Raw genomic sequence first — 56,438 nt, forward strand, 5'->3', positions numbered from 1 at the left:
TCACTGCCAGCGGCTTTTACATGCAGCCATCGTTGTTGCCACTGGCTTTTGCTTTGGCTCCGCTCGGTTTTCTGGGTTACTGGCTTGGCAGCCGACTGCACACTCGCCTGCCACCCCAACGTGCCTCTCAGGCTGTGTGGCTGCTGCTGATCGGCGGCGGAGCCAGCCTGCTGTGGCGCAGCATCCGCATGTGAGGAAGCACAAGCTCCGATGGCTTCAAAGCCAAGGGCTTGCACAATTGAAAAAGCCCCGAACGGTTGCCCGTTCGGGGCTTTTGCTTCTTCAGCACTGAAGCACCTTACTTCTTGCTGGGCGGCACGTCTGTGCAACTGCCATGCGCCACTTCCGCCGCCATGCCGATGCTTTCGCCCAGTGTGGGATGGGGGTGGATGGTTTTGCCGATGTCCACGGCGTCTGCGCCCATCTCGATCGCCAAGGCGATCTCGCCGATCATGTCGCCTGCATGCGTGCCCACCATGCCGCCGCCCAAGATCTTGCCGTGGCCGTGGGCCTCGGGTGAATCGTCAAACAGCAGTTTGGTCACGCCTTCGTCGCGGCCGTTGGCAATGGCGCGGCCAGAAGCCGTCCAGGGGAACAGGCCCTTTTTCACCTTGATGCCTTGCGCTTTGGCCTGGTCTTCGGTCAAGCCGACCCAGGCCACTTCGGGGTCGGTGTAGGCCACGCTGGGGATCACGCGGGCGTTAAACGCTGCAGCGGCCAGCTCTTTGTTGCCTTGCAGTTCGCCCGCAATCACTTCGGCCGCCACGTGGGCTTCGTGCACTGCTTTGTGCGCCAACATGGGCTGGCCTACGATGTCGCCAATGGCGAAGATGTGCGGCACATTGGTGCGCATCTGGATGTCCACGTTGATGAAACCGCGGTCGGTCACAGACACGCCTGCTTTTTCAGCACCGAGTTTTTTGCCATTGGGCGTGCGGCCCACGGCTTGCAAGACCAGGTCATACACCTGCGGTGCGGGGGCTGTGCCGCCGGGTTCAGCGCTCTCGAACGTGACTTCGATGCCTTCGGGCAAGGCGCGTGCGGACACGGTCTTGGTCTTGAGCATGATGTTGTCAAATCGCTTGGCGTTCATCTTTTGCCAAACCTTGACCAGGTCGCGGTCAGCGCCTTGCATCAGGCCGTCCATCATTTCCACCACATCCAGGCGTGCGCCCAGCGTGCTGTACACCGTGCCCATTTCCAGGCCGATGATGCCGCCGCCCAGAATCAGCATGCGCTTGGGCACCTCTTTGAGTTCCAAGGCGCCTGTGCTGTCCACAACGCGTGGGTCCTTGTCTAGCCCATCCTTCTGCATGAAAGGCAAGCGCACGGCTTGTGAGCCAGCTGCGATGATGGCGCGCTTGAAGGCGATCACTTTTTTGCTGCCGTTTTGCTCTTGCGCGGTGCCGCTGGTCTCAGACACTTCGAGGTGGTTGGCACCCACGAACTGGCCCAAGCCACGCACGGTGGTGACCTTGCGCATTTTGGCCATGGCCGCCAAGCCACCGGTGAGTTTGCCGATGACTTTTTCTTTGTGGCCGCGCAGCTTGTCGATGTTGACCACCGGCTTGCCGAAGTCCACACCCAGGTCCGCCATATGGCTGACTTCGTCCATCACGGCCGCGACGTGCAGCAGTGCTTTAGACGGGATGCAACCCACGTTCAAACACACGCCGCCCAAGGTGGCGTAGCGCTCCACAATGACCACATTCAATCCGAGGTCCGCCGCGCGGAACGCGGCCGAGTAACCGCCGGGGCCACCGCCGAGCACAACAAGGTCGCACTCAATGTCGGCCACCCCAGCATAGTTCTCGCCGAAGGATGAGGCAACGGCGGGTTGACTGGATTGCCGCGCTTCGCTCGCAATGACAGGGGATGGGCTTGCAATGTGAGATGTCGCCGCCGCACCCTCGCCTTCCAGCACCAACACGACCGAGCCTTGCTTGACCTTATCGCCGAGCCTGATGCGCAATTCCTTGACCACGCCCGCGTGGGAGGACGGGATTTCCATCGAGGCCTTGTCGGACTCCACGGTGATGAGTGATTGCTCGGCCTTGACGGTGTCGCCAGGTTTGACCATCAGCTCAATCACCGTCACTTCGTCAAAGTCGCCGATATCGGGGACTTGAATATCAATCAGTGCCATAGTCTTCTCATGATGTTGGGGACCGAGCAAAGCTGCGCTTTGGTCCGCCCCCAAGGTTCAAAGTAATACGCGACGGAAGTCGCTGAGGATTTGACCCAGGAACGCGTTGAAGCGTGCCGCAGCGGCGCCATCGATGACGCGGTGGTCCCAAGTCAAGGACAGGGGCAGCATCAGGCGGGGCACAAACTGCTTGCCGTCCCAGACGGGTTCCATGGTGCTCTTGCACACCCCGAGGATGGCCACTTCGGGCGCGTTGATGATGGGCGTGAAGTACTTGCCACCGATGCCGCCGAGGCTGGAGATGGTGAAGGTGGCGCCGGTCATTTCTGCGGGACCGAGTTTGCCGTCACGCGCCTTCTTGGCCAGTTCGGACATTTCTTGGCTGATCTGCAAGACGCCTTTTTTGTCGCAATCGCGAATCACCGGAACCATCAAACCATTGGGCGTGTCTGCGGCAAAACCGATGTGCCAGTAGTTTTTGTAAACCAGTGCGTCACCATCGAGCGAGCTGTTGAACTCGGGGTATTTCTTGAGCGCGGCCACGCAAGCCTTGATCAAGAACGCCAGCATCGTGACTTTGACACCTGACTTTTCGTTCTCTTTGTTGGTCGAGACACGGAAAGCTTCGAGCTCGGTGATGTCCGCATCGTCGTGGTTGGTGACGGCTGGAATCATGATGGCGTTGCGCAACAAATTGGCACCGCTGATCTTCTTGATGCGGCCCATCTCCTTGCGCTCGATGGGACCAAACTTGGCAAAGTCAACTTTTGGCCAGGGGATCAGGCCCAAAGCTGCGCCGTCACCGCCCGAAGCTGCAGGCGCTTTGGCTGCCTGCGCCTTGGTTTGCGAAGCGCCAGCCATGACGGCTTGCGTGAAAGCTTGCACGTCGGCCTCGGTGATGCGGCCCTTGAGGCCAGAGCCTTTGACTTCGTCCAAAGGCACGCCGAGTTCGCGGGCGAACTTGCGCACCGATGGTGAGGCGTGGGGCAAGCCCACAGGGTTGCCACCGGGGGCGTGGGCAGGCGCGGCCAGGGCAGTGACGGCTGCGGCCACTGCGGTTGGCGCGGCAGCGGGTGCTGAGGCCACAGCCACAGCCCCAGAAGCTACGGGAGCAGCAGCAGCCGCAGTGCCTTCCAAAATGGCCAAGAGGTCACCAATGTTGACGGTGTCGCCCACTTTGACTTTGAGCTCTTTGAGCACGCCAGCGTGTGAGGACGGAATTTCCATCGAGGCCTTGTCGGACTCGACTGTAATCAGCGATTGCTCAACCTTGATCGTGTCGCCAGGCTTGACCATGACTTCAATCACGGCCACGTCTTTGAAGTCACCGATGTCGGGCACATGCACTTGAACGAGGCCAGATGAGGCAGCAAGTGTCACAGCAGGTGCAGCAGCACCACCAGCCACAGGGGCTGCCGCAACAGGCGCATTGGCTGCTGCGGCTGCAGGCGCAAGAGCCTGCGCAGCAGCCGGCGCAGTTGCGGCGCCACTGGCTTCTAGCACCAACACGATGGAGCCTTGCTTGATTTTGTCGCCCAGCGCCACACGCATTTCCTTGACCACACCGGCCGTGCTTGACGGAATTTCCATCGAGGCTTTGTCAGATTCCACAGTGATCAGCGATTGCTCGGCCTTGACCGTGTCGCCCACTTTGACCATCAACTCAATGACGGTCACTTCATCGAAATCCCCGATGTCCGGGACTTGTACTTCTACCAATGCCATGTTCGTCTCCAGTTTTTATGCGTACAAGGGGTTGATCTTGTCGGTTTTGATGCCGTACTTCTGGATGGCTTCTGCCACCTGAGCGACCGGCACTTTGCCCTCTTCACTCAGCGCCTTCAGGGCTGCGACCACGATGTAGTGGCGGTTGACCTCGAAGTGCTCGCGCAGTTTGCTGCGGAAGTCGGAGCGGCCAAAACCGTCGGTGCCCAGCACTTTGTAGGTGCGGCCCTTCGGTATGAAAGGACGGATTTGCTCGGCATAGGCCTTCATGTAGTCGGTCGATGCCACCACGGGGCCGTTGTGTTGTGCCAACTGTTGACCGACAAACGACACACGGGGTGTTTCCAGCGGGTGCAGCATGTTGTGGCGCTCGGCGTCTTGACCATCGCGTGTCAGTTCGTTGAAGCTCGGGCAACTCCACACATCGGCCTGGATGCCCCAGTCGCTGGCCAGCAGGGTTTGTGCGGCAATCGATTCGCGCAGGATGGTGCCCGAGCCCAGCAACTGCACGCGCTTGTCACCGGCGGCGCCTGGCTTGCACAAATACATGCCCTTGATGATCTGCTCTTCGGTGCCGGGTGCTAGGCCTGGCATCGCGTAGTTTTCGTTGAGCAAGGTGATGTAGTAAAAGACGTTGTCTTGCTTTTCCACCATGCGCTTCAAACCATGGTGCAGGATGACGCCGACTTCGTGTGCGAAGGTGGGGTCATAAGACACGCAGTTGGGGATGGTGTTGGCCATGATGTGGCTGTGACCGTCTTCGTGCTGCAGGCCTTCACCGTTGAGCGTGGTGCGACCCGATGTGCCGCCCAACAAGAAGCCGCGTGCTTGCATGTCTCCTGCAGCCCAGGCCAAATCGCCAATGCGCTGAAAGCCAAACATCGAATAGTAGACGTAGAACGGCACCATGATGCGGTTGCTGGTGCTGTAGCTGGTGGCCGCGGCGATCCAGCTCGACATGCCACCGGCTTCGTTGATGCCTTCTTGCAGGATTTGTCCGGCCACATCTTCCTTGTAATACATGACCTGGTCCTTGTCGACCGGGGTGTACTGCTGACCAGCGGGGTTGTAAATGCCGATCTGACGGAACAGGCCTTCCATGCCGAAGGTTCGTGCTTCGTCCACCAAAATCGGTACCACGCGAGGGCCCAAGGCCTGGTCGCGCAGCAGCTGGGTCAAAAAGCGCACATAGGCTTGTGTGGTCGAGATTTCACGGCCTTCGGCGGTGGGCTCCATCACGGCCTTAAAGGTCTCAAGCGAGGGCACAGTGAAGTTTTCTTCGGCTTTGGCTCGGCGCTTGGGGAGGTAGCCCCCCAGAGCTTGGCGGCGCTCGTGCAGGTAGCGCATTTCCGGCGTGTCCTCTGCCGGTTTGTAAAACGGGATTTGGGCCAACTCGCTGTCCGGGATTGGGATGTTGAAGCGGTCGCGCATGTACTTGATGTCTTCGTCCGTCAGCTTCTTGGTCTGGTGCACGGTGTTTTTACCCTCCCCCGCTTTGCCCATGCCAAAACCCTTCACGGTCTTGATGAGCAGGACGGTGGGCTGACCCTTGGTGTTGACGGCCTTATGGTAGGCCGCATACACCTTTTGTGGGTCGTGCCCCCCGCGCTTGAGGTTCCAGATGTCGTTGTCCGACAGATGCGCCACCATTTCCAGGGTGCGCGGGTCGCGCCCAAAGAAATGTTTGCGCACATAGGCGCCGTCATTCGCTTTGAAGGCTTGGTAGTCGCCATCCAGTGTGTCCATCATCAGCTTGCGCAAGGCGCCGTCCTTGTCTCGGGCCAGCAGGCTGTCCCACTCGCTGCCCCACAGCAACTTGATCACGTTCCAACCGGAGCCACGGAACTCGCCTTCGAGTTCTTGCACGATCTTGCCGTTGCCGCGCACCGGGCCGTCCAGTCGCTGCAGGTTGCAGTTGACAACAAAAATCAGGTTGTCCAGGTTTTCGCGGGCGGCCAAGCCGATCGCGCCCAGTGATTCGACTTCGTCCATCTCGCCGTCGCCACAGAACACCCATACCTTGCGGTTCTCGGTGTTGGCAATGCCACGGGCGTGCAGGTACTTCAGGAAACGCGCTTGGTAGATCGCCATCAGGGGGCCCAGGCCCATGGACACGGTGGGGAACTGCCAGAACTCGGGCATCAACTTGGGGTGCGGGTAGCTCGACAGGCCTTTGCCGTCCACTTCTTGGCGGAAGTTGAGCAATTGCTCTTCGGTCAGGCGACCTTCCAGATAGGCGCGGGCGTAAACGCCGGGAGACACGTGGCCCTGGATGTAGAGGCAGTCGCCGCCGTGGTTTTCGTTCTCGGCATGCCAGAAATGGTTGAAACCGGCACCGAACATGTGGGCCAGAGAGGCGAAGGAGCCGATGTGACCGCCCAGATCGCCGCCGTCAGCAGGGTTGTGGCGGTTGGCCTTGACCACCATGGCCATGGCATTCCAGCGCATGTAGGCGCGCAGGCGTTCTTCGATCTCAATGTTGCCGGGGCAACGGGCCTCTTCGTTCGGCTCGATGCTGTTCACATAACCGGTGGTGGCCGAAAACGGCAAATCGATGCTGTGTTGGCGGGCTTCTTCGAGCAACTCTTCAAGCAGAAAGTGCGCACGTTCAGGGCCCGCTTTTTCAATCACGGCGGACAAGGCGTCCATCCATTCGCGGGTTTCCTGGGTGTCCAGGTCACGGCCCGGTTGTTGTGGTGTTGCCGCTGTCATGCGTGTCTCCTGTTTGTGTTGTTGACCAGTGTTGTTCGGATTTTCACATATTTTATTTATTATTTCAAATTGTGCCGACTGTTTTTGCATTGTGAAATAAAAGCAACTCATCAATCAGGTGGCAGCGTGATTCAGGGCCAATGCAACTGGCTTGTCCCCTAAACTCAGGGGATGGAATTGAACAAAGCAGCCTCGGTCGTGAAAAAGGTCGGACCCTGGGCTTGGTGGCGCACATGGTGGCATCGCCAGTCACCGAACAGACAAGACCGATATGCCAATTTGGCACCCGTGGTGGCCGTGGTGCTTTTTTTGGCCGCCATTGCCAGTGCATTCTGGTACCTGCGGGTCGAAGAGATCGAGCGGGAGCAGGAAGCCATCAAACGTGATGTGGAATACGCGCAACAGAGACTGCGTTTGCGCTTGCTGGAGCGCCAAGAACAAGTCATGCGGTTGGCGCGGGATGTTTCCAATCAAGAAATTCGAACCGAGCAGTTTTTATCGCGTGCCGAAGCCCTGGTTCAGCAATACCCTGAATTGGTGTCATTGACCTGGATCGATGACCGCAGGCGCATCATGGCCAACCAAAGCGTCTCCAGCATTTCACCCAGCCAACACATGCGCGCAGGTACGGTGCTCAAGGTGGGGGAGACAGAGAGCCATTTCAGCTTGGCGCGTGACTTGATGCAGCCGATCTATGGCCAGGTCAACACCGATGTGGACAAGGATGCACAACTAGCGGTTTTGCAGCTGCACACACCCCTGAGCAACGAGCAAGGCCGTTTCAACGGTGTGATCCTGGCCGAATACACCATGGAAGGACTGCTTCGTTATGGCATCCCGACCGAAGTGTTGGCCAAGTACGCAGTGGCACTGCAAGACGGCAAAGGCCAATTGCTGGCGGGTCAGTCCATACCCGGTCGAATTGCCTTATGGCGGATGCTGCCCGGAAGTGACAAACCCAACAACGATTACGAAGTCCCGGTCTCTCCGGTGGGCAACGACCTGATTTTGCGGGCCCAGGCCTGGCGCACTTCGCAAGGCTTGGTCGGTGGGGGCTTGTTTTGGTTGGTCAGTGTCCTGAGTGTGATGACCGCATGGATGTTGATCGGCAATTGGCGCCACACCCGCAGGCGCATCCAAGCCCAAAAAGCACTGGTCGCCGAAACCAATTTCCGTCGCGCCATGGAGAACTCCATGCTGACCGGCATGCGCGCCTTGGACTTGCGCGGCCGAATCACCTATGTCAACCCCGCCTTTTGTCAGATGACCGGATGGAGTGAAGCCGACCTGGTGGGGGCTGTGGCCCCTTTTCCTTACTGGCCCGACCAGGACCGCGAGTTGCTGATGAAGCGGCTGGAAGAAGAAATCAGCGGTCTGCACTCGGCGGGCGGATTTCAGGTGCGGGTGAAACGCAAAAATGGCCAATTGTTTGATGCACGCATGTACGTGTCACCTCTGATCGATGCCACGGGAAAGCAAACTGGCTGGATGACGTCGATGACGGACATCACCGAGCCCAATCGGATCCGGGAGCAATTGGCCAGCTCGCACGAGCGCTTCACCATCGTGCTCGAAGCGCTGGACGCCTCGGTCTCGGTCGCCCCTTTGGGCAGCCACGAACTGTTGTTTGCCAACAAACTCTACCGACTGTGGTTTGGTCAGAACACCGAAGGCCACTTGCGTCTGGTTCAACAAGCAGGTGCCACCGACAGCAGCGATACCACGGACGAGATGGACCAAGTGGACGAAATGGCCGGTTTGCCCACCGAAAGTTTGACGGTTGCCAAATCCGAAAACTCAGAAATCTACGTCTCTGAACTGGGTAAATGGCTGGAAGTGCGCTCGCGTTACATCAACTGGGCTGACGGGCGACTGGCGCAAATGGTCATTGCCAGCGACATCACCCCAAGGCGGCAGGCCGAAGAACTGGCCGCTCAACAAGCCGAACGCGCCCAGACCGCCAGCCGGCTGATCACCATGGGTGAGATGGCGTCGAGCGTGGCGCACGAGTTGAATCAGCCGCTCACGGCCATCAGCAATTACTGCAGTGGGATGATTTCGCGGATCAAGTCGCAGCAAGTGCAGGAAGAGGATTTGCTGTCTGCGCTCGACAAAACCGCCCGACAGGCCCAACGGGCGGGGCAAATCATTTTGCGCATCCGCAGCTTCGTCAAGCGCAGCGAGCCCAACCGAATGTTGTCCGATGTGTCGGCCATGGTCAGCGAATCGCTGGAATTGGCCGAGATCGAAATGCGCAGGCGCCAAGTGCGCCTGACCCACCATGTGGCCGCCCGCCTGCCCCAGCTGATGGTGGACCCCATCCTGATCGAGCAGGTGCTGATCAACCTGATGAAAAATGCCGCCGAATCGATTGACAACGCCAACCGACCGGCGGGTCAAAGGCATGTGGAGTTGCGCATCGTGCCCAAAGAGGTCGATCACCAAGCCGTGGTGGAGTTCTCGGTAACGGATACGGGCCAGGGCTTACCGCCGGAAGACACCGAACGTGTTTACGAGGCTTTTTTCTCCACCAAGGTGGAGGGCATGGGGATCGGTTTGAATTTGTGCCGCAGCATCATCGAATCTCACCAAGGCAGGATCGTCTCGGAGAACCTCTACAATGCCGGCGAGGTGACCGGTTGCAGGTTCTCCTTCTGGATTCCGGTCGAAGCCGCTTTGACCACATAACAACCCACGGGGTAAATGAATGAGCTTGATTCCCAAAAAAGGCACTGTGTACGTTGTGGACGACGACGAAGCGGTGCGTGATTCCTTGCAGTGGTTGCTCGAAGGCAAGGATTACCGGGTGCGTTGTTTTGACAGTGCAGAATCGTTCATCAGCCGTTACGACCCCCGAGAAGTGGCTTGCTTGATTGCCGATATCCGCATGGGCGGTATGACCGGTCTGGAACTCCAAGACCGCCTGATCGAGCGCAAATCCCCCCTGCCCATCGTGTTCATCACCGGCCACGGCGATGTGCCCATGGCGGTGAACACCATGAAAAAAGGCGCGATGGACTTCATCCAGAAGCCCTTCAAGGAAGAAGAGCTTTTGAATTTGGTCGAGCGCATGCTCGACGAAGCCCGGGATGCCTTTGCCGGTTACCAGCAAGCGGCCAGCCGCGACGCCCTCTTGTCCAAATTGACCGGGCGCGAAGCCCAAGTGCTCGAGCGCATTGTGGCCGGTCGCCTGAACAAGCAGATCGCCGACGATCTGGGCATCAGCATCAAAACGGTGGAAGCCCACCGCGCCAACATCATGGAAAAGCTCAACGCCAACACCGTGGCCGATTTGCTCAAAATCGCGCTTGGGCAAAACGCACCCAAGGCTTGATGGCCCTGCCCCACTCGCAAACGCCCGCACCTGCCGGGCGTTTTGCATTTCCTCTCTGACTTTTTGGCCCTCTCTCATGACCGCACAACTCATCGACGGCAATGCCCTCTCCAAACAACTGCGAACTGAAGTCGCCACCCGCGCCCAGGTCCTGAAAGCCCGGGGCATCACACCCGGCTTGGCGGTGGTCCTGGTCGGCGACAACCCGGCCAGCCAAGTCTATGTGCGCAACAAAGTCAAAGCCTGCGAAGAAAGCGGCTTGCACTCGGTGCTTGAAAAGTACGAGGGCACCATGACCGAGGCCAACTTGCTCGCCCGTGTGCATGCCCTCAACCAGGACCCGGCCATCCACGGCATCCTTGTTCAACTCCCCCTGCCCAAGCACATCGACGCCCAAAAAGTGATCGAGGCCATCAGCCCCGCCAAGGACGTCGATGGTTTTCACATCGCCAGTGCGGGAGCGCTGATGACCGGCATGCCCGGTTTTTGGCCCTGCACGCCCTACGGCTGCATGAAGATGCTCGAAAGCATCGGCTACAACCTGCGCGGCAAACACGCCGTGGTCATCGGCCGCAGCAACATTGTGGGCAAGCCCATGGCGCTGATGCTCTTGCAGCAAAACGCCACCGTCACCATCTGCCACAGCGCCACGCCTGATCTGAAAGCCATGACGCTGCAAGCCGATGTGATCGTGGCCGCTGTGGGCAAACGCAACGTGCTGACGGCCGACATGGTCAAGCCCGGCGCGGTGGTGCTGGACGTGGGCATGAACCGCAACGACGAAGGCAAGCTCTGCGGCGACGTGGACTTTGAGGGTGTGAAGCAAGTGGCCAGCCACATCACCCCCGTCCCCGGCGGCGTCGGCCCCATGACCATCACCATGCTGCTGGTCAATACCCTTGAAGCTGCAGAACGCGCCTCTAAGTGAGAACATCTCACCCGAACTTGACCCTCTGGAACTGCCCATGACCAACCCCTTGCTCGACACCTCTGGCCTGCCCTTGTTTGACCGCATCGCCCCTGAGCATGTGGCCCCGGCCATGGACAAACTGCTGGCCGCAGCCGACAAGGCACTCGAAACGGTGACTGCAGCCGATTTCCCGGCGGACTGGAAAGCCATCGCCCGCGACTTGGACGTGGCCACAGAGCGCCTTGGTATGGCCTGGGGGGCGGTGAGTCACCTCAACAGCGTGGCTGATACGCCCGAGTTGCGCGCCGCCTACAACGCCGCCCTGCCCCGCGTGACCGAGTTCTGGACGCGCCTGGGCAGCGATGAACGCCTGTACGCCAAATACAAGGCCATTGACCCCGCCAGTCTCAACAGTGAGCAAAAACAGGCCCACAAAAACGCCCTGCGTGGCTTTATGCTGGGCGGTGCCGAGCTGCAAGGTGCGGCCAAAGAACGCTACGCCGCCATCCAGGAGCGCCTGGCCGAAATCACGCAAAAGTTCAGCGAAAACACTTTGGACGCCACAGACAAATTTGCCCTGTACGTGAACGAAGACCAACTCCAAGGCGTGCCAGCCGATGTGGTGCAAGCCACCCGCGATGCCGCGCAAAAAGAAGGCCAAGAAGGCCACCGCTTGAGCCTGAAAATGCCGGTCTACCTGCCGGTGATGCAGTTTGCTGACAGCGGCGCTTTGCGCGAGCAACTCTACAAAGCCCACGTCACCCGAGCGTCGGATCAAGCCCCAGAAGATGCCAAGCAATTCGACAACACCGCCTTGATGCAGGAAATCCTGGCCCTGCGCCAGGAAGAAGCCCACCTGCTGGGCTTTGACAACTACGCTCAGGTGTCGGTGGTGCCCAAGATGGCCGAGTCGCCCGAAAAAGTGACCGGCTTCTTGCGTGACTTGGCCGCCAAAGCCCGCCCCTTTGCCGAAAAAGACCTGGCCGACTTGCGTGAATTTGCCGCCAACGCGCTGGGCATCACCGGGCCCCTGAACGCCTGGGACGTGCCTTATTTGTCTGAAAAGCTCAAGGAGGCGCGCTACAGTTTCAGCGAGCAAGAAGTCAAGCAGTACTTCACCGCACCCAAGGTGCTGGCGGGTCTGTTCAAGATCATCGAAACGCTTTTTGAAGTCAGCATCCGCCCCGACCAAGCGCCCGTGTGGCACCCGGCCGTGGCGTTTTACCGCATCGAGCGCGACGGCCAGCTGATTGGCCAGTTCTACTTGGACCCCCCAGCCCGCGCCGGCAAGCGCGGCGGTGCCTGGATGGACGATGTGCGCGGCCGCTGGCAGCGCCCCGACACCGGCGAGCTGCAAACGCCCGTCGCGCACCTGGTCTGCAACTTCGCCGAAGGCGTGAACGGCCAGCCTGCGCTGCTGACCCACGACGACGTGATCACCCTTTTTCACGAGTTTGGGCACGGCCTGCACCACATGCTCACCCAGGTGAGCGAGCGCGATGTCTCGGGCATCAGCGGCGTGGAATGGGATGCGGTCGAGCTGCCCAGCCAGTTCATGGAAAACTTCTGCTGGGAGTGGTCGGTGCTGCGCCACATGACGGCCCACGTGCAAACCGGCGAGCCCCTGCCCCGCGCCCTGTTCGACAAGATGCTGGCCGCCAAAAACTTCCAAAGTGGCTTGCAAACCTTGCGCCAGATCGAGTTTTCATTGTTTGACATGCTGGTGCACGCCGAGCACGACCCGGCGCAAGACTTCATGCCGCTGCTGGCTCAAGTGCGCGATGAGGTGGCTGTGATGCGTCCCCCCGCTTTCAACCGCATGGCCCACACTTTCAGCCACATCTTCGCGGGCGGTTACGCCGCGGGCTACTACAGTTACAAATGGGCCGAGGTGCTCAGCGCTGACGCCTACGCCGCCTTTGAAGAAACCGCTGCCGCCGACGGCACGCCCAGCGTGGAAACCGGCCGTTTGTACCGTCAGGCGATTCTCGAAGCCGGTGGCAGCCGGCCGGCATTGGAGTCGTTCAAAGCGTTCAGGGGCCGTGAGCCAAGCCTGGAAGCCTTGTTGCGTCACCAAGGCATGGTTGCGGCATGAACCGACATGCCATCTCAAGCCCTGATTTTTTTAGGGCTCCAATCGGTCATTGGACGCTGACAAGGTCAAAAAAATCATGAGCGAAAACGCACGCAATGTCTTGGGGGAAGCGCTGGTCCCTTGTTCTTACGACCCTTTGACGGGGTACTACCGGGACGGCTGCTGCAACACAGACGACCACGACCAAGGCAGTCATGTGGTGTGCGCCAAAGTCACGCAAGAGTTTCTGGACTTTTCTGTGGCACGTGGCAACGACCTTGTGACACCGCGGCCCGAATACCGCTTTTCCGGATTGAAAGCGGGCGATCGTTGGTGCCTTTGCGCATTGCGATGGAAAGAAGCGTGGGACGCGGGTGTTGCACCGCCAGTGGTTTTGGAATGCACGCACGAGCGTGCACTTCGTTTTGTGACACTGGTGCAATTGCAGTCCTGCGCGCTCAAACCTGTGGGCAAGCCATAAATCCGCACAGACGAAAAAAAAGCACCGGGCGATAGCGCCAAGTGCTTGTTTTTCCTACCGAATTTGGTAGGCGCGACTAGATTCGAACTAGCGACCCCCACCATGTCAAGGTGGTGCTCTAACCAACTGAGCTACGCGCCTGCTAAGCCTTGAATTATAGCGGTAAAAATCGCCTTTTCAGACCGTTTTTCAATTGGGTGCTTTACCGCCTTCTTGCCGCCCTCACCCCTTTGAGGCCCCGCACTGTGCCCAATACCTTGCTCAGGCTGAGCGCATCGCCTATTTCCACCGTGAAGGTCATCCAGGCAGTGCCTTTGACGGACTGGGTCTGCACGCCGATCACGTTCATCTTCTCTTTGGCAAACACCTCGGAGATGTCCCGCAACAGGCCTTGCCGATCAAAGGCTTCCACAGCCACATCCACAGGATAAACGCTGGCATCGGTGCCCTTTTGTTCGCCCCAGCGCACCTCGATCACGCGCTCGGCGTGACGAGCAGCGAGTTCGCGCAAGTTGCTGCAGTCCTGGCGGTGGATGCTCACACCTTTGCCGCGTGTGACAAATCCACTGATCGCATCGGGTGGCGCGGGTTTGCAGCAGCGCGACAACTGTGTCAGCAAGGAATCCACCCCCACCACCAGAACGCCCGAGGGTGATTTGCGGGGCATCGCGCCCTTGAACTTCTTGTGAAGGTACTCGTCGGCTTCAGGCGCAGGCTCTGGCGGATTGAGCAAAACCTCGATGTTGCGCAGCGAATATTCGTCCTTGCCCACCACCTCAAACAGGCCATCGGCCGACTTGAAACCCAGCTGGCTAGCCAAGTCTTCCAAGCGAATGGCGGTGCGGCCCAAGCGCTGCAGAAATTTTTCGACCGCCTCGCGACCCCGAGCCACGGTTTCGGCAATGACCTGCGCATTGAACCAAGCCCTCACTTTGGCCCGTGCTCGGGGGCTGGCCAAAAAACCCAGCTCGGGATTGAGCCAGTCGCGCGAGGGGCCTCCTTCCTTGATGGCGGTGATCTCCACTGTCTGGCCATTGGCCAGTTGGGTGTTCAGCGGCACCATGGCCCCGTCCACCTTGGCGCCCCGGCAGCGGTGGCCGAGGTTGGTGTGGACTGTGTAAGCAAAGTCGATGGGGGTGGCCCCTTGTGGCAGCTCGACCACGGCCGCGTCGGGCGTCAGCACGTAAATGCGGTCATCAAACAGGCCGCTGCCTGGCGCACTGGCTTGAGCGGCCCCCGACAGGTCACGCTCCCAGGCCAGCAGCTGACGCAACACCGCAATTTTGGTGTCGTATTCGCTGGTGGCCGACACACCGGCATAACCTTTGGTTCCAGCCTCCTTGTAGGCCCAGTGAGCGGCCACCCCATGCTCGGCGTGGTCGTGCATGGTCTGTGTGCGTATTTGCACCTCGATCGGGCCGCCATCGGCATCGCGCACCACGGTGTGCAGCGACTGGTAGCCGTTGGTTTTGGGCTTGGCGATGTAGTCGTCAAATTCTTCGGCAATCGGCACGAAATGCTCGTGCACCCAGCTGAGCGCTTGGTAGCAATCGGCCACGCTGGGCACCACGATGCGCAATGCCCGAATGTCGAAAACGCGCTCAAAGGGCAGTGACTTGCCGCGCATTTTGCGCACGATGCTGTAGATGTGTTTGGGGCGCCCCTCAACCGAAGCCGCAATGCCCTGAGCGGCCAAGGCCTGCTGCAAGTGCTGCCGCAACGCCACCATGAAACGCTCGCGCTCGGTCCGTTTCTCATCCAACAGCTGCGCAATGCCCTTGTAGGTGGCCGGTTCCAGAAAACGGAAGGACAGGTCTTCCATCTCCCATTTGATCTGCCAAATGCCCAAACGGTTGGCCAGTGGCGCAAACACCTGCAGCGACTCGCTGGCCAAAGCAGCAGGCACGGGGCGCTTGGAGGCGGCGTAATGGCGCAGCGTTTGCAAACGTGAGGCCAGGCGCAGCATGACCACGCGCAAATCGCGGCTGAAGGCCAACAGCATCTTGCGCACGTTTTCGGTCTGGATTCGGGGGCTCAGCGGCGTGTTGTCTGGCCCATGGGAGCTCGATTCTGCTGCCCGTGACAGGCGCTGCACGTGCACCAACTGGTTGGTTTGCATGGCCAGTTGTGCCAAATGTGGGCCAAAGGCCTTGGCCATCACCTCTTCGGGCTTGTTCAGGTGTGGGCAGGCATAAACCAGATAACAGGCCGCCTGCATGGCCACCGAGCCGCCAATACCGGCCAAAATTTCAGCTGAGGCATCGGCATGTGCCAGGATGTTTTCACCTGTGTCCAGCGTTTCCCCGGCAATCAGGGGCTCGGCAAAAGCGCGGGCTTTGGCGAGGGTTTCGGCGAGTTCCGACGTTTCCGATGTAGCCAACACAACGGGCGGCAAATTCGGTGCGTGCAAGCGGCCCGAAGGGGTCATCGGGCTGGCAGCATGGCTGGAAGCGGGGCTGACCATGGGTCTAGTGATCCAACAAAAAATGAAGCACAACCGCGATCTGATCGTCGCCCGTCAAGGTGGGCGCATGACCGCACCCAGGCCAGGTGTCCAGCTTTGCACGGGGGCCGCGCAACGTCATCTGTGTAGCGGTTTCGGGCGTCAGCAGATCGGAGTCCTGTCCTCGAATCAAGAGGGTTTGGGCCTGGATCTGGTCGTACAAGGCCCACAAAGTGGCCTCGCCAGCGGCGGCGGCCTCGGGTGTCAGGCTCCGCACAGGCACACCGATGGCCGGGTCGTAGTGCAGGGTCAACTGGCCATCGGCGGTGGGGCGCGTCATGTGCGCCGACATCTCGCGCCAGACCTGCGGTAAAACGGGCCCAAAGCCTTGTGACAAGTCCCAAAGTGCCGCTGCGGCTTCATCAAGGTGGCGGTATTGGCCGTATTTCCCCACGTAGCCTTGCATGCGTTGAACCGAAGACCAAGTGATGGCCGGCCCCACATCGTTGAGGACCAGGCGACGGATGGGGCGAGGCAAAGGCAGGCCAGGCTGGCCGGCCAGCACCATGCCAATCAGGCCGCCCATGCTGGTGCCCACCCAATCGAGAGTTTCCACGGGCTTGTCTGCGCCCAATTGCACCTGAATCTGGCCCAGCATGGCCAGCATGTCCGCTGCGTATTGCGGAATTTGGTACAGCCCTGGATCGCTCAGCCATTCGCTTCGCCCGCGCCCCGCCACATCGGGGCAGAGGATTTGCAGGGGCTCGGGGCTTCGCGCCAACAAAGCCTGGGCCAAACGGTCAAAGTCGCGGCCCTGACGGGTCAAACCATGCACACACACCACCACCCGGCGGGCACTTGCCTCACCCCAGCGCCAAAAGGCCATGCGGTGCTGACCATCGGGGTGCGGGCAGGTGACCCATTCAAGCTGGGGGGATGTCTGGATGGCGTTGGGGGTGAGGGTCATGTCAATCGGAAACAATCTGAGGGGGCTGCCCGGCAATCCGGGCTTGGGCGGCGCGATAATGAACTTTTAAACATCCTAATTCATCTTTCGGAGGGTCAATCATGTTGCAAGGTAAAACAGCACTGGTCACAGGTTCAACCAGCGGCATCGGACTGGGCATTGCCAAGGCTTTGGCCAAGCAAGGTGCCAACATCGTGCTGAACGGCTTTGGCGATGCCGAAGGACCCAAGGCCGAGATCGCTGCTTTGGGCGTGAAAGTCGCCTACCACGGCGCCGACATGAGCAAAACGTCCGACATCGAAGCCATGATGAAGTTCGCTGCCGACACCTTTGGCCGGGTCGACATTCTGGTGAACAACGCTGGCATCCAACATGTGGCCAAGATCGAAGACTTTCCGGTCGAGCGCTGGGACGCCATCATTGCCATCAACTTGAGCAGTGCCTTCCATGCCACACGGTTGGCACTGCCCGCGATGAAGACCGCCAACTGGGGCCGCATCATCAACGTCGCTTCCATCCACGGCCTGGTCGGTTCTGCCGAAAAATCGGCTTATGTCGCAGCCAAACATGGTGTCGTGGGCCTGACCAAGGTCACGGCCTTGGAAAACGCCACCACAGGCGTGACCTGTAACGCCATTTGCCCAGGCTGGGTGCTGACACCGCTGGTGCAAAAGCAGGTGGACGCCAAGGCTGCGGCCATGGGCTTGTCCAACGAAGAGGCCAAAAAAGTCTTGCTCCAAGAGAAAGAGCCGTCCATGCAGTTCACCACGCCCGAAGAATTGGGCGAGTTGGCGGTGTTCTTTTGCTCAGCCGCTGGCAACAACGTGCGCGGCGCGGCCTGGAACATGGATGGCGGCTGGACCGCCCAGTGAAGCCATGAGCACATCGGCACGCCTGGACAAGGTCGTCATTGTTGACGATGACACACGCATCCGGGACCTCTTGCGCCGGTTTTTGTCGCAAGAGGGCTTTGACGTGTTGCTGGCCGAAGACGGACGCGCCCTTGACCGGATTTTGCAGCGCGAAACGATTGACCTGATCGTGCTCGACTTGATGCTGCCCGGCGAAGACGGCCTGCGCATCTGCCAACGGCTGCGGGCTGCGGGCGTCAAGACGCCGGTCATCATGCTGACAGCCAAGGTTGAAGACGTGGACCGCATCACGGGCCTGGAAACAGGGGCCGACGACTATCTGGGCAAACCCTTCAACCCGCGCGAGTTGCTGGCCCGGATTCACGCTGTTCTGCGCCGCAGACCCCAGGGCGAGGTGCCCGGTGGACCTTCCAGTGGCGACCACAGGGCCATTGAGTTTGGTGCTTTCTCCCTCGACTTGGGCACCCGTTGCCTGACCAAAAATGGGCAAGACATGCCCTTGACGAGCGGCGAATTTGCCATGCTCAAGGCCTTGGCGCGGCACCCGAAGCAGCCGTTGACACGCGACAAACTGGCGCAGCTGGCCCGTGGCCGCGAGTTCGAGCCTTTTGACCGGAGTCTGGATGTCCAGATTTCCAGGCTGCGCAAAATGATCGAGGTCGACCCTGCATCGCCCAAAATCATCCAGACCGTTTGGGGCGTGGGGTACGTGTTTGTGCCTGATGGACAGCCGTGAAGCCAACGGAAACCGCATTGCCCGAAGGTGCCGAACCTGAAAAGTTGCCACCCAGGCTCCAGTTGAGCCTCTTTTGGCGGACTTTCTTTTTGTTGGCATTGCTGATCCTGTTCAGCAGCCTGGCCTGGCTGCAAATGTTTCGGACCCAAGAGTACGAGCCGCGCATCCTGCGCAATGCCCATCAAATTGCCACCGTCGTCAATTTGACCAAGACCGCCTTGGTGCACACCGATGCCATCGCACGGGTCTCCTTGCTCAAAATGTTGGCCGACGAGGAAGATGTCAGCATCCAGTTGCGTGAGCCCACAGACCTGATCCGGCCCTTTGGCGATTCGGACATGGAAAGCCGACTGGTCCAAGAAATGGTCAAGCGTCTTGGTCCCGACACGGTGATCGCTTCACGCGTGAACAACACAAGCGGGCTGTGGGTGGGCTTCAAGATCGAAAGAGACAGCTACTGGTTGCAAATGGACCCCGAACGGCTTCGACCTTTGGGGGGCTCGGCTTGGCTGATCTGGCTGGCTGTCACGCTGGCGCTGTCTTTGTCGGGCGCGGCTTTGATGGCTGGCCTGATCAATCGTCCCCTCAAACGCCTGTCTTTTGCGGCCAGCCAAGTGCGCGAGGGGCACTTCAACACCTCGACATTGGACGAAGACGCCGCCACCAGCGAAATTCGCGAGGTCAACATTGGCTTTAACCGCATGGCCGAGCGCCTGGCCAAAATCGAGCAAGAGCGGGCCTTGATGCTGGCCGGCATCTCGCACGACCTGCGCACGCCTTTGGCCCGCTTGCGCCTGGAGACCGAGCTGAGCGTGTCAGACCTCGAGACCCGCGATTTGATGGCGGCCGACATTGCGCAGCTGGACGCCATCATCGACAAATTCCTCGATTACGCCAGGCCTGAGCCCACCGAGCTGGGCCCGGTCTTGTTGTCTGGCCTGATCAGCCGGTGCATCGCGCCTTGGCGCCACAACCCACGCATCGACATCCGAGTGGACGTGGCAGAAGACCTCCAAGTCAAGGCCGAAAAAGTGGAGTTGTCACGGGTGCTGTCCAACCTGCTTGAAAACGCCAGCCGCTACGGACAAAGCCCCAGCGATGGCATCACACGGGTCGAAATCGTCGCCCGGGTGCATGAAGGCTGGGTGTTGTTGCGCGTGCGCGATCAAGGCCCGGGTGTGTCCGACGAGGCGCTGAAAAACCTGACGCAACCGTTTTTCAGGGGCGATGCGGCCAGAACCTCCGCCACCGGCTCAGGCTTGGGCTTGGCCATCGTGGAGCGCTCGGTGCAACGCATGGGGGGGACTTTTTCGGTATTCAACAACAGTGCCGGCGGCTTGATGGCCCTGATGAAGTTCCGGCAAGCGCAAAACGAGGCTTGAGCCACACTGGGCATTCGGCCGCAGGGGCGGTCCCCCACAGGGAAGAAACTGCTGGCTGTGGAGGGGCATGTGGGAGCGAGCCCCTTTTCGCGCATGTGGGATCGCCTGTGGATCGTGGTGATCAATCCATTTTCAGCAAAACCACGGCACGCGCTTCCATGCTTTGGCCCATCCCCACGGGCCCGAGTTTTTCGGCCGTTTTGGCCTTCACATTCACCAGATCGGCTGGCACACCCAAGGCCTTGGCCACCCCTGCGTTGATGGCCGCCATGTGCGATGCCAGCTTGGGGGCCTGTGCCACGATGGTGCTGTCCACATTGACCAGTTCCCAGCCTTTCGCGCGCACCCGGCGCATGGCTTCTTGCAAAAGCAGCGATGAATCTGCCCCTTTGAATTGCGTCTCCGTGTCCGGAAAATGTCGCCCAATATCGCCCAAACCGGCAGCGCCCAGCACCGCATCGGTGATGGCGTGCAACAGCACATCGGCGTCAGAGTGCCCCAGCAGGCCTGAGGTGTGTGGGATCTCCACCCCGCCCAAAATCAGCTTGCGACCGGGCACCAAGGCGTGCACGTCCCAGCCTTCGCCAATGCGGATGTTCATGTTCTGCCTTTCAAAACCACCTCGGCAAACGCAAAGTCGGCCGGGTAAGTGACTTTCATATTCTGGACCGAGCCGGGCACAAGCCGTGGTGACAGGCCCAGGCGCTCCATGGCGCTCGACTCGTCGGTGATGCCGGCAAACCCTGTGGCAGCTGCATCAGCCAGGGCGGCATGCAAGGCCCCCACGCGGAACATCTGCGGGGTTTGCGCCAACCATTTGTCCTCACGCGTCACGGTGCTGGCAACGCGGGCGATCCGGTCGTCGAGGGTTTGCGATTTCAAAGTGTCGGACAGCGGCAAAGCCAAAAGGCCACCCACCAGGTCATCTTGGCAAGCTTCGATCAAGGCGGTCACTGCATCGGGCGTGATCAGGCAACGTGCTGCGTCGTGCACCAGCACCCAATCTTGAGCGGACACGCCCGACTGCAACATGGCGCACAAGCCATTGAACACGCTTTCGGCGCGGGTCGAGCCGCCACAGGCCACACGCCTGAAATGCGCAGGCCACGCAACTTCAGGCCATTCAAACCCATCGCCCGGCGACAGGATCACCCAGCCACTGGTCAGCTGCGGCAACAGCGCCAGTGCATGCAAGGTGTGCATGACCATCGGCTGCCCAGCCACAAGTTGGTATTGCTTAGGGACAGGTGTGCCCGCGCGGCTGCCTGTGCCGGCACAAGGCATCAGGGCGTGAAACCGTGGATCGTCTGAAGTGGATGACATGGCGCTTGATTGTAGAGCTCGGACCCACAAACGCCCAACACAGAGACGACAAGCGACCTTGGCCGATGCCCTTGGCCCTTCAGGGGGCTATGCCGCAACGCTTTTACAATGAGAGCGTCTGATCTTTTCTTCACCCCCCTCCTTTTTTGGCGGGGGGTGTTTTGCTTTTTCCATCGCCCCCGCCATGCAACTGCCCAGCCTCATTTCCGGCAAACGATTCACCCTGCCCCGCCCTGCCGGATCGGCCGATGCCGTGTTGCTGGCCCAATTGGCCGAGCGTGAAAAGAAAGCGGGCAAGCTCATCGCCATCGTCACAGCCGACGCCGCTGACGCCCAGCGCCTGATGGAAGAGTTGGTGTTTTTTGCCCCCGATCTGCGTTGCGTGATCTTTCCAGACTGGGAAACCTTGCCCTACGACACCTTTTCACCGCACCAGGACCTGATCTCGGAGCGCTTGGCCACGCTTTGGCGCATCCAGCAGCGCAACCACCCCGAGAGCGCCGATGTGGTGCTGGTGCCCGCCACCACGGCCCTTTACCGGCTGGCGCCGCCGTCCTTTTTGGCGGGCTACACCTTTGAATTCAAGGTCAAGCAAAAGCTCGACGATGCACAGCTCAAAGCCCAGTTGACCTTGGCCGGCTACTCGCACGTCAGCCAAGTGGTCAGCCCCGGCGAGTACGCGGTGCGCGGGGGCTTGATCGACCTCTTTCCCATGGGCTCGCTCGTGCCCTACCGGGTGGATTTGTTCGACGACGAGATCGACTCGATTCGCACCTTTGACCCTGACAGCCAGCGCAGCCTCTACCCTGTGCCCGAGGTGCGACTGCTTCCCGGACGTGAATTCCCCATGGACGAGGCGGCCCGTGCGCGTTTTCGCAGCCGCTGGCGTGAACTGCTCGAGGGCGACCCGACCAAAAGCCGCATCTACAAAGACATGGGCAACGGCGTGGCCACGGCGGGCATCGAGTATTACTTGCCGCTGTTTTTTGAAAACACCGCCACGGTGTTTGATTACTTGGGCGCGGGGCAAGCGAATGCGGCCACCGTGGTTCTGCATGGCGATCTGGAACCGGCCTTCCAGCGCTTTTGGCAAGACACCCGCGACCGCTACCGCCTGGTTCAGGGCGATCCCGAGCGGCCCGTGCTGCCGCCAGATGCTTTGTTTTTGAGCGCTGAGCAGTTCTACACATTGACCAACGGCCATGCCCAGTTGGCCCTGCGCCCAGGCACCGCCGATGTGAGCGACAACACCCTCGCCCAGCCCTTGCCCGAGTTGACGGTGGTGCGCGGGGCCGAAGATCCGCTGGCCAGGTTACAAGCGCACATCCTCAGCAGCACCAGCCGGGTGCTGATTCTGGCGGAGAGCGATGGCCGCCGTGAAAGTCTGTTGGACTTCGTGCGATCCAGCGGCCTCACGCCGCCTGTGTTTGACAGCCTGCAGGAGTTTTTGGCCAGTGACGAAAAAGTTGGCATGGCAACCGCCGCATTGGTCAGCGGCTTCCACTGGTTCGAGCACAACATCGACCTGGTCACCGAAACCGAACTTTTCGCTGCGGGCCCGACCACGCGCCGGCGGAAAAAACAAGAGCAGGTCAGCGACGTTGAGGCGCTCATCAAGGACTTGAGCGAGTTGAACGTGGGCGACCCGGTGGTCCACAGTGCCCACGGCATCGGCCGTTACCGGGGCCTGATCAACATGGACATGGGCCAGAAAAACGAGGACGGCACGCCTGCCTTGCAAGAGTTTTTGCACCTGGAATATGCCGACCAAGCCACGCTTTATGTGCCCGTGAGCCAGCTGCAACTGATCGGCCGCTACACGGGCGTGAGCGCCGACGAGGCACCCCTGCACAAGCTGGGCTCTGGCCAATGGGAAAAAGCCAAACGCCGTGCCGCCGAGCAGGTGCGCGACGCTGCCGCCGAACTGCTCAACATCTACGCCCGACGCGCGGCCCGGGAAGGCCATCCTTTCCGCTACAGCCCACAAGATTACGAGACGTTTGCCAACGACTTTGGTTTTGAAGAAACCGCAGACCAAAAAGCCGCCATCCACTGCGTCATCCAAGACATGATCAGCCCCCGCCCCATGGACCGCTTGGTCTGTGGTGATGTGGGTTTTGGCAAGACCGAGGTCGCGCTGCGGGCCGCTTTTGTGGCCGTCACGGGGGGTAAGCAAGTGGCGATTCTGGCCCCCACCACGCTGCTGGCCGAGCAGCACTACCAAACGCTCAAAGACCGTTTTGCCAAATGGCCTGTCAAGGTGGCCGAAGTCTCGCGCTTCAGGTCGGGCAAAGAAGTCACCGCCGCCCTCAAAGGCATTGCAGATGGCACGGTGGACATTGTGGTGGGCACGCACAAATTGCTCAGCGAATCCACCAAGTTCCACGACCTGGGTTTGCTCATCATCGACGAGGAGCACCGCTTTGGTGTACGTCACAAGGAGGCCATGAAAGCCCTGCGCGCCGAGGTCGATGTGCTCACCCTCACCGCCACGCCCATTCCCCGTACCATGGGCATGGCACTGGAGGGCCTGCGCGATCTGAGCGTGATCGCCACCGCGCCCCAACGCCGTCTGGCCATCAAGACCTTTGTGCGCAACGAAGGCACGGGTGTGATCCGCGAGGCGGTGTTGCGCGAGCTCAAGCGCGGCGGCCAGTGCTACTTTTTGCACAACGAAGTCGAGACCATCGAAAATCGTCGGCAAAAGCTCGAAGAAATCCTGCCCGAAGCCCGCATCGCCGTGGCCCACGGCCAAATGCCCGAGCGGGAACTGGAGCGCGTGATGCGCGACTTTGTGGCCCAGCGTTACAACATCTTGCTGTGCTCGACCATCATCGAGACCGGCATCGACGTGCCCACGGCCAACACCATCGTGATCTCTCGCGCCGACAAGTTTGGCCTGGCGCAGCTGCACCAGTTGCGCGGGCGCGTGGGCCGCTCGCATCACCAAGCCTATGCTTATTTGATGGTGCCCGAAATCGAAGGCCTGACCAAGCAAGCCGCCCAGCGGCTCGATGCCATCCAGCAAATGGAAGAATTGGGCAGTGGCTTTTATTTGGCCATGCACGACCTGGAAATTCGGGGTGCGGGCGAGGTGCTGGGCGAAAACCAGAGCGGTAACATGCTCGAAGTGGGCTTTCAGCTCTACAACGAAATGCTGTCCGAAGCCGTGCGCTGCTTGAAGGCGGGCAAAGAGCCCGATCTCCTCAGTCCGCTGTCGGTCACCACCGACATCAACCTGCATGCCCCCGCCCTGCTGCCCAACGACTACTGCGGCGATGTGCATCTGCGCCTGAGCTTTTACAAAAAACTGGCCACCGCCAAAACCAACGAACAGATCGACGCTCTCTTGGAAGAACTGGTGGACCGCTTTGGCAAGTTGCCCCCGCAAGCACAAACCTTGGTGGACGTGCACCGCCTGCGCGTGCTGACCCAGCCCTATGGCGTGATCAAGGTCGACGCCTCGCCGGGCGTCATCCAGATCACCTTCAAACCCAACCCGCCTGTGGACCCCATGGCCATCATTGGCCTGATCCAGAAAAACAAACACATCAAGCTGGCGGGCAACGACAAAATCCGCATCGAACGCGAACTGCCGGATCCCAAGGCGCGGGCGCAGATGGTGCGGGATGTGCTGCGGAGTTTGGGACAACCCAAGACCGAAACGGCTGTTGCCTGAACCCCTCCAACGATCTTCGATAATCTTGCTCCATGACCACCGCCACCGCCTCCCCCACCGAGTTTGCCCCCGGCCTTGCCATTCAGGGCTTCAACGCCCCGCTTTCTTTGTCCCAGTTCAAGCTGATCGCGTTTGACATGGACTCCACGCTCATCAGCATCGAGTGCATTGACGAGATCGCCGATGCCGTGGGCCGCAAGGCTGAGGTGGCCGCCATCACCGAAGCGGCCATGCGCGGCGAGATCACCGACTTCAAAGAAAGCCTGCGTCGCCGCCTGGCCCTGCTCCAGGGCGTGACGCTGGCTGACATGGAGCGCGTGTACACGGAGCGTCTGAAGATCAACCCCGGCGCAGCCGAGCTGATCGTGGCTTGCCAGAGGGCGGGCATGAAGGTGCTGTTGGTCTCGGGCGGCTTCACTTTCTTTGCCGACCGCGTCAAAGAGCGCCTGAACATCGACTTTGCCCGTTCCAACCGTCTCGAGGTGGTGAACGGTGAACTCACAGGCAAGCTGGTCATGCAAAGCTGGGGCGATATTTGTGATGGGGCCGAGAAACGCAGAACGGTGCTGGAAATGGCCTCGTTGATGGGCATTGAGCCGCATCAATGCATCGCTGTCGGGGACGGTGCCAACGATTTGCCCATGATGGGCGCTGCGGGCTTGTCGGTGGCCTACCATGCCAAACCCAAGGTTCGGGAGCAGGCCATGGTGGCGATCAACCAAGGTGGTCTAGACCGATTGCTGGAAGTCGTCAGGCCCTGAGTTTGGTTTTTGTGGGATGCTACCCCTGCAGCCGAATGGGGGTCAGCGGCGCAGGGGCTTGAGCAGGTCGCTCAAACCGTTGTGGTCGATCTCTTGCATCAGGCGCAGCAGTTGCCCGATTTCACCTTTGGGAAAGCCTTCACGGGCAAACCAGTTCAGGTAATTGCCAGGCAAGTCGGCGATCAGTGTGCCCTTGTGCTTGCCAAAGGGCATGGGCATGGTGACCAGCTTCGTCAGGTCTTCGGGTTTCATGGCCTCGCCCTCACACCCCGCCCCAGAGCCATTCACGCACGCGTGCATGAAACGCCTCGGGCCGGGAGATCATGACCCAATGCCCGCAAGGCAAACCTTGCACCGCGCTGCCGGGGGCCGCAGCGACTTTCTCCAGCCACGAGGCCGAATGGAACATGAAGGGTTTGCGCTCGCCGTAAACAAACAAGAGCGGCATGGGCAACTGGATTTGCGCCGCGCCCTTGAAGCCACCCGCCGTGCCGAACCACTGCATGGCGTAGGGGTAGTTCATCTTGTGGGTGATGGTGGCCGGGTCGGTGGGGCAGCGCAGCCAGCGGGCCATGGCTCGGGTCATGCGGGTGCCCAGACTGCCGCCAATTTTCCACGCCAAGGCCAGCCAGACCTGATAGCCCATCACCGACAGCTTTTCCTTGACGCCCCAACTGCGCAACAAGGCACCCGAGTTGTGGTCGCCCACGTCCACCGCCACCACGCGGGCTACCCGATCGGGATGGCGCATGGCGAATTCGTAGCCAAAAATGCAGCCCCAGTCGTGCAGCATCAGAGTCACGGGTTTGTCCGGGCTGATGCGGTCCACAATCTGGCGCAGCAGTTGGCACATGTCGTCCAGACTGGTGGCCGAGGGGCCTGACTCAAAGCCCGGCAGCGTCAGGCGTGCACAGATGGCGCGGTCTTGCAAAGCCGCCACGGTGCCGTCCCACAGGGCCCGTGTGTCGGGCCAGCCGTGCAGCATCAAGATAACCTCGTCACCCTGCCCTTGCAGCCAAACTTCGGTGCCGTTGACGTCGATGCACAGCTCGGAACTGGCCGCCATGGTTTACAAAGCCTTGGCAAGGCGCGAGACACCTTCGAGGATCTTGTCTTCGCCCACGGTGGCAAAGCTCAGGCGGAAGGTGGCGTGGTCGGGGTTGGCGCAAAAGAACGGCGTGCCCGGCACAAAGGCCACACCCTGCTCGATGGCGCGTTTGGCGTACACATTGCCGTCGTTCACCTTGCCGCCAGCACCGGTGAGGCGCGCCCAGACGAACAAACCACCCTGGGGTTGCACAAACTCGATTGCATCACCCAATTCCCGGCGCAGCGCATCGCCCATGGTTTGGGCCCGCTGGGCATACACCGCACGCACTTTGTCCAAGGTGGCGGGCATGCGACCGGCCTTCAAATACTGAGCCGCGGTGGCCTGGGCAAAGGTGCTGGTGTGCGCGTCACTGAACTGTTTGCACATCGTGGCTTTGCCCAACAGCTCGGCGGGGGCCACCATCCAGCCCACGCGCAAGCCGGGCGACAGCACTTTGGACAGAGACCCACAATGCACCAGAAGCTCGCGGCTGCCGGGCACGGATGCACTCATGGCCAGCAGGCTGGGCGGCGGCGCTTCGCCAAAATACAAATCACCATAAGGGTCGTCTTCCAAAATCAGAGTTTGGTGTTTGACCGCCATCTCCAGCACCTTTTTGCGGCGCTCGGCGCTGAGCAAGGCGCCGCTCGGGTTGCCAAAGGTGGGGATCAAATACACAAACTTCGGCTTGTGCTCGGCGATCAGTTTTTCCAGTTCTTCGGTCTTGACGCCGTGGCCGTCCACCGGGGCGCTGATGAGTTCAGCCCCATACAAACGGAAGCACTGGATGGTGGCCAGAAAGGTGGGGCCTTCCACGATCACCTTGTCGCCGGGGCTGATCATGGTTTTGCCGATCAAATCCAGCCCCTGCTGGCTGCCAGTGGTCACGATCAGCTGGTCTGCGGTCACGTCTTGGGCACCCTTTTGGGCCATGAAGTGGGCCAGTTGCTCACGCAGCGGGCCAAAGCCTTCGGTCGCGCCATATTGCAATGCTGCGCCGGGGTCCTGGCTCAAGGCCGCGTTGCTGGCTTCGCGGATGCCGTCCACGTCGAACATGGCGCTGTCGGGAAAGCCGCCCGCAAAACTGATGATGCCGGGCTTGCCCAGGAGCTTGAACAGCTCACGGATGGCGGAGGTTTCGACGTTGTTCAGGCGATCGGCAAATTGCAAAGGCATGGTGTATCTTCCCGTGTTGACTTGGCCGTCATTTTGCCAACATCTGCACACCTACTTTTATCCCCATGAAACCCGCTCAGATCGAATCCTTCTTTGCCACGCTGCAAGCCGCCAACCCCATGCCTGTGACCGAGCTGGAATACACCAGTGTCTTTGAGCTGCTGGCCGCTGTGCTGCTGTCGGCACAGGCCACCGACGTGGGGGTCAACAAGGCCACGCGCAAGTTGTTCCCGGTGGCGGGCACGCCGCAAAAAATCCTGGACTTGGGTCTGGCGGGGCTCGAGAGTTACATCAAAACGATTGGCTTGTACCGCAGCAAAGCCAAACACTTGATGGAAACCTGCCGCATTTTGGTGGAGCAGCACGGCGGCCAAGTGCCCCGAAGCCGCGAAGAACTCGAAGCCCTGCCCGGCGTGGGACGCAAAACCGCCAATGTGGTGCTGAACTCGGCGTTTGGCGAAGCGACCATGGCGGTGGACACGCACATCTTCCGCATGGGCAACCGCACGGGCCTGGCCCCGGGCAAAACGCCCTTGGCGGTGGAGCTCAAGCTGCTCAAACGCATCCCAGCCAAGTACCTGGTGGACGCCCACCACTGGTTGATCTTGCACGGGCGCTATGTGTGCCAAGCGCGCAAACCGCTGTGCGGGCAGTGCGCTGTGGCGGCGTTTTGCGATTTCAAGTCCAAAACACCCTGATTGCAGGTCGGAAATTGACTTCTTTGTGACTCACAAGTTGTCCTTTCTGCTCTCATGAAGCCCTGCTAGCACAGGTAAAATCGTGGCCTCTGCCCTGCTGGGCAGACCCTTGACGGTTGGCCTTATGCCGCCGTTGCCTCAAGCGCCAGCTGCGCTGCTTCTCGAACCCATTCCGACCTGCCCATGACGCGAGCCCTGCCGCGTGCCCACTTCAACAGCTCCCGTCTGACGCGTTTTCTGACCGAGAACGCCATTATCGATGCCGCCCCTGTGGCGGACGATGTGGGGCAAAAGTTGGGCGATTGGCTGAACTTTCGCCAAGCGATTGCCTTGCACGGCGTGCTCAACCCCGAGCTCCAGCCTGCTGCGCCCCAGCCAGCACACCTGCGGCGCTCGGGTGTGATGACCGCCGAGGCCTTGTCCCGGCATGTGGACAAAGTGCGCGCCCAACTCGAACAATCCATCGCCCAAGGCGCGCCCAGCGGTTCGGGGATGACGCGCATCGACATGCCCCCCGCAGAACTGGACGAACCCATCGAGCCGAAAACGGCGTTTGAGCCCTATCGCCGTTTTTATGCTGCCCACCAGCGCCAAATGGAAGCGTCCCTGCAGACCTTGCGCTCGCAAGTGCGGGGTCAGCTGAGCAAAAGTACGCCCAGCTTGCAACAACTGGCCACGCTCGATGCGGCTTTTGAAAACATCTTGAGCGAGCGCGAAGCGCTTTGTCTGGGCAAAGTGGCCAAGCTGCACGAAAAACGCTTTGCGCAAGCACTTAAAAAACACATCCAACAAATCAGCAGTCCACAAGCCGAGGCCACAGCCGAAGGAGCCGAAGCACCGTCCGCCACCGTAGTGAGCCCTTTGCCTTGGCTCTTGCCCTTTCGCCAAGCCATGCGCAACGCTTTGTTGGCCGAGCTGGACACCCGACTGCAACCCGTGTTGGGCCTTGTTGAAGCCTTCAACCAATACACCCCAAAAGAACAATGAATCGCTATTCCTTTCACTTCGCCTTCGCACTGGGCGCATTGGCCGTCGTCTGGGTGGCGGCCGCAGTCGCCGCCTCACACTTGTTGGTCTTGGGCATGGCGGCTGTCATTGGCGCGGTTTATGTGTTCGGCGCGATGGAGCTGCGTCAATACCACGCTGCCACGGCTGCCCTGAACCAATCGCTTGCCGACATTCCACAAGATTTACAAAACCTCAGCGATTGGCTGATCACCTTGCCCGCAGGCTTGCAAAACCCTATTCGCCAACGTGTGGAAGGTGAGCGCATCGCCCTGCCTGGCCCGGCTCTGACGCCTTATTTGGTGGGTTTGTTGGTCATGCTGGGCATGCTCGGAACGTTTTTGGGCATGGTGGTCACGCTCAATGGCGCGGTGTTTGCGTTGGAAGGCTCCACCAACATCGCGGGCATTCGGTCGGCGTTTTCCGAACCCATCAAGGGACTGGGGCTGGCGTTTGGCACCTCGGTTGCCGGGGTGGCTACGTCAGCCATGCTGGGGCTGATGAGCAGCTTGGTGCGCCGCGAACGCGCACAAGCCACCCAGGTGCTGGACACGCTGACAGCGACCACGCTGCGCGGATTTTCTTTGGTGCACCAACGGCAAGAAACCTTCAAGGCCCTGCAGCTGCAATCCCAAGCATTGCCGCAAGTCGTGCAGCAACTGCAGACCCTGATGTTGCAAATGGCCCAAACCAGCCAGCAGATGAACGAGCGTTTGATGGCCAATCAGGAAAGTTTTCACGCACAAGTGCACACGGCCTACACGGGGCTGGCGCAATCGGTTGACCAATCGCTACAAACCAGTTTGAGCCAAAGCATGCAACTGGCCAGCGACAGCATCCGCCCTGTGGTGCAAGCCACCATGGCGCAACTGAGCGAGCAGGCCCAGAGCATGAACGAGCGCCTGCTGCTCAACACGCAGCAGCAACTGAGCGAGCTTCACACCCAAATGGCGGCCACCACTGCTGCCGTAGCGCACACCAGCGCAGAAACGCTGACACGCCACGAACAAGCCAGCACCCACATGACGGAACGTGTCGGCCAGACCTTGGAAGCGTTCAGCCAGAATTTCGAACTCAGCGCCAAATCGCTGGTCGACCAAGTCACTGCCGCCCAGACGCAGCAACTGACCCTGCAGAGCAGTGCTGACCAGCATCGCCTGCATGCTTGGCAAGCCTCGCTGACACAAATGGCCAGCGAACTGCACAACCAGTGGCAGGCCTCAGGGTCGCAGACTTTGGCACAGCAGCAAGCCATTTGCGATACCCTGAGCCGCACGGCACAAGAGATCACCGCCCACACACAAACCCAAGCCACGCAAACCTTGGCAGAAATCACACGCCTGATGGCCAGCACCGAGGCCCTGATGCGCGAGCGCATCGCCTCTGAGGCGCAGTGGACCGCTGGCCACCAAGAGCGCGCCCAAGCGCTCACCAACGTGCTGCGCCAAGAGCTGTCGGCCCTGCGGGATGCTGAAGACGCACGCGGTCAGACCGCTGTGGCCCGACTGGGGGAACTGCAAACCGCTGTGACCACCCACCTGACCACACTGGGCACCGCGCTCGAAGAGCCGATCACCCGCCTGATCGAAACTGCCTCCGAAGCGCCCAAGGCCGCAGCCGAAGTCATTGGCCAGCTGCGTCAAGAAATATCGGTCAGCGTGGCGCGCGACAACGCCTTGCTCGAAGAGCGCACCCGCATTCTGGGCACGCTCAGCACTTTGCTGGACGCGATCAACCACGCCTCGACCGAGCAACGCGGCGTGATCGACGCCATGGTCACGGCAAGTCAGGCGTCCCTGCAACAGACCAGTGGCCAGTTCCACGAACAGGTGGCAGCCGAGACCAGCAAGCTGGGCGACATAGCAGCGCAGGTCACGGCCAGTGCCGTGGATGTGGCCAGCCTCGGTGAAACCTTTGGCTTTGCCGTACGCAACTTCAGCGAAACCAATGAAAAACTCATGGCCAACTTGCAGCGGATCGAGCAAGCGATCGAGAAATCCATGACGCGCAGCGATGAACAGCTGGCCTATTACGTGGCGCAAGCCCGTGAAATGATCGACCTGAGCATTGGCAGCCAGAAAGACGTGCTGGAAGCCCTGCAACAGCGCCAGGCCGAAGGAGCTGCTTGATGCTCGAACTGGAAGCCGAAAGCGAATCCACCACCCCGACGTGGATCTCCTTTGCCGATCTGATGACCGGTCTCTTGGGCGCGTTTGTGCTGCTGCTGGTGGGCGTGATGGCAGCACAGTTGGACATGGCCTCCAAGCTGGAGGACGAGGTGCAAAAGCGCCAAATCGAAGAAAAAAAACGCCTGTCGCTGGAACAGGCGTTGGCTGGCCCGCTGGCCAGTGGGCGCATCACCTTGAACAACGGGCGCATCGGCATCAGCGGCAAACTCTTGTTCGAACTGAACTCGGACAAGCTCGAACCCGAAGGCCGTCAATTGCTCAACAGCCTGGTGCTGCCCTTGCGAAGCTACCTGCAAACGCGAGACGAGATGCTGATGGTCAGTGGCTTTACTGACGACAAAGCCGTCGGTAGCCGCAACCGCCAGTTTGCTGACAACTGGGAACTGTCAGCTCAGCGAGCACTGACGGTGACGCGCACCCTGATCGAAGAAGGCATGCCCTCCTCTTTGCTGTTTGCCGCCGCCTTTGGCCAGGAACAACCTTTGGTGGCCAACACCAATGAGAAGGCTCGCGCCCAAAACCGCCGGGTAGAAATGGCACCGGTGCCCAAGGCGGCCAACGCCGCCCAGGCGACGGGCGTGAAACCAGACACGACCAAGCCATGAACGAAGCCGCACCCACGCTGCCTGATCTGGACGCCATGCGGGCGGCGGGTGCAGCGCGGGTGGATGCGGTGGGCTGGCATTACATCGAAACATTGGCCAAGCGATCGCAAGCGCAATCGGGTCCTGCGCGGTTTTTGCTGCACGCCAAGCTGCAAGAAGCGGTGCAGCGATTCAATGCCCGCATGACCACGGCGGCTCACCCCCAAGGCCACCCCGAACCCTTGCCCTCCCCCTTGGCCACGCTTTTGAATGACATGGGGTCAAAATCGGTGCCGCAAGGGTCAGGCAGATCGGCAGGATGGCCGTCCGAAAACCCGCGCATTCAAGCCTTTAAAAAGCAGTTGGGCCAGATCAGCGTGCAAAAGCAGGTCACCCAGGCCATGGCCCAAGCGCCACAAAACGCAGGCCCCATCAACTCTCACATGTTGGTGCTGCGCTCGCTGGGGCTGATGCGCGATATTTCACCGGACTACCTCAACCGGTTCATGGCGCATGTGGACACACTGCGGTGTTTGGAAGAAGCGGGCAAGGTCAAATTGACGCCCAAAAAAACCGCGCCCGCAGCTAAACCCCGTTCATAAGCAGCCCACAACGCCGATTGGCATGGGCGTTCAGGCGATGGCCGCAGGTGCCGGGAAACCGTTGCGCCCCGGAAACTCGGGCGCCAAAGTCCGCGCATTGGGCATCTTGACCCACAAGCGCAGCATCTTGCGGTTGAGTTCGTGCACGCCGTGGTCTTCAAACCCATTGCGCGAGTGCAGCACGGCGTAATTGTTGGCAAACTGCAAGTCACCGGGCTCGAGCATCATGCTCAGACGGAAATCTTCGCGGTGCATGATCTCATCGAACAGATCAAGCGCCTCGATTTCAACTTTCGACAAAGGCAAGTTGCGGATTTCATGCCCCAACTCGATGTACTGGCGCAGGTAGCGGCAACTGAGCTTGCCCTCGTGGTGGCTGAAGATGGGCGACAGGCTGGGCAGGTCTTCGCACAGGTGCGAAAAATACCAAGTTCGGTAGTACAGGCCCAGGTACTCGGGGTGCTTGTGCAGGATCTCGTTGTAGATGGCCGCCACACTCACCAAAGAACTCAATCCACCTTGTTTGGCTTTGCGGATACACAACAGGCCCACGACGTCTGATGGGTCGGAGTGGTATGGCAGGTACAGGTTGGTTTCGTAGACGCGGGTGGTTTTCTTCGACACATCGCCCACATTCATGACCAGGCCCAGCAGGTCGCCCTTGGGGTTCTGGCGAACGGGCACGCCCATGTGCAGGCCAATGCCGTAATAAATGATGTGAATGTCTTCTTCGCTGTAGCGCTCAACAGGCAAGCCCCGCAGCACCAAAAAGCCCCGACCGTTTTCCAACTCGTCGCTGTGGCTTTTCAGGACCTGCACCCAGTCCCCGATCGGGAAGTCTTCGCGACCAAAATTCGGAAACGTCAGCCCTTTGGCCTTGACATGGGCCAGCGCCGCGTCAAGGGTCGCCAACACTTCAGGGCTCAAAACATGTACCCAAGTAGTGTTCCCGACCATGTCGGCACCCTTCCAGACCGCTGGCCCGGTGATGGCTTGTTTCATGATCAGGCTCATGGCGATTCCTTGAACGTGGACACAGCCACAAAAATGTTTCAGCGGGCCAATTGAACCAAGGCGGCTTGCAAACCCGCCAAACCACCCACGCGCTGGTCGTTGATGAAGATTTGGGGCATTTGGCGCACCGACGGGCCACATTTTTCGTAAAAGGCCATGCGTTCGGCTTCGCCGTCGATTTTGATTTCTTCAAAGGCCAATGACTTGGACTTGAGCACCATCTTGGCGGATTCGCACTGCGGGCAGGCGGACTTGGAGTAAACGACGATTTTGAGTTCCATGGCTGAGATTCTAGCCATGGCCATGCCCGCAGCAGGCATCAAGCCAAGCGGGGCAGCACTACCCACTGCCCATCGAGTTCGTGGATGCGGATTCGTTGGTCAAATACCGCCTCGATGGCGGCGTGCGTGGCCGCATCGCAGCCTGCACCGTGGTGCACCACCTGACCTTCGCGCATGACCACGATGTCGTCGGCATGCAGCGCCATGCCGATTTCGTGCAGCACGCTGACCACCGTGGTGCCCTGCGCCAAGAGGCAGTGGACCTGCTCCAACCAATCCACTTGGTGCGGCGGGTCCAGATTGGCCAAGGGCTCGTCCATCAGCATGGTGGGCGCGTTGCTCGCCATGGCGCGGGCCAGCAGCACGCGTTGGCGCTCGCCGCCTGACAATTCGCCCAGCATGCGCTCGCGCCAGTCCCAGGCCTGTGTGGCTTTGAGTGCAGCTTCCACCATCTTCGCGTCTTGCGCCGATGGCGCAGCCAGCCAGCTTTGGTGTGGCATGCGGCCCAGCATAGCCACGTCCCACACACTCAAGTCGAGCGTGCTGGCTTCGCCCTGCCCCAGCCAGGACAGTTGCAAGGCCCTTTGCTGTCGGGTGAGCGATGCCAGCGGCTGGCCCTGCCAGAGCACTTGCCCGTTGTGCGGCAACAATCCCGCCAGCGCCTTGAGCAAGCTCGATTTGCCTGCACCATTGGGTCCGACCACGCAGGTCCAGCGGCCCGCCGCGATCTGTAGGTCAATGTCTTGCAGGACCAGGCGGCCACCCAACTCGGCGCTCAGTTGACGGGTTTGCAGCGCGGCGCTCATGAGCGCGCTCCCATGTCGGCGTCGCGGTACACGCGCCAGAGCAAATAGCCTCCGCCCAGCACCGCCGTCAGCACCCCCACAGGCAGCTCTTGCGGCGCCAACAGTACGCGGGCCATCACATCGGCCAGCACCAGCAAAGCCCCGCCCATCAAGGCCGACAAAAGCAAGCGCCAGCCGTGTGTGCAGCGCACAAGCGAGCGCACCAAATGCGGTGCGGCCAAGCCGACAAAAGCGATCAGACCGATGTGCGCCACCGCCGCCCCTGTGGCCAATGAAACCACGCCCACCAGTACCATGCGGGCCAGTGGCAGCGGCACGCCCAGACTTTGCGCGGTGGCTTCGCCCAAACTCAATGCGTCGAGCACGCGGGCAAACACCCAGGCCAGCGCCACGCACAGGGCCAGAATAGCCGCCATCGTGGCGCAAGCGCTCCAGCTGACAAAAGCGGTCGAGCCCAGCATGAAGCCCTGCATGGCCTGCAACACCTGCGGCTGCAGCAGCGAGATCAAAGACGTGACCGCCCCCAAAACCACGCCCACCACAATCCCTGCCAACAACAGGCGCTGGGTTTGCTCTACACCACGCGCCAGCAGCAATGTGAGTAGCACCGCCAACACCGCGCCCACAAAAGCCGCACCTGTCAGGCCCAAGCCCAGCCAAGTGTTCATGGCCCAGGCACTGCCACCCCACAAACTCAAATACACGCCAACGCCAAGCGACGCGCCCGAAGCACTGCCCAGCAAATACGGATCGGCCAGCGGGTTGCGAAACAGCCCCTGCGCCACCGCGCCGGCCAGCCCCAACAAAGCCCCGCCGAGCCAAGCGCCTAGACTGCGCGGCAAACGGATGTCCCAGACGATCTGGCGCGACACCGGATCGGCCCCTGCCGTCCACCAGGCCTGCCAGCCCTGACTGCCTGCGGCAGTGCCGAGCATGACCAAGGACAGACCCACGGCCAAGAGCAGCAGCGCCCAGCGCGATGCATGGCTCTGGGTGTTCACCGCTGCACTCCAATGTCGGCTTGGGCCGCTGCGCGGTTCAGACAGTCGGCCATCAACTGAGCGCCCTCGGCCATGCGTGGGCCTGCTCGCATCAACATGTCCGACTCATCCTGCTTGAACACGCACAGGCGCTGCCCTTGCATGGCCCGCAAGCGGCTCCAGCCCGGGCGCTGCAACATGCTGGCGCGGCTGCTGTCGCCCGCCATGATCACGTGGGGCTGGGCTTGCACCACCCACTCGGGGTTGACCTGTGGAAAGGGCCCCAAGGCGGCAGGCAAGATGTTGGCCACGCCCATTCGCGTGAGCGTCTCGCCCATGAAGGACGACTCGCTTGCGCCATAGGGTGCGGGGCTCACCTCAAAATAAACCCGCTGTTGCCGCGCGGCTGGGCTGAGCGATTGCACCGCGGCCTGCACGCCCGCCTGAATGCCTTGCCAAGCTCGGTCACTGTCTGCGGCAGACACATGCAGCGCTTGCGCCACCGTGCGCCAAACGCGCTGCGCATCGGCGTGGTTGCGAGGCTCCAGGCGCAGCACGTTCAATCCCAAGGCCTGCAAGCGGTCCGCGCCTCGGGTAGAGCCCGCAGCCAGCACCAGGTCGGGCTTGAGCGCGACGATGCTCTCGATGTTCGGGTCCAGCCCACCGCCCACACGCGGCACAGCTTTGACCGACTCGGGCCAATTGGAATATCGGTCCAGCCCCACGAGTCGGTGACATTGCTTCAGAGCACACACGGTTTCGGTCAGGGACGGCAGCAGACTCACGATGCGCTGTGGAGGCTGTGCGATCTCCACTTTTTGCTGGCGGTCGTCGAACACGGTCACAGCGGCTTGAGCAAGCTGCGCGGACACCCATAAGGCCCCAATCAGGGCCATGGATTGTGCCCAGGCTCTCAATAGCTCAGCCATGCAGCGCATCCCACTGGCTGAAGATGCGGTGCATCTGCGCCACGCCGTCCGTGAGCGCGGCAGGTCCGGGCTGCAAAATGTCGGCCGATTTGATTTCAAAAATCTGCCCAGTGCGCACAGCAGGCACGTCTTGCCAACCGGGCCTGGCCGCGACTTTTTCCGGGCGAAACTTCTTGCCGCACAACGAGCCGATGATGATGTCGGGCGCGCGCTCGACGATGGTTTGGCCGCTGGGGATGATCCGGTCGCGCCCCATGGATTGCAGTGCCAACTCAGGAAATATGTCGTCCCCTCCCGCAATGCCCATCAACTCAGAGACCCAGCGGATGGTACTCATGTGGGGTTCGTCCCATTCCTCAAAATACACCCGAGGCCGGCGCTTGAAACCAGCCGCCTTTTGGGTGATGGCGTCCAGCTCAGCGCGCATGCGCGACAAATGGGCCATACCCTGCTCTGCCTCGCCCACCATCGCGGCCACTTGGTAAAGCACCGAAAAAATCTCGTTCACACTGCGCTGGTTGAACACCGTGACCTGAACGCCTGCTTTGATGAGCAAAGAGGCGATGTCGGCCTGCAAGTCTGAAAACCCGAACACGCAGTCAGGCTTGAGGGCCAGGATCTTGTCGATCTTGGCGGTTAAAAAAGCACTGACTTTGGGCTTTTCTTCCCGAGCCCGGCGCGGACGCACCGTGTAACCCGAGATGCCCACGATGCGCGCCTTCTGCCCCAACAAATAGAGCCACTCCGTGGTCTCTTCGGTGAGACAAACGATGCGTTGGGGGCCCATTGGGTGACCGGAGTTCATGAGTGGTGAGGGAAATTGTCCACGGGCATCAAAAAGCATAACGCCCTGTCAACCTGAAGCTGCGACCCGGGTTGGGGTACACGGTCAGGTTGAATGGGGAGGTGTAACTCGATTTGTAGATACCGGTGTCGCTGTATTTCTTGTCGGTCAGGTTGATGATCGCGGCCACCAAAGACCAGTTTTTTTCTCTGTAGAAATAGGACACATCGACCACAGCATAAGCGGGCACTTTGGCCTGACTGTTTTCAAAATCACCCGACATGTACCGACTTTGGGCCCAACGTGTGGTGAATGTCAGTTGGTCCTTCACACCCAGCTGGTAGTCCAAAGACAGGTTACCCGATAGAGCGGAGACACCGGGCATCTTTTTCCCCGCATAAGTGCCCTCGACAAATCGGGCATGGATGTACTGGAGATGGGTCCTCAGTGAGATGGCTTTCGAGAAGGCCCATTTCTGGCTGAAATTCACGCCCTCCCTGCGGGTGGGGTCGTAGTTGACGTTGCAAGGGTATCCGCATCCCGAAGGGTCGTACCCAATCTCATTCTTCACGTCGCTTCGGAAGAAATTGGCCATTGTGGTGACTGCACCTGATTGGTAATTCAGGCCGATGTCGATGTCGCTTGAGGTCTGAACCTTCAAAGGAATGGGATCGGGCGCATAAAGCACATTGCTGTTGTCATCCGCATTGGCCACACGGAAATTTCGCCCCACCCTCAAATAGCCTGTCAAGTTGGGCTGGAAATTCTTGGTGTACTCGAACTCACTGGCATGCGTTGTCCCATCGGCATTCAATGTGCTTGGGCCGAAACCGTAATCGACGGTCCGAGATTGAGAGTAACTTTCTCTTCTGTATCCCAAAACCATTTTGTCGTTGACCGTGACATCCAAAATATTCCTGAAATACAAGCCCTTGGACCGATGGTCTATCTGGTAAGTATTTCCACCCGCATCAGCCCCCGCGTTGCCACACAAGGACGTGAGTGACTGGCTGCTGCAACCAAATGTCAGGAAAGCTTGGCCATTTTTACTGGTTTTGAGCCAGTCAAAGCCCATTTGAAGCACATTGTTGGTCACCAAAAAATGGTTGATTTTGACCCGTGGGCTAGCGGAGTGTGTATCCGCTTGACTGCTGGTGTTTCCATAGGACTGGCGCCAGTCATCGTAGTGGTAGCCAGAGAAAACGTCATAGGCGTCATAACTGTAGGCATCGCTGTTTTTTCTAGATCGCTTGTTCAGATCTATGGCGAACTGAACATTTTGAAGGGTCCATTTCCCAAACAAAGTGAGCGAACGGGCGTCAACATTGGCATCCCAGTCGTAGTCCGGCACCTGGGTTTCGCGGGGACTGCTTTGGAGCAAAATCAATGGCAATGCGCCCGGCAAATTATTTCTCTCTCGGCTGGCAAAGAATCTCGCACCGATATCGGTTTGCGCATCGATTTTCTTGACCCAATTGGTCCCAGCAGAAAATTCAGTTCCTTTTGAATTTTTCCGGAAATTATCACTGGCGTACTGACGCGCAAAAAGGCTTAACTCGCTGTTTTCGAGAGGCTGTGAGTGGTAGAGACCCGACTGGTAACCGGCATAACTGGCCAGGCCCCCAGTGATCACCGTCAAACGGCCCATGTTCTTGCGTGTCACGATGTTGATGGTGCCCGTGTTGGCGCCATCGCCGTACAAAACACTGTTGCCGGTCTTCGTGATTTCAATGTGGTCAATTGCTTCGAGAGGAATCATCGAAGTTCGGGCCATGCTTTGATCATTTTCTGACAGACGGACGCCATCGAGTAACACCACGATGTTGTTGGATGCCGTTTCGCCGAATCCCTTCATATCGATGACCGCATTGGAACTTCCGTCGAGGTTGAGCCTGACAGGTAGACCCGCAACCCTGGACAGCACTTCAGAAAAATTGCTGGCGCCACTTTTTAGAATGTCAGCGGCGGTCACGATACTGATGTGTGGCAACGCATCGGTCAATTTCTCTTCAAAGCGAGAGGCATAAACCGTGATTGAAGGTAAGCTTGACGAAGGGCCGATATTGGCATCTTGCGTGGGCATGGACTGAGCGATAGCCGCTTGGCTGGCAAGCAGAAACGACAAAGCGACGGCCAATGAGGACAATGGTGTGAACATGAAAAACCAACAAGTCAAACGCCCTCACCGCCTTCCCCGACAGTGCATGGGCTTTACAACCTGTCTTGCGACAGGTCACCTTGTTGGCCGGTATCCGGGCTGACAGATGCGACCTTCATCACCTTCCCAGCTGCCTGTTTCAGGGCGGCCAGTGGTTTGAGATGAAAGCTGGGTTTCCGTTTGACTGAAAACCCGTCTGCTTACCGTTGCGGGGGCAGCGCAGGTTAGGTGGGCCGAGATGGCTTTTCCCTCCTGCTTCCCGTTGAACTGCGCGCCGTGAACCGGCATCGCGAGCACCAACAGGTTTCATTTTATGCCTCAAGCTGTCGTCCAGCCTACAAAATAGCCCCACGATCTACAATGCGACACTTATTTCCCTTTGATTGCCATGGCCCATTCCAACACCATTGATCAAATTGCTGAGCGTGTGGATCATCTGTTGCTGCGCCACGAGGAGCTTCAACGCACCAATGCATTGCTGGCCCAGCAAGTTCAGGTGCTGACACTCGAACGTGACCAACTCAAGTCCCGACTGGCAGCCGCCAGAGCTCGCGTCGATGCCCTCATCGAGCGTTTGCCCGCTTCCAACGCACCCGCATCTCCTGAGGCTTCAGCATGAGCAACAAACAATTGGATGTCCAGATCATGGGGCAAAGCTACATCCTTGGCTGCCCTGAGGGTGGAGAGGATCGCTTGTTGGCCGCTGTGCGCAAAGTGGACGAGGCCATGTGCAAGATCCGCGATGCCGGCAAAATCAAGGCGCGCGACCGCATTGCTGTTTTGGCGGCACTGAATCTGGCTTTTGATCAAGACCCCAACCCTGCTCAGGCCCCTGCGGTCCCCACAACTGCTGTCGATATCCCTGAGTCATCACAAGAGCGCTTGTCTCAGTTGCTCAAACGTTTGGACCATGTGCTGGAGCAAGACGGCCAATTGATCTGACGCAGAGGTGGGTCTGTGCCGGGTCTTTTGAAAGACCTACAATGTGCAGGTCTGCAGTGCACGCCGGGCTTTATATTTCCTTGAACCAATGCTCTTAGAGCCCGGGCTTGGTACATTGGCTGGTGAGCGTGATCATCTCGCGTCAGATGAACCCAACGCCAGTCTGCCCTCGCCCACCTGAACCCCGGTTCAGGATGCCGGTCCGGTGGCACTTGCAGACACCTTCTTTTTTATGTCCCCATTCCCCCCATGATCATCGAACCTCTGCTGTTGGCCGAATTGGCCGTTTTGGGCCTGTGCACTGGCTTTTTGGCGGGCCTCTTGGGCATTGGTGGTGGCATGATCATGGTGCCTTTCTTGACCTACATGCTGGGCGCACGAGGCGTCAGCCCCGACCTGGCGGTCAAAATGGCGATTGCCACATCCATGGCCACCATCATTTTCACCAGCGTCTCCAGCGTGCGTGCCCACCACAAGAAAAAAGCCGTGCGCTGGGATTTGGTCAAGGGACTGGCACCGGGCATTGTCATCGGCAGCTTGATCGGCAGCCTCGGCATTTTTGCCTTTGCCAAAGGCACTTACCTGGCCTTGTTCTTCGCGGCCTTTGTGGGGTTTTCGGCCACGCAAATGTTTCTGGACAAAAAACCTGCGCCTTCGCGTCAGGTGCCCGGTTTTCAGGGCTTGCTGGGCGCAGGTGGACTGATCGGCTTGCTGTCGGGCCTGGTGGGCGCTGGCGGCGGCTTCATCAGTGTGCCTTTCATGGCTTGGTGCAACGTGGCCATCCACAACGCCGTGGCCACCAGTGCGGCCTTGGGTTTTCCCATCGCTCTGGCCAACGTGGCCGGTTACATCGTGAGCGGCCAGAATGTGCAAGATTTGCCGACCTACAGCTTTGGCTACTTGTGGTTGCCCGCTTTGGTGGTGATCGCGACTTGCAGCGTGCTGATGGCCCCCATTGGGGCAGCCACCGCGCACAAACTGCCGGTCAAACAGCTCAAGCGCGTGTTTGCCAGTGTGCTCTATCTGCTGGCTGCTTACATGCTCTACAAAGGTCTGGCCGCCTGATCGATGGGCCCATTTGGAGTCCCCACCGGTCAGCTCTGACGGTCTAATGAGTTGTCTTGGTCTCAGGGTGTCATGCACCATGGCGCCTGGTCATGCACCAGGCCCATCCACAAGGCCCAGGCTGAGACGCTCGCCAGTGCCAAGCCCGCGACCCGCATGCCCCAGGCGCCGTCGCCCAGCGACTGCATGCGCAAAAAAAGCCATGGCCCGGCCCATAGGCTGATGCTGCTGCCCATCGCAAACAAAGCCATGGTGGCAGCACCCTCCAAGGGCTGGCTGGTCAAGGCGGCCACCATCAAGGCGGAATACAACAAGCCACAAGGCATGAATGCCCACAGCCCACCCACCATCCAGGGCGCAGCCCTCCCCCAACTGGCGTTGAAAGCCCGAATGCGCGCCCACAAGCGACGAGCTGCCCCATCGAGCCAGACAGGTTGACGTGCCTGCAGCATGAGCAGCAAGCCCAACACCAGAGCCGCCAGGTGCAGCAAGGTCCAGACCGGACGAATGGCGGCCGACTGTGTCGTCAGCCAGCCCAAGCCTTGCACGCTGGCCGCGGCCAGCGCACCCAAGAGCGCGTAGCCACCCAATCGGCCCAGCTGAAACGCCAACAAGGCCTGCGAACGCCGTTCACCCGCAGCCTGCCCCAGACCCGCGCAGGCTGCACCGCACATGGCCACGCAGTGCGGGCCACCCAGCACCCCCATCATCAAGGCCGTGATGGCCAAAGAACTTTGCATGGCGTTTTCGCTTCAATGTCGAGGCGTCTATTGTCGGCGATGAAGACAGCCACGGATGCACGGGTCTATCAGATGATTTTGGAAAACCGCGAATGGTTGCGGTCGTCCTGTACATAGCGGTCGAACACCATGGCCACGCCGCGCACAAAGAACCAACCCATGGCGGTGACCTGAATGCCGCTCTCACTCAGATGCACCAGACCTTGCGCCTGCATCGCTTCGAGTTGGGTCAACTCTTTGGCAAACAAGGTCTTGAAGTCGACCAGCCAGGCCAGGTTGATGGACTCGTATTGCAAATGCCCCTGGCACATGAGCGCCATGATGACCGAGCGGCGGATCAGGTCGTCGCGCGTGAGTGCCAGGCCCCGCACCACCGGAAAATGGCCTTGGTCGAGCAAGTCGGCATACTCTTCCAGGGTCTTGGCGTTTTGGCTGTAGGTCGCGCCGATGCGGCCGATCGAGGACACGCCCAGCGCAATCAGGTCGCAATCGGCCTGCGTGCTGTAGCCTTGGAAATTGCGGTGCAAACGCCCTTGGCGTTTGGCCACGGCCAGGGCATCACCCGGCAAGGCGAAGTGGTCCATGCCGATGTAGACATAGCCCGCTTCGGTCAGGGCGTCGAGCGAGCGCGAGAGCATGGCCACCTTGGCTGCACCTGCTGGCAGCTCTTCGGCGTGAATACGGCGCTGCGGCTTGAATCGCTCAGGCAAGTGCGCGTAGGCATACAGCGCGATGCGGTCAGGACGCAGACTTTTCACCTGCGCCAGCGTACGGTCAAAAGATTCGGGCGTTTGCAGAGGCAGGCCATAAATCAGGTCGACGTTGACCGACTCAAAACCCAATCGGCGAGAAGCCTCGACCAAAGCAAACACCTGGTCTGCAGGCTGGATGCGGTGCACGGCTTTTTGCACCGCAGGGTCAAAGTCCTGCACGCCAAAACTCAGGCGATTGAAACCCAGCTCGGCCAACACGGCCAGCCGGTTCTCGTCCACGGTGCGCGGGTCCACCTCGACAGAGTATTCACCGCCTGGGACGAATTCAAAGTGCTCACGCAACAAGGCCATGAGTTGCTGCAACTCGTCGTCGCTCATGAAGGTGGGCGTGCCACCGCCCAGGTGCAGCTGGCTGACCGACTGCCCTCGCCCCAGGTGCCGGGTGTGCAGCGCCACCTCTTTGCTGAGGTATTTCAAATAATCCGCAGCCCGCTCTTTGTGTTTGGTGATGATTTTGTTGCAGGCGCAGTAGTAGCACAGCGATTCGCAAAACGGAATGTGCACGTAGAGCGACAGTGGCGACTGTTTGCCCACCATGCCCGATTGGCGCTGTTTCAGGGCCTGCACGTAATCGGCCTCGCCAAAGGCTTCGACAAAGCGATCGGCTGTCGGGTAGGAGGTGTAACGCGGGCCAGGCACGTCAAAGCGTGTCAACAATTGAGGTGTGATGACGGACATGTGTCTGCCCCTTGATTCGAATGTGTTCAGAACAAGGCCGCACTTTGCCTGCTTGCATCTGCCCATGTGTTGACTCAGGTCAAACCCTTTACCGGTTTTCGGGGATTTCTGACTTGGACAGGGTACACCCTCAAATTCAGCGCTTGATTCGGTATAAGCTCAAGTCTTGATCCAAGGCAAATCCATTGCTCAACCAAGAGATAAACCATGAATCCCCAAGCCATCAAAGTCGCCTGCTCCAATTGCAACTTGCGTGAGTTGTGCATGCCCATGGGCCTGAGCGACCACGACCTCAACCGCCTCGACGATCTGGTGGCCGTGCGCCGCAGAATCAAGCGGGGCGACACCCTGTTCACCAACGGTGAAAAATTTACATCCCTTTACGCCATTCGGACTGGCTTCTTCAAGACCTGTCTGGCCACCGAAGACGGGCGAGACCAAGTCACGGGCTTTCAGATGGCGGGCGAGATCATTGGCCTGGACGGCATCGTGAACGACCAACACAGCTGCGATGCGGTGGCGCTGGAAGATGCGGAAGTGTGTGTCATGCCCTTTGACCGGATCGAAGAAATTTCGCGTGAAGTGACCGCACTGCAAAGCCATGTTCACAAAATCATGAGCCGCGAGATCGTGCGCGAGCACGGCGTGATGTTGCTGCTGGGCAGCATGCGCGCCGAAGAGCGATTGGCCGCTTTTTTGTTGAATCTGGTGCAACGTTTGCACGCCCGCGGTTTCTCACAGTCCGAACTGGTGTTGCGCATGACGCGTGAAGAAATCGGCAGCTACCTGGGCCTCAAGCTCGAAACCGTCAGCCGAACTTTCTCAAAGTTCGTGGAAGACGGCACTGTGGAAGTCAAGCAGCGCCATGTGCGTATTCTGGACACCGAAGGCCTGCAGCGACTGGTCAACAACACAGCACATTGCCACTGAACTTTGGGCGTCAGCGCTGAAAGCGCTGTTCAGTACTTTCAGCGGTTGACCTCAGTCGAAGTCATGCCCAACAGCAGCGTCAATGCGCTGGACAAGACGGCCAAGGCCCAAAAAGCAAAAAAGGCCAGCGTGTAAACCGCCTGTCTGGACAGGTCCAGGTCTTGGCCGAACCAGTTCAGGTCTTGCGGATCGACAAAAGCGAACACCAGCATTTCCAAAAGGCCCGCGACCAAAAAGGCAGGCCAAACGATCCACATCCAGCGTTGAGCGAGCATAGCGTTTACCTAGGTGGTCAGGGTTTGGTGGGCTCAGCAGCAGGTGCTTGCAGCGCAGCGGGCAACTCGCCCGTGGCCGCATGGTTGCGCCCCTGCATGGCGGGGACGTGGGTGATGCCCTGGCGCTCTTGCATGGCCGTGCGCGGTGTCACATTGAGCACCGGGTCCGGGTTGGCTACGGCAATGTAGAGCGTGATGAACCCAGCCACCACCACCACGGCAGGGCCTGCGATGACCATCCACACCAAGCCAAAACGCCACCAGGGTTGCCCCTCTTGTTGGACACTGCTGACATTGTTCATGGCTATCTTTCAAAAATGGGGGTCGCTCAGCGAGGGACCAAAAAAACGGTTTTTTCGCTCAGCTGACCGACCGATTGGCCATCGGACGAGCGGGACTCGATGCGGAAATGGATCGGGTGCGAACCCGCAGGCGCTGAGTCATAGGGCACTTGCAAACGCACGGACACCCAACGCGACTCGGTGGCACCCACGTCAACCAGCGGCTCAGTGGCCAGGCTCAGACCCGGCAGGCCATCGACTTGCAACTGGAAACTCAAGTTCTGCTCAGCCGCGTTCATGATTTGCAAGCGGTAGACGTTTTCAATTTTTCCTCCCGCCACGATGCGGGCCATGGTGGCGCGGTCTCGCACGATGTCCACCTTGAATGGATCGCGGCTCCACAAGGACAGCCCCACACCGATGATGATGGCCCACAGCACAGCGGTGTAAACCAAGACACGCGGTCGGAAAATGCGGCGCAGAGTTTGCGCCCTGCTCCAGCCCTTGTCCATGGCATTTTGTGTCGAAAACTTGATCAGGCCGCGCTCGTAACCGACCTTGTCCATCACGTTGTCGCACACGTCCACGCAAGCGCCGCAGCCAATGCACTCGTACTGCAAGCCTTTGCGGATGTCAATGCCTGTGGGACAGACCTGCACGCACAAGGTGCAGTCCACACAAGCGCCCAGCCCCAAGGCTTGGGGGTCGGCTTTTTTGGATCGTGCACCCCGAGGCTCGCCACGTGCCTCGTCGTAGGTGACGATCAAGGTGTCCTTGTCGAACATAGCGCTTTGAAAGCGCGCATAAGGGCACATGTATTTGCACACCTGTTCGCGCATGAAGCCCGCGTTCCCATAGGTGGCAAAGCTGTAAAACAGAATCCAGAAAATTTCCCAAGGGCCAAAGCCCAGGGAAAGGATCGACGCCGTCAATTCTCGGATCGGTGTGAAGTAGCCAACGAAGCTGAAACCCGTCCAAAGCGACAACACGATCCAAGCCAGTTGCTTGCCAGTTTTGCGCCAGATCTTGTTCAGGCTCATAGGTGCATCATCCAGGCGCATGCGGGCCGATCGGTCGCCCTCGAACTGGCGTTCGATCCAGATGAAAATTTCGGTGTAAACCGTTTGCGGGCAGGCAAAACCGCACCACAAGCGCCCCGCCACAGCGGTGAATAAAAAAAGCGACAGCGCCGAGATGACCAACAAAGCCGTCAAGTAAATGAAGTCCTGCGGATAGAGCACGAGGCCGAAGATGTAGAACCTGCGAGCGCCTAAGTCGAACAGCACCGCTTGGCGCTGCCCCCACTCCAGCCAAGGCAAACCGTAGAACACCAATTGCGTGATCACCACCATGAGCCAACGCCATTTGGCAAACACGCCCTGAACGCTTCGGGGGTAGATTTTTTGCTGCGCTTGGTACAGCGACACCATTTCCCCATCGCCCTCAACGGGCACGGGGTTGATCGGAATCACACTGCGAGTGGGACGATCTTCGGAAGAGGACAAAACACAGACCTTGCTTCAGTTTCTGCAACAGGACCTGCCTGCTGCAGAGGGTTTACATCATTTGGTAGGACTGACGGCAGCACTGACCACAGCATTGTTGGACAAGCCCCAGACATAGGAAGCCAAGACATGGATTTGGCCCTCGGTCAGCTTGGCGGCCTGTGCGGGCATCTGATTGACCTTGCCGTTGTTGATGATGTTCACAATGGCGTTCTCACCCCAGCCGTGCAACCAGATGTCGTCGGTCAAGTTAGGGGCCCCCATGGCATGGTTGCCCTTGCCGTCCATGCCGTGGCAGGCAGCGCAGGCACCGAACTTGGATTTACCCAGTTGTGCGCGCAAAGAGTCGTGCGGACTGCCCGACAGACTCAACACGTAGTGCGCCACGTTGCGCACGTCATCGGGCGTGCCGACCGCGGCAGCCATGGGCGGCATATTGCCTGCGCGGCCTTGCACCAAAGTGGTTTTGATCGCGTCGGGCGTGCCGCCATACAACCAATCGGCATCGGCCAAATTAGGGAAGCCCTTGCTGCCGCGTGCGTCAGAGCCGTGGCACTGGGCACAGTTGTTCATGAACAGACGATCACCAATGGCCAAGGCCTGAGGGTCCTTGGACACCTCTTCGGGCGGCATGCCAGAGAACTTGGCGTACAGGGGGGCCACTTCGGCATTGCCTTTGGCCACTTCAGCCTCGTACTGACCGGCCGAAGACCAGCCAAATTTTCCGGCAAAGTTGCCTGCACCGGGGTACATGGCGAGATAAACGAAGGCAAAAATGACCGTGATGATGAACAAGCCTACCCACCAACGGGGCAAAGGGTTGTTCATTTCGCGCAGGTCACCGTCCCAGACGTGGCCGGTGGTGTTGTCGTTAGCGGTCATGGCTTTGGCCTTGCCACTGAACCACAGCAAGAGCAAGCAGGCGATGATGCTGACCAGCGTGATGCCGGCCACGTACAAGTGCCAGAAATTGCTGATGAAGTCACTCATGGAGTTTCCTTGAAGTATTTTTTAGAGTTCTGGAGGACCGCTCAGTCGTCCTGGCGAAACGGCAATTGAGCTGCTTCGTCAAAGCTGGCTTGGTTGCGCCGCGACCAAGCCCAGACCACGATGCCGATGAATGCCAAGAAGGCAAGGACGGTCACGATAGATCGGAGAGTATTGATGTCCATGTCTGCGCCTTATTTGCGGTGAACGCCAAGCACTTGGAGGTAAGCAATGACCGCATCCAATTCGGTTTTGCCTTTGACTTCATCGGGTGCTTTGGCCAACTCTTCATCGGCATAAGGTGCGCCCAAGGTCCGCAAGGCCGTCATGCGTGCCACCACCGTGCCGTGGTCGGCAGCTGTCTTTTCCAGCCATGGGTAAGCTGGCATGTTGGATTCAGGAACCAAATCACGGGGATTGGTCAAGTGAATCCGGTGCCATTCATCGCTGTAGCGGCCACCCACGCGGGCCAGATCAGGACCCGTGCGCTTGGAGCCCCACTGGAAAGGCCGGTCGTAAACGAATTCACCGGCCAGCGAATAAGAGCCGTAACGCAGGGTTTCAGCACGGAAGGGGCGAATCATCTGCGAGTGGCAGTTGTAGCAGCCTTCGCGCACATACACATCGCGCCCGACCACTTGCAGTGCCGTGTAGGGCTTGAGACCCGGCACTGGCTCGGTGGTGGATTTCTGGAAGAACAGGGGCACGATTTCGACCATCCCACCGACCAACAAGACGATGAAGATCAGAACGATCATCAAAAAGTTGTTGGTTTCGATTTTCTCGTGTGACAAGCCACCTGATTTTGGGTTTTGAGCCATGTTTGATTTCTCCTCAGTGTGCAGGTGCGAGTGTCGGAATCTGCACTTCTACCGACCGGCCCATGGTCACGGTCTTGAAAGTGTTCCAAAGCATGATGACCATGCCACCCAGGTACAACAAACCACCCAGCAAACGCAAGGCATAAAATGGGAAAGTGGCTTTGACAGACTCCACAAAGGTGTATGTCAAGGTGCCGTCCGCGTTGATGGCTCGCCACATCAGGCCCTGCATCACACCGGCAATCCACATCGCCGCGATGTAGATCACAATGCCGATGGTGGCGGTCCAGAAGTGGATTTCAATGGCCTTGACGCTGTACATCTGCTTTTGGCCAAACAAACGGGGAATCAGGTAGTACATCGAACCCATGGTCACCAGCCCCACCCAGCCCAAAGCACCCGAGTGCACATGGCCCACGGTCCAGTCGGTGTAGTGGCTCAGCGCGTTGACGGTCTTGATGGACATCATCGGGCCTTCGAAGGTCGACATGCCATAGAAAGACAGGGACACGATCAAGAAGCGCAGGATCGGGTCGTCGCGCAATTTGTGCCAAGCACCCGAGAGGGTCATGATGCCGTTGATCATGCCGCCCCAGCTGGGAGCCAGCAAGATGAGCGAGAACACCATGCCCACAGACTGGGTCCAGTCGGGCAAGGCGGTGTAGTGCAGGTGGTGAGGACCGGCCCACATGTAAGTGAAGATCAGTGCCCAGAAGTGCACGATCGACAGCCGGTATGAATAGACGGGGCGTTCGGCTTGCTTGGGGATGAAGTAATACATCATGCCCAGGAAGCCAGCCGTGAGGAAGAAGCCCACCGCATTGTGGCCATACCACCACTGGACCATGGCGTCTTGCACACCGGCATAAGCCGAATACGAGTGCAGCAGGCCTGTGGGCAACTGGATGTTGTTGACGATGTGCAACAAAGCAACGGCGATGATGAAAGCACCAAAAAACCAGTTGGCCACGTAAATGTGACGCACTTTGCGAATGCCCACCGTGCCAAAGAACACAAAAGCAAACGCCACCCAGACCACGGCGATCAGCAGATCGATGGGCCAAATCAGCTCAGCATATTCGCGGCTTTGGGTCAAACCCAAAGGCAAAGAAATGGCCGCCAAAACGATGACCAACTGCCAACCCCAAAAGGTGAAAGCCGCCACTTTGTCGTTGATCAAGCGCACGTTACACGTGCGTTGAACCACGTAATAGGCGGCGGCAAACAAGCCGCAACCACCAAACGCAAAAATCACCGCGTTGGTGTGCAAGGGCCGCAAGCGACCATAGCTGAGCCAGGAAATGCCGAAATTGAGTTCCGGCCAGGTCAGTTGGGCCGCGATGATCACGCCCACCAGCATGCCCACCACTCCCCAAACCACCGTCATGATGGCGAATTGCCTGACAACTTTGTCGTTGTAGGTCGTCGCCTGCATATTGGCAAATTGCATTTTCACCTCTTGTTTTTAAAAAATCTACTTTTGAAGTGTGCCCGGGTATACACCCAGGCGACTTGATCAAAATCAATCGTCGCGCAAAATCCGCTCGCCTTCGGCCTCAATGTCTTCAAATTGGCCCCGGTCAATGGCCCACCACAGGCCGGCCAGGATGAAAAACACCAGCGCCACGGACAAGGGGATCAGCAAATAAAGAATGTCCATGTTGTTTTCTCAAGCGGGTTGAAGGACCAGCGCCTGCTGCTGCATCGCATCGGGCAAGGCCTGCGATAGGCGCAATGCATTGAGCACCACCAGCAAAGAGCTGAGCGCCATACCCAAGCCAGCGGCCCAGGCGGGCAGCCAACCCATGAGGGCCAGAGGCACACAAGTGGCGTTGTAGGCCGCCGACCACCACAGGTTTTGCCGCACGATGCGCATCGTTTGGCGGCTGCGATGCACCGTGCTGACCAGCACATCGAGCTGCCCACCCATCAACACAAAATCGGATTTGGACTGCGCCAGCGGCACGGCCTGTCCCAACGCAAAAGACACATCGGCCCCGGCCAGCACCGGGCCGTCGTTCAGACCGTCACCCACCATGGCCACTTTGTGCCCCTGGGCCTGCAAAGCCTGAAGGGCTTGCAATTTGTTCTGGGGGCTGCAGCCGCCTTGCGCATCCGCCATGCCCACGGCCTTCGCCACTTGGGCCACCGCAGCGGGGCCATCGCCGGACAACACCTTCAGGCTCAAACCCATTTGCGCCAAGGCACGCACCACACCCGCGGCCTCGGGGCGCACTTGCTCGGCCAACTCAAAGCTGGCCAACCAGCCGGACGCGTCCGCCAGACTCACCTGCAGGTGGTGCCCGGTGCGTGCCGGAGCAGCACAAAAAATGGCCGAGCCCAAACGCACGGTTTGAGCGGCTTGGGCTGGCCGGGTCAAAGTGGCTTGCACACCCTGCCCTGCCAGCTCCATCACGTCTTGCGCAGCCAGCGCTTCCAATTCATTCAAACGCCCTGCTGCTTCGGCGCGACGGCGAGCCTCGGACCACAGGGCACGCGAGACCGGGTGCAAGGAATGCCGCGCGAGACTGCCTGCCCAGTCCAGGGCCTGGGCCTGGCTCACACCATCGCGGGTGTGGATGCGAGCCACTTCAAAAGCATCCCGTGTCAGGGTGCCAGTCTTGTCAAAAATCACTGTGTCAATCAGCGCCAGATTTTGCAAGGCGCTCAGCCGCCTGACCAGGACGCCGCTGCGCGCCAAGGCCCCTGCCGTGGCCAGCATGGCCGCAGGCGTGGCCAGCGACAAAGCGCAAGGACAGGTCACGATCAGCACGGCGACCGCCACCATCACCGCGTGCGCGGGGTCGGTGGGCCACCAGTAAATGGCCGAAGCCAGCGAGGCCAGCATCACCGCGACCAAAAAGGGCTTGGCCCAGCGGTCCACCAGCTGCGCCATGGCAGGCTTGGAGACCGAGGCGCTTTCCATCAAGGCCACGATTTGTGCATAACGGGTGGCCGCGCCAATTTGCTCGATCTGCACCTGCAGCGTGCCGCTCAGGTTGTGGCTGCCTGCAATCACCCGGTCACCCGCACGCCGCGCCAGGGGACGCGACTCCCCCGTCAGCAAGGCTTCGTCCACCTGGGTCTGGCCAGCCAGCACCAGGCCATCACCTGCAAATGCCTCGCCGGGCCAGACCTCGATCACATCACCCACTTGCAAGCGGCGAATGGACATGAGCATCCATGAGCCATCGGTCTGGCGCTTGCGCACGCTGTCTGGCAAGCGGTTGAGCACCGCCTCCAGCGCCCCGGCCGTGCGGTCGCGCATGCGCAGCTCCAGCCAGCGGCCCGTCAGCAGAAAGAACACAAACATGGTGAACGAGTCAAAAAACACCTCGGCCCCGAACGGGCCCTGCGGTTCGAAGGTGCCCAGCGTGCTGACCACAAAAGTCACCACCATGCCCAAGGCCACGGGCAAATCCATGCTGATCTGGCGCTCGCGCAGGTCGCGCCAAGCCTGGCTGAAAAAAGGGGTGCACGAGAAAAACATCACCGGCAAAGACAACACCCAAGACGCCCAGCGCAGCAAATGCATGGCTTCGTCCGAGATGTCGCCCGGCTGCGTGAGGTACGTCGGCGTGGCGTACATCATGACTTGCATCATGCACATGGCCGCCACTGCCCAACGCCAGACCATGCGCCGGGCCTCTTCTCGCCTGCGCGCATGGGCGTGGGCGTCGTTGGCGGGCAAGGCCTTGTAGCCATGGCGCTCGACCGAGCGCATCCATTCAGAGGGGCGCGTGAGCTCAGGCGACCAGACGATCTGGCCCCGGTGGCTGGCACCGCTGATTTGCACCGACTGGACGCCGGGCACGGCCCGCAAAGCATCTTCCAGGGTGATGGCGCAGGCCGCGCAATGCATGCCTTCGAAGACAACGCTGGAGCGCCAGCAGCCCGACACGGTTTTTTCTGGCAAGCTGAATGTCGCCCATTCCTCGGGCGCATCGAGCAGTTCCAGTGGCTCAGGGGTATGGCGCTCGCTGGGTGTCAAATCCAGTGCCGCCAACGCGCCTTCGTCGAGTGAGGCCGCTGGCTGTCTGGGCAAAACATTGACTTGGGTCATGTTTGGAAGATACGACAGCCATCCCGACAAAAGCTTGATGTACATCAAGCGCCCCCATTTGTTGCTCTTTTAAGCTGGGTTTTTCCCTTCATGACAGGAGCACCCCATGTACAAACGCATCCTTGTGGCCACCGACGGCTCCACCTTGTCCAAAAAAGCCGTGGCCAGCGCCATCGATTTGGCTGCCACCTGTGGCGCAGAATTGGTCGCGATCAAGGTGGTCCCGCGCTACCCGCAGGCCTACTTTGAAGGCAGCATCCCGCTGTCCAGCGATGAGATTGGGCGGGTGGAGGCGCAATGGACCGAAGCGGCACGGGTCCAACTCGCCACAGTTGAAAAGAGCGCCAAGGCCAAAGCCGTCACCACCAAAGCCATCACGGTCAAATCAGATGTGGTTTCGGACGCCATCATTGCGGCAGCCAAAAAGCACAAGGCCGACCTGATTGTCATGGCGTCGCATGGCCGAAAAGGCATCAAACGCCTGTTGCTGGGCAGCGAAACCCAACAGGTGCTCACCCACTCGCACATCCCGGTGCTGGTGCTGCGCTGACGCCCGATCAGGTTCGCCGAGGCCTTGTTTCATCGTCTCGGCGGTCATCCCAGCAGGGCTTCGGAAACGGGGTGAGCCCAAACAAGCCTGAGCAAGATCAAGCCAAGCCAGTCCGGCGGGATCAGGTCGAAAACAGGTTTTTGTACTGATCGCGCAGCAGGTTCTTTTGCACCTTGCCCATGGTGTTGCGGGGCAACTCGGCCACCACAAAACAGCGTTTGGGGATCTTGAAGTTGGCCAGCTTGGCCTTGAGTTCGGCCAATATGGCTTCGGGCTGCACCTGAGATGCGAGCTTGGCAATCACCACCGCCACGCCCACTTCACCAAAGTCGGGATGGGGCACGCCCACCACGGCACTTTCGGCAACGCCCTTCATCTCATTGATGTAGCCCTCGATCTCGGCCGGGTAGACGTTGTAGCCGCCACTGATGATCAGGTCCTTGCTCCGGCCCACAATCGTCACATAGCCGCGCTCGTCCACTTGACCCACATCACCGGTCTTGAAGAAACCGTCGGCGGTGAATTCCTCAGCGGTTTTTTCGGGCATGCGCCAGTAACCCTTGAAGACGTTGGGCCCTTGAACCTGAATGCCCCCAATTTCGCCCACGGGCAAATCCTGCCCATCGTCGCCGCGCACACGCAACGACACACCGGGCAAGGGAAAGCCTACGGTGCCACCGCGCCGCTCACTCTGATGGGCATAGCGTTGTTCAGGGGCATAGGGGTTGGAGGTCAGCATGGCGGTCTCGCTCATGCCGTAGCGCTCCAAAATCGTGTGGCCCGTGCGTTCTTGCCAGTCGCTGAAGGTTTCGATCAACAAGGGCGCTGAGCCTGCGATGAACAGGCGCATGTTTTTCACGGCTGCCTTGTCCAGCGCGGGCTCGGCCAGCATGCGCACATACAGGGTGGGCACACCCATGAAGACGGTGGCACGGCCCATGTGCGCGATGACACGCTTTGGCTCGAACTTGGACATCCAGATCATCTTGCTGCCATTGATCAGCGCGCCGTGGATGGCCACAAACAAACCATGCACATGGAAGATGGGCAGCGCATGGATGAGCACATCCCCTTTTTTCCAACCCCAGTAATCCTTGAGCGTGAGTGCGTTGCTCAGCAAGTTGCCATGGGTGAGCATGGCCCCCTTGCTGCGGCCGGTGGTGCCGCTGGTGTACAAGATGGCGGCCAGGTCATCGGCACGGCGCGGCACTGCCTGGTGTTGGTCGCTGTGGTGGGCAGCGCGCTCCAGCAAACTGCCAGTACGGTCCTCGTTCAAAGTGAACACATGACGGGTACCCGCCTTGAAAGCGATCTTGCTGACCCAGCCGAAATTAGCGCCACTGCAAACCACCACGGCTGGCTCAGCGTTGCCAATGAAATACTCGATCTCGGCGCTTTGGTAGGCCGTGTTGAGCGGCAAAAAGACGCACCCGGCACGCAAGCAAGCCAGGTAAAGCACCATGGCTTCGACCGATTTTTCGACCTGAACCGCCACCCGACTGCCCTCGGGCAAATCCAGTGATTGCAGCAAATTGGCCACCATGGCTGTGGCGCGGTCCAAGTCTTGCCAGCTGTAGTGCAGGCCTTCATCGGTCTCCACCGCCGTGGTGGTCATGTCGGCAGGAAAAGCAGCCCGCAGGGCCGAAAACAGGTTGTCGTGGGTCATGGTTTCAAAATCGCAAAGAGAAAAAAGCATGAAAAATGGGCCCGATCACAGGCCCATTGAACATACCGAGCCGCACTCAGTCGAGCTTGGCCCCAGAAGCTTTGACCACCTGAGCCCACTTGGTCAGCTCTTTTTTGATGAAGCCTTCGAACTGCGTCGTGGTCAGGTTGGGAAATTCCGCCCCTTGGTTGGCCCAGACGGCTTTGGCCTCGTCGGTTTGGCAGGCGCGGCGGATTTCTTCAATCGCGCGCGCCTGGGCATCGGCGGGCGTGCCTTTGGGGGCCCACACGCCATACCAAGTGGAGACGGTGTAGTCGGGCAAACCCAACTCGGCCGAGCAAGGCACGTCCGGGAAGGCTGCATTGCGCTTGGCCCCCGAGACCATGAGGGCCTTGATGCGGCCGCCCTTGATGTGCGCCGCCGACGAGCCCAGCCCGTCGAACATCATGTCCACGTTGCCGGCAATCAGGTCTTGCAGGGCAGGACCTGCTCCCCGGTAGGGGATGTGGGTGATGAAGGTCTGGGTCTGCAGCTTGAACAACTCGCCGGCCAGATGGTGCGAAGTGCCGCCCCCGGCGGAGCCGTAATTCAGGCGTCCAGGGTTCTTTTTGACCATCTCCAAAAAGGCCTTGAAGTCGGCCGCTTGGACTTTTTTGGGATTGACCACCAGAACCTGGGGTACGTTGGCCACCAAAATCAGGGGGGTCAGGTCGCGCTCAAGGTCGTAGTCCAGCTTGGGGTACATGCTGGGCGCGATCGTGTGGTGCACGGCGCCCATGAACAGGTTGTACCCATCGGGCGTCGATTTGGCGGCAACGCCTGCACCCAGCGTGCCACCCGCGCCACCCCGGTTGTCAATGATGAGTTGCTTACCGGTCAATTTGGCAAACTGGGCCGACATGGGCCGGGCGAAAGCGTCGGTTCCGCCGCCTGCCGGGAAAGGCACCACCATGGTCACGGGTTTGGAAGGCCAGCCGCTTTGGGCTTGGGACCACACAGGCAAAGCGCCCGTCATGGCGGCCATGGCCTTCAAAAAATCGCGGCGTTGCTGTGCTTTGAACTGAACAGTCATGAAATGTCTCCTCGTTTTGGGTGTTCGCATCATAAGGTCAGACGGGCCAAAATGCTGGGCCGTCCCAGATGCCCCGGCAGCCCAGGTGTCACCCTTGGGTCTTGCGCCGCCAGACGATCAACAACGCTCCCCCCAGCATCATGGGCACGCACAGCCACTGGCCCATGCTCATGCCCAGACTCAACAGGCCCAGGTGTGCATCCGGTTCACGGAAGAATTCGGCTACGAAACGGAAAAAGCCATAACCCA

52 protein-coding genes, 1 tRNA gene and 1 riboswitch (2 of these 54 running past the window's edge) are annotated in these 56,438 nt (G+C 59.8%); of the genes, 21 read left to right on the forward strand and 32 right to left on the reverse strand.

Annotated elements, in window-relative coordinates; genetic code table 11:
• A protein-coding gene (locus LHAB_RS11675) for a sulfite exporter TauE/SafE family protein (protein ID WP_090046538.1) crosses the window boundary here: on the forward strand, window positions 1-194 show its 3' portion. 553 nt of this gene lie to the left of the window's left edge; 194 of the gene's 747 nt are visible here — the last part of the coding sequence; its start codon lies off the left edge, out of view; it ends in the stop codon at window positions 192-194.
• A gap of 104 nt (window positions 195-298) precedes the next feature.
• Here the strand turns inward: LHAB_RS11675 and lpdA are convergent, their stop codons facing one another.
• From lpdA to aceE, 3 genes are read right to left on the reverse strand one after another with little or no spacing between them, the layout of a single operon-like run.
• Window positions 299-2,146 carry a dihydrolipoyl dehydrogenase gene (gene lpdA, locus LHAB_RS11680; protein WP_090046539.1) on the reverse strand — a complete coding sequence of 616 codons (1,848 nt, stop codon included), beginning with the start codon at window positions 2,144-2,146 and terminating at the stop codon, window positions 299-301.
• Window positions 2,147-2,203: 57 nt separating this feature from the next.
• A complete protein-coding gene (gene aceF / locus LHAB_RS11685; RefSeq protein ID WP_090046542.1) occupies window positions 2,204-3,871 on the reverse strand; it encodes a dihydrolipoyllysine-residue acetyltransferase in 1,668 nt (555 codons plus the stop codon).
• Window positions 3,872-3,886: 15 nt separating this feature from the next.
• On the reverse strand, window positions 3,887-6,583 hold the full coding sequence (gene aceE, locus LHAB_RS11690) for a pyruvate dehydrogenase (acetyl-transferring), homodimeric type (RefSeq protein ID WP_090046543.1): 2,697 nt from the start codon (window positions 6,581-6,583) through the stop codon (window positions 3,887-3,889).
• Between the two features lie 171 nt (window positions 6,584-6,754).
• On the opposite strand from aceE, the gene LHAB_RS11695 reads away from it, so the two are divergent.
• From LHAB_RS11695 to LHAB_RS11715, 5 genes are all read left to right on the forward strand, one after another.
• Complete coding sequence (locus LHAB_RS11695) at window positions 6,755-9,271, forward strand: PAS domain-containing sensor histidine kinase (protein ID WP_090046545.1); 2,517 nt, start codon at window positions 6,755-6,757, stop codon at window positions 9,269-9,271.
• A 19-nt stretch (window positions 9,272-9,290) separates the two neighbouring features.
• Entirely contained in the window at window positions 9,291-9,917 is a 627-nt protein-coding gene (locus LHAB_RS11700; RefSeq protein WP_090046546.1) for a response regulator transcription factor, read from the forward strand.
• 76 nt (window positions 9,918-9,993) lie between these two features.
• Window positions 9,994-10,845 (forward strand): bifunctional methylenetetrahydrofolate dehydrogenase/methenyltetrahydrofolate cyclohydrolase FolD, encoded by an 852-nt coding sequence (folD, locus tag LHAB_RS11705; RefSeq protein WP_090046548.1) that lies wholly within the window; start codon window positions 9,994-9,996, stop codon window positions 10,843-10,845.
• Window positions 10,846-10,882: 37 nt separating this feature from the next.
• Window positions 10,883-12,922, forward strand: coding sequence for a M3 family metallopeptidase (locus tag LHAB_RS11710; RefSeq protein ID WP_090046550.1), 2,040 nt, complete (start codon window positions 10,883-10,885; stop codon window positions 12,920-12,922).
• Between the two features lie 76 nt (window positions 12,923-12,998).
• On the forward strand, window positions 12,999-13,382 hold the full coding sequence (locus LHAB_RS11715) for a DUF2237 family protein (protein ID WP_090047926.1): 384 nt from the start codon (window positions 12,999-13,001) through the stop codon (window positions 13,380-13,382).
• Window positions 13,383-13,446: 64 nt separating this feature from the next.
• Here LHAB_RS11715 and LHAB_RS11720 read toward each other — a convergent pair.
• From LHAB_RS11720 to LHAB_RS11730, 3 genes are all read right to left on the reverse strand, one after another.
• A tRNA-Val gene (locus LHAB_RS11720) sits at window positions 13,447-13,523 on the reverse strand.
• A 61-nt stretch (window positions 13,524-13,584) separates the two neighbouring features.
• The gene (locus LHAB_RS11725; protein WP_090047928.1) at window positions 13,585-15,810 is read right to left on the reverse strand and encodes a RelA/SpoT family protein; all 2,226 of its coding nucleotides are present in this window, start codon (window positions 15,808-15,810) and stop codon (window positions 13,585-13,587) included.
• Window positions 15,811-15,850: 40 nt separating this feature from the next.
• Window positions 15,851-16,792 carry an alpha/beta fold hydrolase gene (locus LHAB_RS11730; RefSeq protein ID WP_090046552.1) on the reverse strand — a complete coding sequence of 314 codons (942 nt, stop codon included), beginning with the start codon at window positions 16,790-16,792 and terminating at the stop codon, window positions 15,851-15,853.
• 101 nt (window positions 16,793-16,893) lie between these two features.
• Here LHAB_RS11730 and LHAB_RS11735 point away from each other — a divergent pair, with 101 nt between their 5' ends.
• The 3 genes from LHAB_RS11735 to LHAB_RS11745 are packed head-to-tail and all read left to right on the forward strand — an operon-like array spanning window position 16,894 to window position 19,782.
• On the forward strand, window positions 16,894-17,664 hold the full coding sequence (locus tag LHAB_RS11735; RefSeq protein WP_090046554.1) for a 3-hydroxybutyrate dehydrogenase: 771 nt from the start codon (window positions 16,894-16,896) through the stop codon (window positions 17,662-17,664).
• A 4-nt stretch (window positions 17,665-17,668) separates the two neighbouring features.
• Window positions 17,669-18,400, forward strand: coding sequence for an osmolarity response regulator transcription factor OmpR (ompR, locus tag LHAB_RS11740; protein ID WP_090047929.1), 732 nt, complete (start codon window positions 17,669-17,671; stop codon window positions 18,398-18,400).
• The gene (locus tag LHAB_RS11745; RefSeq protein ID WP_090046556.1) at window positions 18,397-19,782 is read left to right on the forward strand and encodes an ATP-binding protein; all 1,386 of its coding nucleotides are present in this window, start codon (window positions 18,397-18,399) and stop codon (window positions 19,780-19,782) included. Before ompR ends, LHAB_RS11745 begins: the two co-directional genes overlap by 4 nt.
• A 121-nt stretch (window positions 19,783-19,903) precedes the next feature.
• Here the strand turns inward: LHAB_RS11745 and ispF are convergent, their stop codons facing one another.
• Window positions 19,904-20,383: a 2-C-methyl-D-erythritol 2,4-cyclodiphosphate synthase gene (ispF, locus tag LHAB_RS11750; protein WP_090046558.1), complete on the reverse strand. Its 480-nt coding sequence runs from the start codon at window positions 20,381-20,383 to the stop codon at window positions 19,904-19,906.
• On the reverse strand, window positions 20,380-21,105 hold the full coding sequence (gene ispD, locus LHAB_RS11755; protein ID WP_090046560.1) for a 2-C-methyl-D-erythritol 4-phosphate cytidylyltransferase: 726 nt from the start codon (window positions 21,103-21,105) through the stop codon (window positions 20,380-20,382). The genes ispF and ispD overlap by 4 nt, the downstream gene beginning before the upstream one ends.
• A gap of 184 nt (window positions 21,106-21,289) precedes the next feature.
• On the opposite strand from ispD, the gene mfd reads away from it, so the two are divergent.
• Together mfd and serB are read left to right on the forward strand one after the other, a co-directional pair.
• Window positions 21,290-24,784 carry a transcription-repair coupling factor gene (mfd, locus tag LHAB_RS11760; RefSeq protein ID WP_090046562.1) on the forward strand — a complete coding sequence of 1,165 codons (3,495 nt, stop codon included), beginning with the start codon at window positions 21,290-21,292 and terminating at the stop codon, window positions 24,782-24,784.
• 32 nt (window positions 24,785-24,816) lie between these two features.
• Window positions 24,817-25,545, forward strand: a complete 729-nt coding sequence (gene serB / locus LHAB_RS11765; protein WP_090046564.1) for a phosphoserine phosphatase SerB — start codon at window positions 24,817-24,819, stop codon at window positions 25,543-25,545.
• A gap of 42 nt (window positions 25,546-25,587) precedes the next feature.
• Here serB and LHAB_RS11770 read toward each other — a convergent pair whose 3' ends face one another.
• Genes LHAB_RS11770 through LHAB_RS11780 form a run of 3 tightly spaced genes read right to left on the reverse strand, consistent with a single transcriptional unit; the run spans window position 25,588 to window position 27,811 of the window.
• Entirely contained in the window at window positions 25,588-25,797 is a 210-nt protein-coding gene (locus LHAB_RS11770; protein WP_090046565.1) for a DUF3820 family protein, read from the reverse strand.
• Window positions 25,798-25,807: 10 nt separating this feature from the next.
• Window positions 25,808-26,611, reverse strand: a complete 804-nt coding sequence (locus tag LHAB_RS11775; RefSeq protein WP_090046567.1) for an alpha/beta fold hydrolase — start codon at window positions 26,609-26,611, stop codon at window positions 25,808-25,810.
• 3 nt (window positions 26,612-26,614) lie between these two features.
• On the reverse strand, window positions 26,615-27,811 hold the full coding sequence (locus LHAB_RS11780) for an aminotransferase-like domain-containing protein (RefSeq protein ID WP_090046569.1): 1,197 nt from the start codon (window positions 27,809-27,811) through the stop codon (window positions 26,615-26,617).
• A gap of 65 nt (window positions 27,812-27,876) precedes the next feature.
• Between LHAB_RS11780 and nth the strand changes: the two genes are divergently transcribed.
• The 5 genes from nth (at window position 27,877) to LHAB_RS11805 (ending at window position 32,889) form a co-directional block, all read left to right on the forward strand.
• Window positions 27,877-28,509: an endonuclease III gene (gene nth, locus LHAB_RS11785; protein ID WP_090046571.1), complete on the forward strand. Its 633-nt coding sequence runs from the start codon at window positions 27,877-27,879 to the stop codon at window positions 28,507-28,509.
• Between the two features lie 183 nt (window positions 28,510-28,692).
• Window positions 28,693-29,496, forward strand: coding sequence for a DUF3348 family protein (locus LHAB_RS11790; RefSeq protein ID WP_090046573.1), 804 nt, complete (start codon window positions 28,693-28,695; stop codon window positions 29,494-29,496).
• Window positions 29,493-31,643 carry a DUF802 domain-containing protein gene (locus LHAB_RS11795; protein ID WP_090046575.1) on the forward strand — a complete coding sequence of 717 codons (2,151 nt, stop codon included), beginning with the start codon at window positions 29,493-29,495 and terminating at the stop codon, window positions 31,641-31,643. Before LHAB_RS11790 ends, LHAB_RS11795 begins: the two co-directional genes overlap by 4 nt.
• Window positions 31,643-32,308 (forward strand): OmpA family protein, encoded by a 666-nt coding sequence (locus LHAB_RS11800; protein WP_090046577.1) that lies wholly within the window; start codon window positions 31,643-31,645, stop codon window positions 32,306-32,308. The genes LHAB_RS11795 and LHAB_RS11800 overlap by 1 nt, the downstream gene beginning before the upstream one ends.
• Window positions 32,305-32,889, forward strand: coding sequence for a DUF2894 domain-containing protein (locus LHAB_RS11805; RefSeq protein ID WP_090046579.1), 585 nt, complete (start codon window positions 32,305-32,307; stop codon window positions 32,887-32,889). Before LHAB_RS11800 ends, LHAB_RS11805 begins: the two co-directional genes overlap by 4 nt.
• A gap of 30 nt (window positions 32,890-32,919) precedes the next feature.
• Here the strand turns inward: LHAB_RS11805 and LHAB_RS11810 are convergent, their stop codons facing one another.
• From LHAB_RS11810 to LHAB_RS11840, 7 genes are read right to left on the reverse strand one after another with little or no spacing between them, the layout of a single operon-like run.
• Window positions 32,920-33,903, reverse strand: coding sequence for a TauD/TfdA family dioxygenase (locus LHAB_RS11810; RefSeq protein WP_090046581.1), 984 nt, complete (start codon window positions 33,901-33,903; stop codon window positions 32,920-32,922).
• A gap of 38 nt (window positions 33,904-33,941) precedes the next feature.
• Window positions 33,942-34,184, reverse strand: coding sequence for a glutaredoxin family protein (locus tag LHAB_RS11815; protein WP_090046584.1), 243 nt, complete (start codon window positions 34,182-34,184; stop codon window positions 33,942-33,944).
• 38 nt (window positions 34,185-34,222) lie between these two features.
• On the reverse strand, window positions 34,223-34,990 hold the full coding sequence (locus LHAB_RS11820) for an ABC transporter ATP-binding protein (protein WP_090046586.1): 768 nt from the start codon (window positions 34,988-34,990) through the stop codon (window positions 34,223-34,225).
• Window positions 34,987-35,991, reverse strand: coding sequence for a FecCD family ABC transporter permease (locus tag LHAB_RS11825; RefSeq protein ID WP_090046588.1), 1,005 nt, complete (start codon window positions 35,989-35,991; stop codon window positions 34,987-34,989). Before LHAB_RS11825 ends, LHAB_RS11820 begins: the two co-directional genes overlap by 4 nt.
• Window positions 35,988-36,866 carry an ABC transporter substrate-binding protein gene (locus tag LHAB_RS11830; protein ID WP_228763420.1) on the reverse strand — a complete coding sequence of 293 codons (879 nt, stop codon included), beginning with the start codon at window positions 36,864-36,866 and terminating at the stop codon, window positions 35,988-35,990. Before LHAB_RS11830 ends, LHAB_RS11825 begins: the two co-directional genes overlap by 4 nt.
• 25 nt (window positions 36,867-36,891) lie before the next feature.
• Window positions 36,892-37,704, reverse strand: a complete 813-nt coding sequence (locus LHAB_RS11835; RefSeq protein ID WP_090046590.1) for an ABC transporter substrate-binding protein — start codon at window positions 37,702-37,704, stop codon at window positions 36,892-36,894.
• 28 nt (window positions 37,705-37,732) lie between these two features.
• Entirely contained in the window at window positions 37,733-39,841 is a 2,109-nt protein-coding gene (locus LHAB_RS11840) for a TonB-dependent receptor (RefSeq protein ID WP_090046592.1), read from the reverse strand.
• 67 nt (window positions 39,842-39,908) lie between these two features.
• A riboswitch (cobalamin riboswitch) is annotated at window positions 39,909-40,157 on the reverse strand.
• Window positions 40,158-40,229: 72 nt separating this feature from the next.
• On the opposite strand from LHAB_RS11840, the gene LHAB_RS11845 reads away from it, so the two are divergent.
• From LHAB_RS11845 to LHAB_RS11855, 3 genes are all read left to right on the forward strand, one after another.
• Window positions 40,230-40,460: a DUF904 domain-containing protein gene (locus LHAB_RS11845; protein WP_090046593.1), complete on the forward strand. Its 231-nt coding sequence runs from the start codon at window positions 40,230-40,232 to the stop codon at window positions 40,458-40,460.
• Window positions 40,457-40,783 carry a cell division protein ZapA gene (locus tag LHAB_RS11850; RefSeq protein ID WP_090046595.1) on the forward strand — a complete coding sequence of 109 codons (327 nt, stop codon included), beginning with the start codon at window positions 40,457-40,459 and terminating at the stop codon, window positions 40,781-40,783. Before LHAB_RS11845 ends, LHAB_RS11850 begins: the two co-directional genes overlap by 4 nt.
• A 249-nt stretch (window positions 40,784-41,032) precedes the next feature.
• Window positions 41,033-41,848: a sulfite exporter TauE/SafE family protein gene (locus LHAB_RS11855; protein ID WP_090046597.1), complete on the forward strand. Its 816-nt coding sequence runs from the start codon at window positions 41,033-41,035 to the stop codon at window positions 41,846-41,848.
• 62 nt (window positions 41,849-41,910) lie between these two features.
• Here the strand turns inward: LHAB_RS11855 and LHAB_RS11860 are convergent, their stop codons facing one another.
• Together LHAB_RS11860 and hemN are read right to left on the reverse strand one after the other, a co-directional pair.
• Window positions 41,911-42,588: a sulfite exporter TauE/SafE family protein gene (locus LHAB_RS11860; RefSeq protein WP_090046599.1), complete on the reverse strand. Its 678-nt coding sequence runs from the start codon at window positions 42,586-42,588 to the stop codon at window positions 41,911-41,913.
• Window positions 42,589-42,656: 68 nt separating this feature from the next.
• Window positions 42,657-44,039, reverse strand: coding sequence for an oxygen-independent coproporphyrinogen III oxidase (gene hemN, locus LHAB_RS11865; RefSeq protein WP_090046601.1), 1,383 nt, complete (start codon window positions 44,037-44,039; stop codon window positions 42,657-42,659).
• 207 nt (window positions 44,040-44,246) lie between these two features.
• On the opposite strand from hemN, the gene fnr reads away from it, so the two are divergent.
• Window positions 44,247-44,969 (forward strand): fumarate/nitrate reduction transcriptional regulator Fnr, encoded by a 723-nt coding sequence (gene fnr, locus LHAB_RS11870; RefSeq protein WP_090046603.1) that lies wholly within the window; start codon window positions 44,247-44,249, stop codon window positions 44,967-44,969.
• A gap of 38 nt (window positions 44,970-45,007) precedes the next feature.
• Here fnr and LHAB_RS11875 read toward each other — a convergent pair whose 3' ends face one another.
• From LHAB_RS11875 to LHAB_RS11915, 9 genes are all read right to left on the reverse strand, one after another.
• Window positions 45,008-45,244: a hypothetical protein gene (locus LHAB_RS11875; protein WP_090046605.1), complete on the reverse strand. Its 237-nt coding sequence runs from the start codon at window positions 45,242-45,244 to the stop codon at window positions 45,008-45,010.
• Window positions 45,245-45,261: 17 nt separating this feature from the next.
• Window positions 45,262-45,546: a nitrogen fixation protein FixH gene (locus LHAB_RS11880; RefSeq protein WP_090046607.1), complete on the reverse strand. Its 285-nt coding sequence runs from the start codon at window positions 45,544-45,546 to the stop codon at window positions 45,262-45,264.
• Window positions 45,547-45,572: 26 nt separating this feature from the next.
• Complete coding sequence (ccoG, locus tag LHAB_RS11885) at window positions 45,573-46,955, reverse strand: cytochrome c oxidase accessory protein CcoG (protein ID WP_090047932.1); 1,383 nt, start codon at window positions 46,953-46,955, stop codon at window positions 45,573-45,575.
• Between the two features lie 132 nt (window positions 46,956-47,087).
• Window positions 47,088-48,020: a cytochrome-c oxidase, cbb3-type subunit III gene (ccoP, locus tag LHAB_RS11890; RefSeq protein ID WP_090046609.1), complete on the reverse strand. Its 933-nt coding sequence runs from the start codon at window positions 48,018-48,020 to the stop codon at window positions 47,088-47,090.
• A 41-nt stretch (window positions 48,021-48,061) separates the two neighbouring features.
• Complete coding sequence (locus LHAB_RS11895) at window positions 48,062-48,202, reverse strand: cbb3-type cytochrome oxidase subunit 3 (RefSeq protein WP_090046611.1); 141 nt, start codon at window positions 48,200-48,202, stop codon at window positions 48,062-48,064.
• A gap of 9 nt (window positions 48,203-48,211) precedes the next feature.
• Entirely contained in the window at window positions 48,212-48,838 is a 627-nt protein-coding gene (gene ccoO / locus LHAB_RS11900) for a cytochrome-c oxidase, cbb3-type subunit II (protein ID WP_090046613.1), read from the reverse strand.
• A 13-nt stretch (window positions 48,839-48,851) separates the two neighbouring features.
• Entirely contained in the window at window positions 48,852-50,288 is a 1,437-nt protein-coding gene (gene ccoN, locus LHAB_RS11905; protein ID WP_090046615.1) for a cytochrome-c oxidase, cbb3-type subunit I, read from the reverse strand.
• Window positions 50,289-50,360: 72 nt separating this feature from the next.
• Window positions 50,361-50,498, reverse strand: coding sequence for a cbb3-type cytochrome oxidase assembly protein CcoS (gene ccoS / locus LHAB_RS11910; RefSeq protein WP_090046617.1), 138 nt, complete (start codon window positions 50,496-50,498; stop codon window positions 50,361-50,363).
• Between the two features lie 9 nt (window positions 50,499-50,507).
• Window positions 50,508-52,901, reverse strand: a complete 2,394-nt coding sequence (locus tag LHAB_RS11915) for a heavy metal translocating P-type ATPase (RefSeq protein WP_194943171.1) — start codon at window positions 52,899-52,901, stop codon at window positions 50,508-50,510.
• A gap of 106 nt (window positions 52,902-53,007) precedes the next feature.
• Between LHAB_RS11915 and LHAB_RS11920 the strand changes: the two genes are divergently transcribed.
• Entirely contained in the window at window positions 53,008-53,451 is a 444-nt protein-coding gene (locus LHAB_RS11920) for a universal stress protein (RefSeq protein WP_090046619.1), read from the forward strand.
• A 121-nt stretch (window positions 53,452-53,572) separates the two neighbouring features.
• Here LHAB_RS11920 and LHAB_RS11925 read toward each other — a convergent pair whose 3' ends face one another.
• From LHAB_RS11925 to lgt, 3 genes are all read right to left on the reverse strand, one after another.
• Entirely contained in the window at window positions 53,573-55,117 is a 1,545-nt protein-coding gene (locus LHAB_RS11925) for a malonate--CoA ligase (RefSeq protein ID WP_090046621.1), read from the reverse strand.
• A gap of 76 nt (window positions 55,118-55,193) precedes the next feature.
• Window positions 55,194-56,189 (reverse strand): Bug family tripartite tricarboxylate transporter substrate binding protein, encoded by a 996-nt coding sequence (locus LHAB_RS11930; RefSeq protein WP_090046624.1) that lies wholly within the window; start codon window positions 56,187-56,189, stop codon window positions 55,194-55,196.
• A gap of 88 nt (window positions 56,190-56,277) precedes the next feature.
• A protein-coding gene (gene lgt, locus LHAB_RS11935; protein WP_090047936.1) for a prolipoprotein diacylglyceryl transferase crosses the window boundary here: on the reverse strand, window positions 56,278-56,438 show its 3' end. The gene runs 637 nt beyond the window's last position; only the last 161 of its 798 coding nucleotides appear in the window; its start codon lies beyond the right edge, outside the window — the gene reads right to left on this strand; its stop codon occupies window positions 56,278-56,280.

The sequence above is a fragment of the Limnohabitans sp. 2KL-27 genome (assembly GCF_001269345.1).
In the GTDB taxonomy this organism is placed as follows: domain Bacteria; phylum Pseudomonadota; class Gammaproteobacteria; order Burkholderiales; family Burkholderiaceae_C; genus Limnohabitans_A.

Excerpts from the sequence above, each read along its gene's own strand:
- folD (WP_090046548.1), top strand. The coding sequence starts at position 9,994 with ATGACCGCACAACTCATCGACGGCAATGCCCTCTCCAAACAACTGCGA.
- LHAB_RS11775 (WP_090046567.1), bottom strand. The coding sequence starts at position 26,611 with ATGGCGGCCAGTTCCGAGCTGTGCATCGACGTCAACGGCACCGAAGTT.
- LHAB_RS11895 (WP_090046611.1), bottom strand. The coding sequence starts at position 48,202 with ATGGACATCAATACTCTCCGATCTATCGTGACCGTCCTTGCCTTCTTG.
- LHAB_RS11835 (WP_090046590.1), bottom strand. The coding sequence starts at position 37,704 with ATGAACTCCGGTCACCCAATGGGCCCCCAACGCATCGTTTGTCTCACC.
- LHAB_RS11830 (WP_228763420.1), bottom strand. The coding sequence starts at position 36,866 with ATGGCCCTGATTGGGGCCTTATGGGTGTCCGCGCAGCTTGCTCAAGCC.
- mfd (WP_090046562.1), top strand. The coding sequence starts at position 21,290 with ATGCAACTGCCCAGCCTCATTTCCGGCAAACGATTCACCCTGCCCCGC.
- ispD (WP_090046560.1), bottom strand. The coding sequence starts at position 21,105 with ATGTCATCCACTTCAGACGATCCACGGTTTCACGCCCTGATGCCTTGT.
- LHAB_RS11805 (WP_090046579.1), top strand. The coding sequence starts at position 32,305 with ATGAACGAAGCCGCACCCACGCTGCCTGATCTGGACGCCATGCGGGCG.
- ccoG (WP_090047932.1), bottom strand. The coding sequence starts at position 46,955 with ATGGTGTCGCTGTACCAAGCGCAGCAAAAAATCTACCCCCGAAGCGTT.
- LHAB_RS11840 (WP_090046592.1), bottom strand. The coding sequence starts at position 39,841 with ATGTTCACACCATTGTCCTCATTGGCCGTCGCTTTGTCGTTTCTGCTT.
- hemN (WP_090046601.1), bottom strand. The coding sequence starts at position 44,039 with ATGTCCGTCATCACACCTCAATTGTTGACACGCTTTGACGTGCCTGGC.
- LHAB_RS11820 (WP_090046586.1), bottom strand. The coding sequence starts at position 34,990 with ATGAGCGCCGCGCTGCAAACCCGTCAACTGAGCGCCGAGTTGGGTGGC.
- lpdA (WP_090046539.1), bottom strand. The coding sequence starts at position 2,146 with ATGGCACTGATTGATATTCAAGTCCCCGATATCGGCGACTTTGACGAA.
- LHAB_RS11880 (WP_090046607.1), bottom strand. The coding sequence starts at position 45,546 with ATGAACAATGTCAGCAGTGTCCAACAAGAGGGGCAACCCTGGTGGCGT.
- LHAB_RS11855 (WP_090046597.1), top strand. The coding sequence starts at position 41,033 with ATGATCATCGAACCTCTGCTGTTGGCCGAATTGGCCGTTTTGGGCCTG.
- LHAB_RS11795 (WP_090046575.1), top strand. The coding sequence starts at position 29,493 with ATGAATCGCTATTCCTTTCACTTCGCCTTCGCACTGGGCGCATTGGCC.
- LHAB_RS11710 (WP_090046550.1), top strand. The coding sequence starts at position 10,883 with ATGACCAACCCCTTGCTCGACACCTCTGGCCTGCCCTTGTTTGACCGC.
- LHAB_RS11920 (WP_090046619.1), top strand. The coding sequence starts at position 53,008 with ATGTACAAACGCATCCTTGTGGCCACCGACGGCTCCACCTTGTCCAAA.
- LHAB_RS11860 (WP_090046599.1), bottom strand. The coding sequence starts at position 42,588 with ATGCAAAGTTCTTTGGCCATCACGGCCTTGATGATGGGGGTGCTGGGT.
- LHAB_RS11715 (WP_090047926.1), top strand. The coding sequence starts at position 12,999 with ATGAGCGAAAACGCACGCAATGTCTTGGGGGAAGCGCTGGTCCCTTGT.
- LHAB_RS11730 (WP_090046552.1), bottom strand. The coding sequence starts at position 16,792 with ATGACCCTCACCCCCAACGCCATCCAGACATCCCCCCAGCTTGAATGG.
- LHAB_RS11850 (WP_090046595.1), top strand. The coding sequence starts at position 40,457 with ATGAGCAACAAACAATTGGATGTCCAGATCATGGGGCAAAGCTACATC.
- LHAB_RS11875 (WP_090046605.1), bottom strand. The coding sequence starts at position 45,244 with ATGCTCGCTCAACGCTGGATGTGGATCGTTTGGCCTGCCTTTTTGGTC.
- LHAB_RS11725 (WP_090047928.1), bottom strand. The coding sequence starts at position 15,810 with ATGACCCCTTCGGGCCGCTTGCACGCACCGAATTTGCCGCCCGTTGTG.
- LHAB_RS11800 (WP_090046577.1), top strand. The coding sequence starts at position 31,643 with ATGCTCGAACTGGAAGCCGAAAGCGAATCCACCACCCCGACGTGGATC.
- LHAB_RS11925 (WP_090046621.1), bottom strand. The coding sequence starts at position 55,117 with ATGACCCACGACAACCTGTTTTCGGCCCTGCGGGCTGCTTTTCCTGCC.
- LHAB_RS11700 (WP_090046546.1), top strand. The coding sequence starts at position 9,291 with ATGAGCTTGATTCCCAAAAAAGGCACTGTGTACGTTGTGGACGACGAC.
- LHAB_RS11815 (WP_090046584.1), bottom strand. The coding sequence starts at position 34,184 with ATGGAACTCAAAATCGTCGTTTACTCCAAGTCCGCCTGCCCGCAGTGC.
- LHAB_RS11930 (WP_090046624.1), bottom strand. The coding sequence starts at position 56,189 with ATGACTGTTCAGTTCAAAGCACAGCAACGCCGCGATTTTTTGAAGGCC.
- LHAB_RS11695 (WP_090046545.1), top strand. The coding sequence starts at position 6,755 with ATGGAATTGAACAAAGCAGCCTCGGTCGTGAAAAAGGTCGGACCCTGG.
- LHAB_RS11780 (WP_090046569.1), bottom strand. The coding sequence starts at position 27,811 with ATGCCTTTGCAATTTGCCGATCGCCTGAACAACGTCGAAACCTCCGCC.
- fnr (WP_090046603.1), top strand. The coding sequence starts at position 44,247 with ATGAATCCCCAAGCCATCAAAGTCGCCTGCTCCAATTGCAACTTGCGT.
- ccoS (WP_090046617.1), bottom strand. The coding sequence starts at position 50,498 with ATGGACATTCTTTATTTGCTGATCCCCTTGTCCGTGGCGCTGGTGTTT.
- LHAB_RS11790 (WP_090046573.1), top strand. The coding sequence starts at position 28,693 with ATGACGCGAGCCCTGCCGCGTGCCCACTTCAACAGCTCCCGTCTGACG.
- LHAB_RS11770 (WP_090046565.1), bottom strand. The coding sequence starts at position 25,797 with ATGAAACCCGAAGACCTGACGAAGCTGGTCACCATGCCCATGCCCTTT.
- nth (WP_090046571.1), top strand. The coding sequence starts at position 27,877 with ATGAAACCCGCTCAGATCGAATCCTTCTTTGCCACGCTGCAAGCCGCC.
- LHAB_RS11810 (WP_090046581.1), bottom strand. The coding sequence starts at position 33,903 with ATGAGCCTGATCATGAAACAAGCCATCACCGGGCCAGCGGTCTGGAAG.
- LHAB_RS11735 (WP_090046554.1), top strand. The coding sequence starts at position 16,894 with ATGTTGCAAGGTAAAACAGCACTGGTCACAGGTTCAACCAGCGGCATC.
- serB (WP_090046564.1), top strand. The coding sequence starts at position 24,817 with ATGACCACCGCCACCGCCTCCCCCACCGAGTTTGCCCCCGGCCTTGCC.
- LHAB_RS11845 (WP_090046593.1), top strand. The coding sequence starts at position 40,230 with ATGGCCCATTCCAACACCATTGATCAAATTGCTGAGCGTGTGGATCAT.
- aceE (WP_090046543.1), bottom strand. The coding sequence starts at position 6,583 with ATGACAGCGGCAACACCACAACAACCGGGCCGTGACCTGGACACCCAG.
- ccoO (WP_090046613.1), bottom strand. The coding sequence starts at position 48,838 with ATGGCTCAAAACCCAAAATCAGGTGGCTTGTCACACGAGAAAATCGAA.
- ccoN (WP_090046615.1), bottom strand. The coding sequence starts at position 50,288 with ATGCAATTTGCCAATATGCAGGCGACGACCTACAACGACAAAGTTGTC.
- ompR (WP_090047929.1), top strand. The coding sequence starts at position 17,669 with ATGAGCACATCGGCACGCCTGGACAAGGTCGTCATTGTTGACGATGAC.
- ispF (WP_090046558.1), bottom strand. The coding sequence starts at position 20,383 with ATGAACATCCGCATTGGCGAAGGCTGGGACGTGCACGCCTTGGTGCCC.
- aceF (WP_090046542.1), bottom strand. The coding sequence starts at position 3,871 with ATGGCATTGGTAGAAGTACAAGTCCCGGACATCGGGGATTTCGATGAA.
- LHAB_RS11915 (WP_194943171.1), bottom strand. The coding sequence starts at position 52,901 with ATGACCCAAGTCAATGTTTTGCCCAGACAGCCAGCGGCCTCACTCGAC.
- ccoP (WP_090046609.1), bottom strand. The coding sequence starts at position 48,020 with ATGAGTGACTTCATCAGCAATTTCTGGCACTTGTACGTGGCCGGCATC.